The organism is Nostoc sp. (genome assembly GCF_036917655.1).
Taxonomy (GTDB): domain Bacteria; phylum Cyanobacteriota; class Cyanobacteriia; order Cyanobacteriales; family Nostocaceae; genus Nostoc.
Map to the genome: position 1 here is coordinate 1 of NZ_JBALCY010000021.1, position 57,671 is coordinate 57,671.

Consider the following 57,671-nt stretch of genomic DNA (forward strand, 5'->3'; position numbering starts at 1 on the left):
TTAAACGAGCGCCCATATCTTAGTCACCTCGGTAGATGCATTTTCCGTATTTACTTATCTTCACATAGTTTGGTTTTTTCGTGCCGACTTACTTACTTGGCTAGCTTCCATAAGAGGAAAACTACTAGAAATTTTGAATTTACGTAAGCGTGTACGCATTAAGGGATAAATATGAGCTTTGATCGAAAAACCCTCAACGCCTTGGCTAGAATGGTTGCAGCGTGTCGGCGGCGACTGACGGAAGATGTTGAAAATCAACTTCAGCAGACTTTCGGGTTGTATCTAGATGGCACAATTCTCCCCTTATCCCAATTGACCCATCTGACAGAAGAGCAAAAGGTTGCAGCGCAAGCATTACGTGAACTGCTAAACGACTTCAAAGCCAGCGATCCACAAAAAAGCTACAAATCTGCCTACGATCGCACAATTCTGGAAATCTCCTTTACCATCCTCAATCGTTTGGCAGCTTTGCGCTTGTGTGAGGAGCGGAATTTAGTAATTGAATGCGTCCGCAAAGGAATGGAGTCTGACGGGTTTCGCTTGTTTGAAAGACTTGCCAATGGCAGTTTAGGGAGTCGTTACGAAACCTATCGGGTGTTTGTGGAGTCGATGTTTGACGAGTTGGCGGTGGATTTGGGAGTACTATTTGACCGCACTACTCCCCAGTCAACGATTTTTCCGAGCGATCGCGTTTTAACAGATGTCTTTGACTTGCTCAATGATACCACATTACGACGCATCTGGACTGAAGATGAAACAATAGGCTGGATTTACCAATATTTTAACCCACCCGAAGAACGGCGAACAATGCGGGAAGCGTCCCAAGCACCCCGCAATAGTCGGGAATTAGCTGTCCGCAACCAGTTTTTTACCCCACGTTATGTAGTCGAGTTTCTTACAGAAAATACCCTTGGCCGCCTCTGGTATGAGATGCGTCAAGGAGAAACTCGAATCAAAGATGAATGCCAATATTTTGTCCAAAATCCTGAGCAATTCTCAGCGAGAAATCGCAAAGATCCTCGTGATATCAAAGGGCTAGATCCAGCAAGTGGTAGCGGTCATTTCCTGCTTTACGCTTATGATTTATTTGAAGTCATTTATCAGGAAGCATGGGAAGATGAAAATTCACCGCCTTCAGAAGTTACGGGTAGAAAATTGCAAGAAGATTACCCAACTTTAGAAGAGTTGCACAGACAGTTACCTACATTAATTCTTAAATACAATTTGCATGGCATAGACATTGATGCTCGTGCTTGCCAAATTGCCGCTCTTGCTTTGTGGCTACGCGCTCAACGTTCTTACCAATCGCTAAATATTAAAATAGCTGAACGTCCACGTATACAAAAAATCAACATTATCTGCGCTGAACCCATGCCAGGGGAAGAAGAATTACTCGCAGAATTTATCTCTGAATTGGGTCATAAACGCCCACCAATTATTGGTGATTTGGTGAAAAAAGTTTTTGATAAGATGAGTTTGGCTGGGGAAACTGGAGCATTACTCAAAATTGAAGAAGAAATTAGGGAGGAGATTACAAAAGCTAAAACGCAATGGCTAGGTGAATATAACCCCGAACAACCAACCCTATTTTCATTACAAGAATATTCAAATGTTAACCAATTAAGTGTATTTAATTTAGCTGGAATTACCGATGAGCAATTCTGGAATCAAGTTGAAGGTTGGGTTGTAGAAGAACTTCAGAACTATGCTAGCCGAGCTACTACAGGACAAGTTTTCCAGCGTCAGTTATTTTCTGAGGATGCGGTACAGGGATTTGCCTTTGTGGATATCTGTCGCAAAAAATTTGATTTTGTGCTGATGAATCCTCCATTTGGAGATGCGAGCCTTCCTTCAAAAGAATACATTGAAGAAGTTTATGGAGATACTAAAGGTGATGTTTATAAAACTTTTGTTGAATGTTTCCAAGATAGATTAGTGCCAGGAGGATTTTTAGGAATTATTTCCAGCAGAACTGGTTTTTTCTTAGCACAATCAAGCGACTGGCGTGAAAGAATATTACTACGTCTCTATCGTCCTTTGCTGCTAGCAGATTTGGGATATGGTGTGCTGGATGCAATGGTGGAAACAGCAGCTTATGTTTTACGCACTCTTACACAAGAGGAAGATATCAATTTAACTCTGGAAGTTCTGCCAGAACTGCTAGAAATTCCTACAGATAAAAAAAATAATTTTAGTATTGCCAATTATCAAAAGTACCGAGGAGGGCTAAAAAGGCATCAGGCCAATCAGGAGTTGAGACGGTTTCAAGAAGATGAATATTTATTTCTAGTACCTAGTAATTATATTCGCTATCAAGCTAATGTTGGTAAAATACAAAAGACTAAATTGCCAAAATATTTAAAATATCCTCCTTTTATCTGTTTTCGTCTGTTGATAGAAGAAGACAAAGAGGGTAATTTAGTTGATGTTTTACATAATGCAGATGACCACCGATACTTTATAGTTTCGCCACCAAAGTTTTCAATTATTCCTAATACACCTTTTTGCTATTGGGTTAGTGATAGTGTTCGGCAATTATTCAGTGAACTCCCACCCTTTGAAAGTGCTGGTAGAATTGCTCAACATGGAGCATCAACAAAAAAAGATCCTAGATTTTTGCGTCTTTGGTGGGAAGTATCACCTCACAAAATAGTAGCTGGTACAGCAGAAACAACACCAGAACAGTTTTATCAAAAGACTTTTGAGGAACAGCCTTGGGTCTTATTTGCTAAAGGAGGAGCATATTCTCCATACTATGCAGATTTATATTTATTGGTAAATTGGAAGAATAATGCTGAAGAAATTGAAGAATATGTATTGCACAAATATCCATATTTAGGCAAAAGTGGTGCAAACTGGATTCTGCATAGAGAGTGTAATTATTTCCAGGCAGGTTTAACCTGGCCTAGACGTACAAATGGGCTAAGTATTCGTATCCTACCTTCTGGTTGTATTTTTGCAGATAAAGGGCCTGCTGCTTTTATTCCTAATAACAGTGAAGTATCTTTACTCATTCTGGCAGCTTTGATGAATAGCCAGGTTTTTTATATGTTTGTCCAAATGCTTGTCGCACGGGTTTCGCTTGCCCAATCATTTGAAGTTGGGTTGATTAAATCTATACCCATGCCCCAACTTACTGATTTATATACAGAGCAATTAGCTGAATTTGTAAGATATTCTGTAGATTTAAAAAGATATGTTGACAAAGCTAATATTAATAGTCATATCTTCCAATTACCTGCTATATTGCAAGTCTCAGGTAACAACCTAAGTGATAAAATTACGGCTTGGAAAGAAAAAATAATTGTAGTTGAACGCCAATTAACCGAATATCAACGCCAAATAAACGAGATTGTATTCCAGCTTTATGAAATCTTAGAACACGACCGAAAAGCAATTGAAATAATTGTTAAAGATAAAGATATTACTACTGAAGATAAACATGAAGATGATGATGATGAAACTACACTACTAGCAGATTCAAAACAATTAGTTATCGATTTACTTTCCTACGCAGTAGGCTGCGCCTTTGGACGTTGGGATATCCGCTTTGCTACAGGCAAAAAATCAGCACCAGAACTTCCCGATCCCTTTGCACCATTACCAGTCTGTTCACCGGGAATGCTCACTGATACTGATGGTTTACCACTTTCAGAAACTCCGCCAGGATATCCCATCCCCATCGCTTGGGATGGCATTTTAGTAGATGACACCAATCACCCTAACGACATCACCCGCCGTATTCGTGAAGCTTTAGAAATAATCTGGAAAAACAACGCCAATAATATTGAGCAGGAAGCTTGCGAAATTATTGGTGTACGTGAATTGCACGATTACTTCCAGCGTCCTGCAAACTTCTTTCAAGACCACCTCAAACGCTACTCCAAAAGTCGGCGCAAAGCACCAATTTACTGGCCACTTTCTACAACATCCGGTTCTTACACAATCTGGATTTATTACCACCGCCTCACAGATCAAACCCTCTACACAATCGTCAACCGCTACCTTGAACCCAAAATTACCGAAGTTGAGCGTACCACTTTTGGCTTAGAAAAAGAATTAGAGACAAAATCGGGAAAGGAAGCTTCACAAGTACGCGATAACTTACACGCTACACGCAAGTTCCTAAGTGAATTGCAAGATATGAAACAGGAACTTTTGAGCGTCGCACAGCTACCTTACAAACCCAATCTCAATGATGGCGCAATTATCACTGCTGCCCCTCTACACCATTTATTTGCTTTGCGACAGTGGGCGCAAGAAACCAAGAAATGTTGGGAAAGTTTGGAAAAAGGCGAATACGATTGGGCGCATTTAGCCTACACAATTTGGACAGACCGAGTGCGGGAAGTCTGCAAAAGAGATAAATCAATTGCGATCGCCCACGGACTGGAAGAAGTTTACCAAGCAGCTAACCCAGAAAATTCCCAACCCAAAACAACCAAAGGCAAAAGCCGTAAAAAGACGACACAGGAGCCAGTATAATGAGCGTCTCAGACTTTGTTCGCCAACAATTACAGCAAAGATTAGAACAGCACCGTATTGTCGTTTGGTACGATAGCGATCGCGCTTTTGCTGATTTTATTCAATCCTTCCAAGCTGACTCCTGTGTAGTCGTATCTACTGTTGAGTCTATTTTGAACTCCCGTCGTCAAGCCGAAGCCGTCTACCGCCACATGAACGAGTCTGATGACTTAGCCAAAGCTGGGTTGAATCTCCTCATTTACGTACCCCGCCAGCGTGGAACAATAGAAGATGAGAAGCGGCAAGATCCATTTGAAGTTTTTGCATGGGCTGGTGTGGCGTTTGGCGACAAAGAAGCAGAACAGTTAGAATCTCTTGCCAGACAAGCAATGCCAGAACGGGCTATAGAGATTACTCGGCTATTTGCCCAAGGCAGTCCAACCCTATCGATGTTAGATAAATTACAGTTCCATCACCGTTCGCCTTTACTGTTAGAAGCGCTAGGTACTGACTCACCATCAGAAGCGATCGCCTTAGTCCTCTGCTTAGATGAAAAATCACAACGTATTGATTCCGTTAAAGGTTGTTTAAAAGAATTTTTGCACTTACTAGCAACAGAGATTGGCTTTAAACCTCTATTAAAAGCGAAATCCTGGACAGAAATCAGAAAGCAACTCGGTCAGTATCTGCTGTTCAACGAGTTTGCCCTCGACCTGCCTTGTGAACTACCACAGTCGTTCAGTGGCTTACCCAGAGCCGAAGCTAGCCATGAATTAGTGATTTTTGCAGTGTGCGATCGGATGCGGGATAGTTCTGACTTGCGATCGGGCTATGTTCAGCTAGCAGTAGAAGTAGAAAACCAGTTGCACCTTGGCAATCTCACAGAAAATATAGCTCAACTAGGTACGAGAGATACCTTCCCCTTTGCAGAAAAGCGATACCTACAGCAAGTGCTGGAGTATGTACAACAGAATAACTTAGCAGATGCCCAGAAGATTTTAACGCAACGCCGTCATTCCATCTGGAACAACCACTTGGAACGAGGTAATATTTGGATGATAGTCGAGCGTTGTGTCACATTTCTCGCCACAAGCAATGCTGTAGAAGAGTTGTCAAAAAAATCTTTACAGTCAATGTCTCTGCGCCAAATCATCTCTGCATACGCACCTCCAGATCGCTGGGGATGGGCCGAACTAGACCGTCATCAGCGACTATTTGAACAGAGTGCAACCTTCTATGCAGGAGATGGGGGAGAAATAGAATCCTTAGTCGAATTTTGCCGCCGACGTTACTTAGAAGTCGCATTAGCAATTCAAGACCGCTTCCTTAAGTGTGTTGAGAAAGAAGGTTGGTTTCCCGAAGGAGTGCTGCGACAAACCCAAGTATTTGACCAGTATGTGGCTCCTCTACTGGAACAGAACAACAAAAAAGTCGCATTTTTTCTAGCTGATTCCCTGCGCTTCGAGATGGGGCGAGATTTGGCAGAAGCTTTAGAACAGTTGGGCGAAGTCGAAACTGTTCTAAAGCTTCTGTTTTACCGACAACTACACCTTGCGGTATGGCAGCACTAATGCCTAATGCTGATGGTATGCTCAGATTGGTAGAATCAGCCGGAGAGCTAATTCCTGTTTTAGGTGAAAGGAAACTGGAAGAGTCCAAGCACCGGATGCGACTGCTACAGGAAAAGTACGGCGATCGCTTCAAAGATATTGAACCGGAAGATATTCTCAGCAAAAAGGTAAATGCCTTGGGCAAGCAGTTAGCCTCTGTGGATTTATTAGTTGTCCGCACTAAAGACCCCGACCGCATTGCTGAAAGTATTGGCAACTGGAAAGCCCGAAAATATCTTTCTGATGTAGTCAGTGAAATGGTAAATACAATTCGTCGATTATCTACAATTGGGTTCACCCATTTTGTCATTAGTGCAGATCATGGTCACGTTCTAATTGACGAAATACCATTAGGAGATGTAATTCCCAAACCAGGGGGTCAGTGGTTGAAAATTAAGCGCAGGAGTTTGCTTGGGCAATTTATATCTGGCGAATCTTCAAGTGTAGTTATCTTTAAAAGTGAGCAGGTTGGTATCCAAGGAGATGCCCAAGACCTCTGTGTTGCCAAAGGCTTTAAAGTTTTCCAACAAGTTGAAGGTTACTTCCACGAAGGCATAAGCTTGCAGGAGGCGATCGTGCCATTGGTAATTTTGCGATCGCAAGGTAAGATTACTGCTCAGAGTAAGCCAAATATTTTCCTGCGTTATAAGTACGATTACTTTGCCAATAAAGTCATCAATCTGCGAGTCTGCTATGAATATTTGCTACCAGAAGCAATACAAGTCCGCATCGAAGCTTACGATGGCTCAACAGCAAAAGCGCAGAGGGTAGGTAAAGCAACCGACTGCGATGCTAGAGACGAACGAACTGGTGAAATCATACTCCAGCCCAATCAAGAAACTTCGGTTCCTATCTTACTGGAGTCTGACGACATTTCATGCTCCAAAATTGAAATACGAGCAATTGACCCACAAACTGGCGTAATTTGGGCAAAGTTAGAACTAGAAAATCGCTTACTAGATTAAGAATGAACTCATGTTTCAAGATGCCTTAGACCAAAAAGTTAATCAAACATTTCCAGGAAAGGTAGTACGTAAGGACTTGCTACATCAAATCAAGGGTGGAGAAAATGTACCATCCTATGTACTGGAATATCTTCTGGGAAAATACTGCGCCTCAGATGATGAAGATGAAATCCGCATTGGCATTCAGGCTGTCAAAGAAACACTACAAAGCAACTACTTCCGCCACGATGAAGCTAACAAAGCCCAAGCGCTAGTAGAACAACGGGGACGACATCGATTTATAGACCGTATAGAAGTTCGTTATCTCGCCAGTGAAAACAAATATTGGGCAGCAATGGATCACTTTAGTTACTCCAGAATTCATGTTGCTGACCGATTTTATCGACAATACGAACGACTTTTAGAAGGTGGAATTTGGGGTCTTATAGATGTTGAATTTCAACCAACTGAAGAAGAAGGTGCTAAAGCCAGTCCCTTTCATATTGCTGATTTAAGGCCAATTCAGTTAGCAAGATTTGACGTTGATGAATATGCAGAAGGTCGTCGCAGCTTCAGCCGTGATGAATGGATTGATATTTTGCTGCGGAGTGTGGGTTTAGAACCTACCCAAATAGAACAACGCCTGAAATTGCTATTACTGACTCGGTTCATTCCCTTTGTCGAAAAAAATTATAACTTCATTGAGCTAGGGCCGCGAGGAACTGGTAAATCCTATGCCTACAGTGAGATGTCACCTTACAGCATCCTAATTTCTGGGGGTAAAGCCAGTACTGCCAACCTTTTCTACAACAATGCTCGCCGTCAGGTAGGTTTAGTTGGTCATTGGGATGTTGTAGCTTTTGATGAGGTCGGGGGTTTGAAAGTTACCGATGCAGATGCAATTCAGATTATGAAAGATTACATGGCTAACGGTCGATTTAGCCGTGGGATTACCCAAGTTCTAGCTGATGCGTCTTTGGTATTTATTGGTAATCTTAACCAACCTGTTGAAACTCTGGTGCAAAATACTGCAACAGACCTATTTCAGCCATTGCCAAAAGAATTTGACCTGGCTTTACTTGACCGGATGCACTTCTACTTGCCAGGATGGGAAGTGCCAAAAAACTCGAAGAATCTGCTGACAGAACACTATGGTTTTGTTACTGACTATTTAGCTGAAGCGTTTCGTACTCTCAGAAAACAAAATCGGTTTGATGAGGTTGAGAAAGTCTTCCGTTTTGGTTCTCATGTAGAAGGACGAGATGCGATCGCTGCCAAAAAAACCGTTAGTGGATTACTTAAAATTATCCACCCAGATGGAGAATGGACAAAGGAAAATTTAACAGAGTATGTGGAACTAGCGTTAGAAGGACGCAGACGCGTTAAAGAACAACTTAAAAAGCGAGGTTCTTTTGAGTTCTACAAAACCAGCTTTTCTTACATCGACCAGGAAAGTGATGCAGAGATGACAGTGCGTGTACCAGAACAAGGTAATGCTGGAATCATCTCTCAGGAACCTTTATCCCCAGGCACAGTGTACACGGCCACAGCAAATGAAGAGGCCAGAGTTGGTCTTTACCGCCTGGAAGTTGCTTGTACATCGGGGACAGGAAAATTGCGAACCCCTACAGGGTTAGACAAAGCTTTAAAAGAATCATTAAACAGGGCTTTCAGCTATCTTCAAAGTATAAAGGAAAGGAAAGGACTTAACGAGACTCTGGGACTGAAAGACATTTATGCTGAAGCTGTGGACTTGTCTGGAAGCCGTGTTGAATGCCCTTGTGGTGTAGCGTTTTTTGTCGCTATTATTTCAGCCATACAGAATCGTCAAATTCAAGCCGGAACTCTGATTTTGGGCGATTTAACAATTCAAGGGAATATCAAAGGCCCTGCTTCAATTGTCGAATCACTGCAACTAGCAATGGAAAGCGGAGCGCTACGAGCTTTAGTACCACTTTCTAATAAGAGCCAATTTGCAGGTTTACCAGAAGAGGTAGTCGAAAAGCTTGATATTGTGTTTTACGGTGATGTTGACCGAGCAGTAATTAAGAGCGTTGAAATTTAAGGGTATATCTTATCTTCTAAACTCAGCAATGTCTATCCTGTTTAGGTAATGATAGCTAAGAGCGATCGCCCGATCAAGCGATCATGATTCTGATTTGCGTATATTGCACACTATGGAAACAATAATTTTGTGCCTGTACAAAAGCTGCGATCGCAGCTTTATATTACCAACTCAATATAAAATAAAGTGCGATCGTCACTGAGGTATTTTTGTGAACATTACCATGCCAGCAATACAATTAGAAGATATTTAAAATTTTGAAGAGTCCATCAAACTGTTGTTATATAAAGCTTTTCAAAATTTATTTAATAGTTTTATTTATTTGTTAAACTAGGAGTTAAGTATCTTTAAAAGTCATGAATGAAATTGTCAAAACGTTATTTCTTATTTTGAGGAAATGACAAGTATCAGAGGCGCAAAAATTGCTCAACCGAATTATTTAGCAACAAAATTAAGCGCTACTACAATCCAATGTCAATTCCTTATTATTTTTTGATAACTACCTCAAAAAAACCTTTTCTTTATTTAAAAGTAGCGCGATGACACAGAGAACTACAAAGCGCCTGTACTCTTTTGAAGAATATCTTGCTTATGACGATGGTACTGATAGCCGTTATGAACTGGTGAATGGAAAACTAGAACTTAGGAATCCACAACCTTTTAGACATTTGCTGATTTCTAAATTCATTGAACTGGCATTTGAGACACAAATCAAGCGCTTGGGTTTACCTTGGCTATGCTTTAGAGAGGCGGGGGTGAGAACAGGATGGCGGAAGTCAAGATTACCTGATGTTTATGTTGTCACGGCTGAACAGGTGATGGAATTTCTTGATGAGCCGGCTGTTTGTCAGTCTGCGCCGATATTAGTAGTGGAAGTTGTCAGTCCTGATTCAGTAAAACGCGATTATCGATATAAACGTTCTGAATATGCAGCGTTAGAGATTCCTGAGTATTGGATTGTAGACCCAATAGAGTCAAAAATTACGATTTTATTGTTGGAAGATGGATTGTACGAGGAAAAATAGTTTACCGTAAATCAGCAAATTGTGTCTGCTACTTTCCCGGAAATGGCGTTGACAGTTGAACAAGTGTTAGCTGTAGGTAATGTTGGTTAGAAAATAGCGATGCTTAGTGTTTGGCTACGCCTACGCAGTTCCTGGTAATTGGTACTAAAAACCGTAAAAATCAGGTTTCGTCTCAGGGTTACTCAACATGATAGTGTAGAAGTATAAAAAAGTTCTACAGAATAAGGCTTCCACACTGTCAAAACTAACGACAGAATAAAGGTTTCAGCTTATCCCGAACTCAGGTTATATAGATAATCACGGGAATCAAACCCAATGGCATATACTCTTCATACTTGGTTCGCAAACTCCGCTCTTTGATAGGATGTTTTTCACAGGCAAACGCCCCCATTTCTGAACTATCCTGAGCGCCAGTGGTGATAGTTGCTCCCGTCTGTCCAGCGATTATCGCCGCATCTGCACCTAGTTGCAGTTGGGCGTAGCCTGGTTGCCCAAAACGAAGACTGGTAAATAATGGCGATCGCTGTGCAATTTTTACACTTTCATAAGGACGAGGCAAGACGCTGCCCGTTGCCCAGGCACTAAAACGTACACAACCCTGCTGATAGTTTTCGACGGTGACAGCATCATACAAAATGCATTCACTGGCTTCTAGTTGATGCACTGTGGCAGATCCGAGGATGGTGCAACGAGTCAGATTAACTATGCCACTGTTGAGGTTAATTACCTGTTCAGTAGCTAAGGATTGTAGAATGCTGTTAGTAATTGTCAAAGTAGCGATCGCACCTTGATCGCGGGTGCGAATCGGGCCGAGAATGCAGCGATCGATCGTTAATTGCCGTACCTGTCCTTCCACCCAAAGATGACAGGGAATCAGATCCCGTCCATCCACTGCTTGGGCGTAGGTAGCTGGGGCAATACCTGCTTCACCAGGATCGAGAGTGCAACACCTGAGTATCACATGGTCAAATTTGCCCTGCAACACCAAATCTCCACCGCTAATAAATAGTCCTTCTAGAATCAATTCACTTCCTTCAGTACCGCTAAAACTCCATTCCGTCACCGTAGGATTTGGAGCAGGTAGCCGAATTAACGGTCGAGTATTGTTTTCTGCCTCCAAAGTGACGTGTTTAATTCCGGTTAAATTACTGATTTTGTTATAGGTAAGAGAATCAAGAATAGTTAGTGTACCTATTGAGGCGATCGCTGCCAAGGGAGCGACTAGAACATCTCCACCGCCAAGTACCTCCTGTTTAGGCGCTGGCGTGGGAGTGGCGGGTTGGCGGAGTATGCGGCGATTGAAAGCCCCAGCGCCGATGGTGGAAGAAAAGCCATAATGGTAAGTCACAAGGAAATTATTTGTACCCGTCGGTGGTTTGTCCCCCTGAATTAACTTGCCCTTTTCTGGCTCAATCAAAAAGGAAATATTGGCTTTACGGCTAGTCCAATCACGGGAATCAGCTGTGATTTCTACTTTGGGAATTAGGTTCCCGTTTGCATCGAAAATTCCCAGAGAGTTGAAGCTCATCAAGTTGCCTTGCTCAACCGCATACAGATGCCCAAGTTCCTGTTCTAGCAACGGTTGGCTGATGGCAGTGGGCAGTTGCCACTCAGCAGGAGAGACCCAGCGATCGCCAAACGGATGGGACGCGGCGGCAAACAAGGGAATCTCTCGACCTGTGGGGTCAAAAGTGTAGTGGCCGGGACAAGCCTGATATTTGACAGGGGTAACTCCAATGCCTTTATTTAGTGCTGTTTTGGTAAGGGGAGAATCAATTGGTTCCCCCACCGGAAAGCCGATCAACCGCCAGAGAAACACACCTAAGCGGGGGATGTTATGCCAGCCCACTTGCCCTTTACCCCGCCGCATATCGGCAGTGTAGAAAAATTCGTCAAAAGCAGAGTGGGCTTTGGTTGCACCATAAACTTGGCGCAAATCTGCCCAACCACCCATCGGCGTTTTAGTCAAAGTACCAACCAATCCCTGTGCCTGTTGCAGAATCCGATTCCCTGCCGGATCGGGAGTTTCCGAAGGTAGCCCGATCGCCGGATCGAGATTGTGTCGCGTCCGCCCCAACTGCCGAAAAAACTCAACCACCCGCGCACTCCAACCGGTGATGTCTGTGGCAATTTCTTCGAGTATCGCCACCGTTCCCTTGCGTCGCCGATAGTAGATAGTTTTAGCCACATCTAGCCGTTGTCCCCGTGCATCCTGACTGGCCACAAGATTGGTAGCTAGTAAATCCGCCATGTAAGCAATCACCCAGTCGTCGCAGGTTTCAATGGATTGGTCTTCCCACTGGCGATCGAGGCTGCGGCGTAAAATAGCCGCTTGTACCCCGATGCGATTCACCAGTTCTCGCAAAGAACCGATTCGCTCAAAGATTTCACTATCCTCGGCTCGATAGATTGCAGGCAAAAGATTCCATAATTTATCGGCGTAGTAAATCGCGTAGTGGTCATAATCCCAAGTCATGGTTAGCCCGCCTTTGAGTACAATTTGAGATTTGCCGCAGGTAATTGATAAAATTTGCCCTCGCCCGGATCGTGGCGATAATGAGAATCTAAGTTTGAGTTAATGCTAAATTCCCCGCCGTGTACTGCTAGCACCCCAGGAACCTGCATACAAGTTGCATAAATCTGACTCTGGTAAATAGCCTGTCCAATTTGTACGGCATTTACTCCAAATAGCCCGTTGTCTGGGTGGAGTAAGGCATCTTCAGCCGCAGCAATCACAATCTCTGGAATCCGGGTGGCTTCAATACGCAATGTCAGCGTAAGTTTCACTAAAAGCGGCTGCGCCAACTCCACGATGACGGGACGATTGGGATCGGCAGTACCAGCCAAGGCAATTTTTGCCGCATTAACTGCACTTTCGTCATCACCGACATAAAGCTTTACTAGGCTGCGTTGCTGGGTTGCATCCCATGTCCAGTAAACTTTTGCCCGCGCTACACCAGGAGTTTGGGCAGCGATCGCTTCGTAGTCATCCCCTGAAACCGCCCGTCCAAAGGTTAGCACTGAACGCGGTGCATAGCGGCGAATCTGCTCCGGTGGCTCTGGGTCAGCCCCACCTCCAACTGGAACCGGATTACGGATGGCTTTCAGATTGGGGTAGGGTTTCGCAATTACTGTTAAAGTCCCGCTATCTGGTGCTTCTTTACCACTACCATAGCGATAGCGGGCGAGTACGTTGTTGACACCGGAAGGTAATCGCGCTCCATTGACTCCATCGCCAAACAACACATGAGTACGCTGGTTTTCGTCTTCGCGGGTAACGAAAATCCGGGCGTTACTAGACTGTCCGTAGAAACTGGCGACTTCTTGCCACTCGATGCCATCTACCCAAATCCGTAAAGTGCTTTTGTAATTACCACCCGATGTAGAATCGCCACTCAACAGATAGGTTAAAGGTGAATTCTTCAATACAAATTCTTGTCCTGCAAAACTAGCATCTCCACTACCCAAAATTTCCGCAGGTGCTGTCTGACCGCGTGAGACTGACAGCAGGTTAAACAGCAGTTGTAAAGGAGCCTGCAAGGTTGGAGACGTAGTAGAAAGCGGCAACACTTTTACAGTTGGTGCAGGACTCACAGGCTCAACCTGGGCAGCAATCCCGATTCCGTTGGCATCTTCCAATAGAATTGGTAATGGGCTTTGAGCCAGAGCGATCGCGCTAGCAGGATTGATATTTGGCTTGGCTGTACTGAATGTTTTTGCTGGAGTTGCAATCAGTTGCCCCACTTCTTGCCAGTCATAACGAACTATAAGTTGTTGAAGATTGTCATCAAATTTTTTTTGAGCCACTAGTTTTTGAGCCACTACCGAGACTAATTTTGGCTCGTATTTGAGTGTGGTATGGGGAATGGGAATAGGAGGCTGTTTTGGTTCAGAGGTAGGAGCTTTAGTGGGATCAAAAGCAGGGGAGTCTGGGTTGGCATACCAGACAACCTCTGTGTATTCAGTTACCCGAATCAGTTGAGTCTGAGTCGAATCAAGGCGTTGTAGTACAATCGGATCGCCTACCTGAATCTGGCGCACGAGAGAGTCTAAATGGATCTGTCCACCACCAATCACTTGTCTGTTGCCAGTGGGATATTGCCAGACATGAGTTGATTGAAAACTTTTCAGGAGACGATAGTCTTGCACTTGAGCGCCATTAAACAATTCAGGCTGTTCTAAAGCCAGACTGAGGCGGGTATTGGTCTTGCCTTGTGGATCTTTCTCTGACTCCACAACTTGCACTCTTGCCAATGCATATTGGTTGTTAGTTCCGTTCCAGTTGCGCTGCAATAACAGCAGTTGATCTCCTAACTTGACTGTTGTGACAGTTCCTTTCAATAATACACTGCTGGGATTGAGGTTAGTATTGGGCAGTGGTTCGGCTGCGATCGCATCAGCAAACTCTATCGGCGTATTAACATCTAGTTCAAATATCTGCGGTTGTTTACCTGGCCCCGGTTTGCTTTGAATTTGGAATCCTTGGGGTAGAGTAAAGGATTTGGAATTATTCACGAGGGCGGCAACAATCCCCCTAGCACCGATACCGGGGCGGGGACGATAGCCGAGAATTTGAATTATTCGCTGTACGCTTTCTGGTAAATCTGCGGTTCCTAAATAAGATTCATTGGCAATGCGATCGCTATAAAAAGTTAGTATATCTGCAAGATAAGCCCACCACTCCACGATCTGAACTGCCAAATCACCATCAGCACCAGGATACCAGTTGAGCAGTTCTGATTCTTTTAATTTGCCGCCCCTGTCTTTAACTGGCAATAATAGAGCTTGCCGAAAACTGGTATAGTCGCCTACCCGATAGGCGATCGCACTTCTCCCCGATAGATTAAAAATCACCTGGGGATGAATGAATCCTTCACAGGGACAAACCGGTACTTCTGTCATTTCCCCCCCTCCACAATAATGTTTAGCGAACCCCGCTCTGGTCGGCTGTTGTCGTTATCTACCCGCAAAATGGCATCTAGGGGAATGACAAAGGTTTCGGGCAAGGGTTGATAATTGAGAGTGATGCCGCGTTGTCGATAATGAATCGAGACTACCCCAGCCACCCCATACGCCTGCTGGATTGCTGCTTCCAAAGCACTGCGTTCTAATGGCTGACCGAATGACCAGCGATCAACCCAGAAAAAACCTATCCTGCCATTTGGGAACTTGGTAGCACTTAACACTATCAGGAGATCCGCTTCCACATCGCCACGAAATGCATCAGGTCTGGCACACACCCGAATTTCTAAATCAAGTGATACATAGCGCGGTGCAGGCACATAGGATTCATACCCAGCTAGGCGATAGCGGTTGAGTAGGTCAATGAGTTCTGTATGTTGCTCAACCGTGAATGCCTCACTACCTAGCGGATCGGGGGTGGTGAAAACCGTCAGCCAACTTCCTGTCCAGCGAAACACCGTACCCGCTCGTTGCACCCACGGTAAGGACTGGGCGGCAGCTTGGTAATCTTGGGCGCGGACTGCCCGGTATTGTTTGGCGCGAAATGCTTGGGGTGCTAGCCGTCGAATTTGTTCATTCGGTTCGGCATCGGCTCCCCCTGTGGCTCTGAAGGGATTGGTGACTGCAATGACATTAGTAACAGTTGGATCAATGCGGTTAATGGTATCAGCAGCCACATTGCCAATCGCTCCACCGCCCACCCGATAAGTCACCTCAAAGGTATCGCCAGAATTGGGCAGTTCTCCAAATGTCCCATCCCCAAAACGAATGGTATCTCCGGCATCGCTGTCGTAGTCAAAGAGCACCGAACGATCAGAATTAGGGGCGATGCGCCGAAAACTCGCTGAATCAACTGTAAAGGACTTCTCAAAAGGTTTGGCATTTAGCAGTTTTCTCTGCCAAATCCAGGGTTGTCCAGTGCTTTGCCGCAGTAGGATTTCTGGTAAGGGTGCTGTTTCTGGGTTGTCCTCTCCTAAGAAGGCGATCGCCCCATTTCTCACTGTGTAAAGATACTGAGGGTTTAGAATATTTGGTGTGCTGTTTGCACCTGTTCGCACTAGTGCCAGTGGCAGAGGTGAAGGAATTGGGGGAGGTGAATCTGTGGGTATAGCAAAGGTTTCGGTGTAGCGTCTACCTTGGGTAGCCGGAACCAGGTTGCCTGCCAGAATGGTACGGGTCAAATCGTGGTCGAACTTCAGCGCCTCCTGTGATTGCCAAAAAATGTGCGTCACTGGTTGATTAAATAACGCATCTATCTCTTCAATGGCTGCCTTTGCTGGCTCATCAAGGAGATGCACCACCTCTTGAATTTTGGGGTCTGCACTGGTTACACCTGCCGTTTCAATTAAGATTGCCTCTCCTCCTTTGAAGTTGAAGCCATGCCCCTCAATCCACATCTCGGTTGCCCCAGTTCGCAGACAACGTTGGCTATCATCCCACCAGTAGGGTGTAATGCCAGGGTGGTGATTGAATCGGGAATTAACTGCAAAATCCTTTGGTACTCCAGTGTCGGGATCGACTTTGAGTTTTCCAGTATTCGGATCAACCAGTCCTGTTCCCGTTTCAAACTCAATAATTTTGCCGTCTGGACTTTGGGCACTGACTACTAAACCAACAGGTAGGGAACTGGTGTTATTAGCGACATCAAATTGTAACAGCACACGAGCCGCCGTTGCTGGACGGGGTTCATAGTCTACCAGACGGGCGTGACGAATTAGCGATCGCCTTTGGGTAGCAGTTTCTAGGGTAGCTTCAGCCGCAATGCGATCCTGGGTGTAACTCAAGTCATCTGCTAGGGCGCATAGTGCTTCTAAAAACATAACTCCGAAATCGGCTTCTGAGCGTTCTTGCCATTCTGGATAGCGCAAGGCTGAGAAGTCAGATAGAGCTTTGCGAAAACTGAGGAAGTCTTTCGCTAGGTAATCGATTGGGGGAATGTCTGGTTCATCGGGTGGGCAGATCGGACGAGGAGTTTCACAATCTAAATCTGATGGGCAAAGGGCTTTAAAGGAAAAAACAACTTGGCTGAAAAAGGGGTCAAGGCGATCGCTCTCTAGGGTGAGAGTGTAGCGAGAAAAATCACCCGGAGATGCCACATCAAGAGTTAATACAGGTTGTCCAGAAATGGCTTCAGTTGTCCAGTGGACAGAATCATTAATGGTAGATTGATTGAGAATGGTGACTGTCGGAATAGTTTCGCCACCTGCGATCGTCACATTTGTAATGCTTCCTTGCACAACCACCGAGTTGAGGAAATGCACCCGCAAGCTTGTTTGGTCATTAGGGGGGGCAATTTCTACAAAATCGATGCCATTCAACGTTGTAGAGGCGATGATAAGTTCGCGTCGATCTTTTGGGGGAGCCATATCAAAGAATTCTCACCTCCATGCGTTTAGTTGCCTGAGTCTCAATCAACACATACTCAATCTGTACCTTCAGTTGAGCCTGATCGCCCGTTTCTTCGACTGATGCCACCCTTACGTCTTTAACCTGGATTTGTCCAGCTAACCACCGATTGAGCGCCTGCAACACAATCAATTTAGTTGTGGCATCCAGCGCCTCGGAATGGGGGGCAAATAACAATTGTCGCAGCCCACAGCCAAATTCTGGTAAGTTCACCCGTTCGCCAGGACTGGTTAACAAAACTTGGCGAATCATCTGCTCAACATGGTTCTCATAACGAGTTTGGGCTGCCTGGTGGGAGGCAACATCAATACGGAAAGGAAAGGCGTAGTCGTGGCGAATCATAAGCCAGACACCTGGGATTGGGTGGAGTTAATCAGTACAGTCCCCTGGACAGCTTGATCGCCAGCAATACAGAGTCCGACGCTGCTGGCGTTGAGGACAAAATCACCAACAACTTTGGATTTTAAAGCGGGTTGTACCCAACGAACTTGCACGCAGGGATGGGGAGAACCCGAAATATTGAAGGCGCAACCGGCGATCGTAAATGTATCCGAAGACCGGATGACATAATTACCACCCGCCTTGGTTTTGGTGTTGGAACTGGTGACACTGACTGTACCACCGTGGGGACACATCATTGTGCTAGAAGTATTCAGCAATCCTACCATTACATTACCTCCAACGCGCCATCATTAACATTGACTTCGCTTGTACTGATGTTAATTTTTTTGCCACTCCGTTCTATCGTGATCCCAGAGGATTCCAATGTAATTTTATTCTCATTGCTATCAGTAATAGTAATGATGCTGGCATCATCATCGAGTAGAATTTTGTGTCCAGCTTTGGTAATAATTGTCTTAACTGTGGGTGTTGCATCTCCTGGCTTTTCGTCAGTACGCCAGTAACAACCTGTCCAAATCGGATAAGAAACATCACCATTCTCAAATTCTATCCAAACCCCAGCACCTATTTCTGGTAGAAAAGCAAAGCCAACATTGGGACCAGCATAAGGTACACAAGGCATACACCAACCTGTTGGTTGTTCTCCCAGCACAGAAGGAACTTTTGCCTTGATGCGTAAAGTGTCAACATCAACATCTGTCACTGTCCCCCGGTATTTGCCATAGAAGCGGTTACGAACTCGCTCTATCACTTCCAATATTGCCTGCTCATTCATAGTCCAATACCTCCAGAAGGCTTTGGCCCAACAGCATTTCGCACTAAAACAAACTTCATTTTGTGACTATCTGTGGTAATGGTATGACGCACACTCCAAACGTAGTATTTACCAGAGTTGAGATTTCCAACACCTGCAATTTGCACAACCGTACCAACCCGGAGAACTGCATTAATTCTTGATACATCGGCTTCACCTTCACAACGGACAAACCAACTCGCCTCACGTAGTAGAGATTGAGCGCGGAGTGATAACTCAAGAGCATTATCTACAGCTGTAGTTAACAGAACTTTTACCTGTTTACCTGCAAAGTCAGCTAACCCCCGTTCATCAAGTAACGCCAAGCCAGAATCATTACTATCAACAGTTATTCCATCTTCATTACTGTCATTAAATAAAGCCTGACTAGTTTTAACTGCACTTGGCCGCGTTACATCCCAATCAAAATCAAGGGCATTAACATTCCAAGCTTCCGGATCGTTGAGAGTTAAGGTAACAACAGCATCATCGTCTAATTTGGGTTTAGTAAAATAACCTATACGTTGCCCTGGTTGATTTTTGCAAGCAACGCGGCATAATTTACCGTTACGTCGTGCCAAATTGCGAATAAATTGAATGTCAGAAGCTCGTTGCATTAAACTGTAACCATCTTCGGTGTGAGAGGGGGAATCATCTTCTGTATTATCTGGTGAAGGTGTGATGCCATATTCATTAAAAATCGTATTAGCAACGCTAGCATCTGTAATATCAACCCATTCCCGAACTTTTTCTTCTAAATTCATCAACCAAGAAGCATCTTGTCCCCAAACTTGTAAATTAGCGTTGGTTGTCCCTGTTTCTAGGTGGAGTTTATGAGCGAGAATATAGCCGTCAAAAATACATTCATCTAGTTTATTTTCATGGGTTGCCACTACTGCTAAATTGGCAAAAGGTTGGAGGCGATCGTCATTCACCAAAGTTAACTCGCCATCTCCGGTATTATTAACAGGTAAAATCAGCTGAATTGCTCCCGGTAAATCAATATTTTCTTCTACTTCCAAAGAAGTGATATTGTTATAAAAATCATCATTTGCTGGCGTACCATTTAGCAGTAGTTGGAACGTGCTAGCCATGACTTTAACGCCCCTTGGGTGGAATACCGATTAAATCGTGACTAGCTAAAGCATCTGGAACTACAGAGTTATTAGCATTGCACAATTGCCAGAAACCATTAGCATCTTTTAGATAATAAGAAGCAATCAAATCTAAGCGTTGTCCTTCTAAGCGACGGTGATAACCTAGTAGGGGTTTTCTTGTCGATAGAGGAATTTTTGTTACCGTCACAGTTTTACCTTCTGGTGTGGTGACATTGTAAGTACCTGCATTTTCGTAACGACTGCCAGCAAAAAACATAAAAATCTCCTTAAATAGGTAACATACCGATAACTGATTCAACAGCATTGGCAAGATTCGCCACTGCTAAACCTTCACGCAAAGTTTGGGAGTACTTGTAAGCACCTTGAGCAAGTTCCTTCAGAGGCCCATTCACGAATTTTAATTCTTCTGGTGTTAGTACTCGCAAACCAAGTGTGGCTTCTGCATGGGTAGGATTGAGAAAAGCATCATGAAACTTTTCAGTAATACTCAGGTTTGTGACACGGACGGGTAAAATTCGTCCAGGCCCCCAGACAAATAACACTGTCGGTACTTGCATTACTGGCACTTCTCGCGCAGGTGCAGTGCTTGTTCCTAAACCAGCTGCCGCAGACACAGCCCCGACTAATTTACTACCAGCATCAGCTTGTGTGGGAAATTGCAACATTTCTATAGCTGCTAATCGGGAGTAAATACCGCTAACTGTGGCAATTCCTTCAGCAATAGGGCTACCATCAGCAATCATGTCCTTAGCATCCATTTTGATTGTGAAAGAGAATGATTCACCTGGTACACCTTTTACTGCTAATGGATTGCTTTCGTTTTTGCTATTCACTGCTGCCACTGACTCAACCTGCGTCCATGAATGAGTCATTTCTTCAGGGTTATATTGAAAAATTATCACGTTCGGTATTGGGATTGAGAACGTGGGCATGAATTCTACTAATGCACCTTTGATAAATTTCCCAGCCATAATTACTCCCAATTTTGCGTTTTTAATTTTCTAGGCAAGGGTTTAGTTTAACTGCCGCAGGATTTCGGACACTATTTCGTTTGCTAGCGAATCAACGTTTTTGTTGGGAGGAATGTTGATGTTCATTTGCAGGGAGGGAGTATCACGGACAGAGTTACCAGGGATTTCACTACTAGCAAGTCTTGTGGCAATCATTTGTGCTAGGCGTTGTCCCTCATTTTGTGAGAGTCCAGATAGTTTTAAGGTTAGGCGATCGATGTTTAGGTTTGTCATATTGTTTAGTTTGTGGTTTACAAATAGGTTTTAGCTTGTTATGTCTCATGTTTCGATTCAAGTTCTAAGGTTGGCTATATACTGTCTTGCCCTGACTACTCAGGCATACTAGAATGTTGTGCGGGACAAACACAGGTGAAGAAATACCTTGCCTTGTAAACGCGGCATAGTCCGCCTGACCATTGGGTTCCACCTCTACGAAGGTCGTGTGTCCATAAGCTCCATGAGTACCTGGACGGAATCGGTAGGTTGGCACCACGCGCACGTTGTCTGCTGTAGTAAATCGTGCCCCTCCGAGGCTAAAGATGAACAGATCGGTTTCACCGATCGTGCCTTCTATCCGGTACATCGGGCAGAACTGAAAACTATCAGTTCCTTGAACAGCAGAGATTGAACGAATGTCATAAAGTGCAATAGCCTGGCTATCGTCAATCGTTGAAAGTTCAGCTGGCCAAGTGCCAGAAATACCGACCGGAGAGAAACTGCGGTTTCTCTCGAAATCGTGGTCTCGATCATATTCAGCTAACGAAGCATCAGTGCTCAACTCGCCGCAGAATCTTCCAATATCGGCTCGAGAATAGCCTCGTACAGCACGATAGAAACCAATCAGGTTTGAAGGTAGGTCTTCCTGGGCGAAAGATGAGCTGCCAATCAAATCTGTCCATTGCTGCTGTGTTTCAAATACAACGGACAACTTCTTGAATAAACTTAGTGCCACTGCGAACACCTCATCAGCAGATAGCGGGCGCAGCAATCGTACCGACAGGCTTGCACTGGAAAGCACTACCCCTATGTGAGGAAAACTTGATGTCATAGTGGGTGTACTCAAATCCCCAGTTCCAGATGGAGGACTTGATCCTGCCCCTCGCAAGGCATTGGAAGCATTTCGTACTTTTATTATCAGTGTATTTACCAAAACAGGAACTGCGTGAGACCAATCTATCCACCCGCAATTGGATGAAAAACTGTAACGCCCCTCAGGAATTCCACTTCGAGTGGGGACGCGCCACAAAGTCGATCCAACTACTCCACCTTGCTGAACTACATGCACCAGCTCGTGTGCGAGGAGTCGCTTACCTTCCGATGTCGTGGGCGCGTATTCGCCAGACCCAAACACGATATCGCCTCCACTGGTAAACGCCCGTGCCCGCAATGCTCGTGCTGAATCTGCTGACGCGCCATCGACATGCACCCGCACTTGGCTGAAGTTATACCCAAAGCGAGATTCCATTAAGGTAAGGGTTTTGGAGTCAAGAGGTTGTCCAGGAGAGTTGATGACTTTGTGGACGATGGGGGAAACTTCGGAGAAGGATTGGTCTGAATTCAGAGAGGTAGACTTGGGGATTGACTTTGGCTGAACCATCTCCTCTTCTTTCGCTTCGGGTTCAACCTGCCGATGCAAAAATGGTTCTGGCATTTGCATTACTTGATCGGCAATACGATCAGCTTCCTGCTCGTAGCGATTGCCCGGTTCACTAATCCTCAATTTGGTTTGTAATGATCGCCCCTGCTTTTTTTGGCATTCCGCACAAGTCCCCCCTGTACCTGGCCCATTCCCACAGGTACATTTCCGCTGCAACACGCCTCCCTGCGTCGGATTTATGGATGGCGATCGCCCCTTCTCCGTTCGCAACATTCGTAATGCTGCCTGATTCCCATAGCCTCGTTGGATTGTCGCCAAGTCGCTGCGATCGCGTGTGGAAGAGAATTGCCCCGACCAATTGACTGTCTGGTTCTGCTGTTCATGCTCAACCAACGTTGTAGAGTTAGTAGACTCTGGCTTATTTTTTCTGACAATAACTGGTGCACATAGCATGGCATTTCTTGTGTAGAGACGTGGATGTACTTTTGTTTTTAGTAGAGTAGAGATCTCTTTGGGCTAACCCAATCAAAATTCAAGTAAGTTGTTCTCAGATATCCGAAAAAGGATTTTAGAGTGAGGGGATTGATATTTGGATTTTTCATATAAGCTGCGACTTATAGATTTTAAAGATTTAGGTTCCATGCATAGATTCAGAAGCTGGAATGTACAATAATTACTGTTGTAGGCAATGTTCAGCACATGTCAAACGGTGGCAGTTTCATCCTGTTCCTCAGATGGCGATGGTTCATTTGCTGCTAAGGCTGGTATCAATATTGGGGCCACCTCTGGGAACAAAGCAATCAATAGCGCTAGCAGTGCTACGGCAGCTAGGTACGCTGTCGCTAATAACCAGTCTGTGCGTATGCAAATCTGGTACACAATTAAGCCAGATCTAAAGCGTCGGACACCTAGAGAAAACTCAAAGGGCAGTCCAGCAAATGTTGTTGATCCAATAGGGATGCGTGAGCTAGGGGAATAGGACGTACCAAAGCGATAGGGAAGACTGAGGATGCTGGTCATGTAAAAATCAATAATCGTGAGATCGGCAATTCCATTACTAACACCGTAAGCAGACAAGGGCTTGACTTCTTCGTACTCATGACGAACACCATCATCGATCAGCATATCCGGTCGTTTCAGAGCGGATCGAATAAATCCCCTCTCGAAAAAGCCCATGCTAGGATTCTTGGCAATGATAAAGTCACCGTATTTAGGGTCGATGGGTCCAGCAAAAGAAGCATCAAAGTAAACATCTGCTGGAAGTGCCCCCATAGAGGCGAGATAATCCAAGGCAATAAGTTTATGGGCAATGATGCCGAAAGCAGATGCTAGCATTGGACTAAAAATCGGACTGAGAGGAAAAAAGAGTTGACCTGGTTCAAAGCAAAGGGTACTCAGCACTCGCTGAATCATCAGCGGACTTCTTTGGACTGTTCTTGAAGCACTAGAAACATTCTTTACTGAGTGACTGAAAGGAGATTGTTGAAGTGTGTGGGTTAGTTCGTGCGCTAGCAGATGCTGACCAGATGCTGTGTGGGGTTGGTACTGTCCATGCGCGAAGACTATGTGGTTGCCTAAGGTGTAAGCTTTGGCGTAAACAGCGCGAGCTGACTCATCCGCCCGATTCCCGGTATGGATTCGGACATGGCTAAAATCTTGACCAAATCGAGGTTCCATGAACGCGCGGGTTTCGGGATCTAACAGGTGTCCATTGGAGCCTAAAACGCTATCTATCAGTTGTGACGTTCTCGGATCACTAGCATCGCTACCGACTATTGACTGTTTGTGAGGTTCTCCTGTATCTGAACTGTTTTGCCGTCGGAGTTGCCCCACCGAAGAACCCGAATACACTGCTGATATCGGCGTTCGCATCACTTGGTCGGCAATGCGATCTGCTTCTTGCTCGTATTGATCGCCTGGTTCACTGATTTTCAATTTGGTTTGTAACATCCCCTCCGGCTTACTCTGGCACTCTGCACAAGTTCCTGATAACCCAGCAGCATTACCACAAGCACATTTACGTTGCAATACACCCCCATTCATCATCCGCAAAACAGCCTGATTCCCATAGGCTTGTTGCATGGCTGCTAGACGACTATTCTGCCCCTGTGCTCTGCGATCGCCCCCTCCTGAAAAACTCTTCAAGCGTTGCGCTTCCTGCTGAACCTCAGAGCGACTTGTCTCCGGTTTCGTTTTCTTGTCATTCACTGGTGCGTGTAACATTTGCCTAACCCTCCCATTCCCCTAAACGAATCACTACCCCATGTTTTGCCATCTCTCGCCGCGCCGCTTGTAACACGTGCCGCATTGTAATTCGCGTTCCTTCAGTCCGCGCTAAAAATGCTGCACTTAAGGTTGTTGCTTTGATATCTGCTCCTGTCATGTTCAACTTATTTGCTAAAAACTCCCAATCAATCCCCTCTAATAAAGGTTCTCCCTGTGGCGTATATTCTAATAATGCCAACCGCCACAACTGCGATCGCTCCACTGAACTCGGTTGCACAAAATCTACTATGAAGCGAAGCCGCCGCAAAAATGCCTGATCTAAATCGCTCTTGCGGTTCGTCGCTAAAACGGCAATTCCGTCAAATTGCTCCATTCGTTGTAGCAAATAGTCAATTTCAATATTAGCAAAGCGATCGTGAGCATCCTTTACCTGGGTTCGCTGTCCAAATAAGGCATCGGCTTCATCAAAAAACAGCAACACATTCGCCCGTTCACAGGCATCAAACACTTGTTTTAGCCGCTTCTCGGTTTCGCCGATGTATTTGTTAATCACTCCTGCTAAATCGACGCGGTAAAGTTCCATGCCGAGCGATCGCGCCAACACCTGCGCCGCCATCGTTTTTCCCGTGCCACTCGGCCCCGCAAACAAAGCAGTAATCCCTTGCCCCATCGGACACAACCGCCCAAATCCCCATTCTTCATACACTTGCCAGCGCCACTGGGCTTGTTCTTCCAGTTCCAGTAAATGCTGGCGCACTGCTGGCGGTAGTACCAAATCCGTCCAGGTGTACGGACAGCCCAAAGGTGTAAATAATTCCCCCGCTTGTCGATGCAACATCTGCTGACACACGGCTGTCACTGTTTCTCTTCCAACTATTGACACTTGGGCAGCTTTGTGTGCTTCCGCCGGAGTCAGCACCCAATTAATAATTACATCGGGGACTAAGCTCTGATTCGTCAACTGTTGCCACAATTGCACCCTTTGACTGCGGGTTAACTTAGGGAGATGAAATACTCGGCGAATGGCTCGATTTTGGACAGGTTCTAAGGGGGTTGTCACACCAAAAAACGTCAAATTACAGTAAAACTGGCTCGACTGCCATAATTTTGGATTGACCTCCTCCAGTCTGTGCCAGTAGAGTACTGCGCCACTCAAGCCAGCCAGTCGCACTACCCGCATCAACCGTTCCAAAGCAAGCGATCGCGCCACATCCGCCCCCAGTAACATACTGGCATCGACGGCAATTAAATCCAAATTCAGGGCTGCACAGACTTGCCTAACCAAAGTTTTTTTGCCAGCACCGGACGCACCCACCAACTCGATTTCCAATGGCACAGGGGGCAGCGATCTTCCATCTCCATCAACTTGCCACTGATTCATGGCTTTGACAAAAGTTTGAATCGCACTCAACTGATCGGGATAGAGACAGGTGTCGGTGCTAACAGAGGCAGGCAGCCATTGTATAGATATTCCCAAAGCCGGATCGATGCAGTCGCCCTGAACGAACCAAGAAACGATCGCTGGATCTGCCATCCAGGGGGCGGTGATTGACCACGGCTGATCGTAACCTGCTATCGGGTATGCTAACCGCCAGCGCACCAGTGCTGATTCTGGTTCCAGTCTGGTGGGCGATGACCACTCAAACAGCATTGACCCTAACCAGAGGGTGGGATAGGTCATGGTAGCATCGTCGTGGAGATAACCATAGACCCGTCTGAGCAAGGGATCGACTTCCAGAGCGATCGCCAATGACAATAAATCCTGCTCTGCTGCCGATAATCCAAAAGCCTGCTGCAATCGCTGCCATGCGGGATTATCGGCGGCTAAATCGTCCGCTAGCTGAATTTGCTGGGTGAGAAACTGGGCAGTTTCATCTCTTTGATAAAAGCTCATCTCTGCGGTAGCCAGTACCAGAGGATCTGCTAAAATTCGATTGATTTCATTGTCGGTAATTACAGGGTTGCCAAAAAATTCAGCGGATTCCTCGCCGTAGTGCGATCGCATCCATAAAATCCGACGTTGCGATCGCAGCCGAATCCGCATCAGCCACGCCCGATCTTCCTTTTGGAGTCCATTGTTAGTTGGGGCTGTAATCATGATTTCACCACCCACTTGGCTGGATGACATTCCACCTGATTCACTCGCACCCGCACCCCGTAAACGCCATTTGGCAAGTTATTAGGCAATTGAAAATTGATTGCCGTACTACTAACTGTCAATTGTTCTGGTGTTACAGGTACTGTTTCCAAAAGGACTTCCACTGTCCCCGGACTAAAGCCTTGTCCATTGAGGGTGTAGGTACTGCCAGCAGGATTGAGAACAGGGCCCCCTGTGGGGTCAACGAAGGCGGCAATGCTGAATGGTGTAGCGTTTGAGCGAATTGCACCTGGATCGGCGATCGCTACGGCATTACCAACACGCAATTGATAAACACCTGCTGCTGGGATGCCTGTTGTCGGCAGATTCAGCAATAATCTTGTTTCGTTGGCTTGCGATATCCAGTCCGTGACATCCTGTTCTGTGCCATCAGCAAATAACAAATAAAGGCTGTTGGAACTACTACTTTGATTTAATCCTGCTCCATATATAGTAAAGGATTGTCCAGGCGCAACAACTGATGGAATCAATTCATAGCTCTGGGGTTTGTTTCCAGGAGCAATATAATTGACTCTGATATAAGTGCCGATTACTTGTCCTGCACTGGCAAAGGGTAGGGAAGTGGGACTAACTGCTAAGTTAATTGTGTCTGGTTTCTTCGCTAAGGTAGGAAGGGGTGATGGTGGCTCAATCAACACCACACTGACTTTGTAAATGGCAGCCAATCGGAGTGAAGCGGTGATTGCCTGCCATAAACGCCCTATTTCATCGGCTGTTTCTGGTTCCAGGGTAAGGGTGAATTCTACTGAATGATTGTCATCGGGTATGGTTGCAGTGACTATTGGTTGTTCATGAAAGCATTTCAAGGCAGCCGTCATAGCCTGCTGTTCATTGCGGGAAGCATCTACACCTTTGGCATAGGCGGTAAGTAAATAATGCAGATTTAAGCTAAGGGGCTGATGAGGACTTCGGAAAGCACGGGTTGTCCGTTCTGAAGTTGGGGAAGGAGCGACGGGCAAAGTGTTGCGCTGGAATTTATCGGGGGAAACATGGAACAGATAAAGGCTCAGGTATGTGCCATCTGATAGGTTACGAATCTCATCTGGAGATCGATCCGTTACGGTAAAGCTTGCACCCCCTTTATGAGAGTTTAAAAGTTGAATCAGTTCGTCTGTAATATCCCAGAGATTGAGTACCCCGATCGCCATTTTATCCTCCTATCCCTGGCGGAGACCAAAAGTTGACGTGAACCCCCGTGAAAGAGACGCAGTTGCAGGCGGGGCTGCACGGGTTGCGGTTTTTGCCGTTGGGGTTGGCAAAGTGACTGGAGGGGGTGAAATTTGAATTTCGATCGCCCCAATATGAACCGTCGGACGTTGGGGCAGCGCTGATGACCGTACCGATTCTGCAATTCCTGGCGTTTGAGTCGATTGCATGGGAAGACTAGGCTCTAGGGTGGTTCGCAATGGTTGAACAGGCAGGTTGGCTTCTGGAATTGTGACGGTAGAAGGTGAGTGAACAGTGGGTTCAAGGGTTGTAGTCAGGGGTTCCTTATCTGTCTGGGAGAGCAACCTGGGATCTAAAACTGTCGCATCAGCATCTGCAATTGCCTCGTGCCTACTGGGCGGACTAGATACCAAAGATGGTTTAAGGTTGGGAGTTAGGGAAGCGATCGCCGCACCTTCCAAGCTGACCTGGCTTATTGTACCAGCCTCAGCCTGTGACGAGAACTGCGCTACTGGTGGGGCAGGTTGCGGTCTGATATCATGTCCGGTTACAGATTTATTGACGCTCTGACGGAGAGATTTTAATGACAACTGATTATCTGGAGTTGATCTCACAACATCAGGTGCAGGTGGTTGAGTCTTTGTGTCTGTGAATGCAACGCCCAAGTTTGTCACAGCCTCAGTCTGTAATGGTACAGGTTGCAAACTGACAATATCAGATGTAGATAGCTGGGACAAGGGCGAATCCAGTGCTTGATCGCTTAAAGGTGTTTCATCCCCCCAACCCAAAGTCTGATTTTCTTCCCCTTGGTGAAACAGCAACCGGGGTGGATTCAGCAGTACTTGATCGCCAGAGGGGCGATCGCTTCTAGGACGAACACGGTTGGCAATCTGACTTAAATAAGAAACCTGCTTCATCTTAAGCTGACCTCCTGGTTTGTCGCAGTTTCTCGGCGTACTGCATCCGCCTCTGACGCGGTAGCGCCAAAATTGAGGTTTCTGACCATTGGTAGTACATTGCTAACAGGTGTATGTCCTCATAAATAAACGCGGACTGATTGCGGAGTTCTCGCAATGTAAACTGCTGGGGGTCAAAGTAAATTTCGACGAATGCCCCGCATTCGGAGCATTTACCCTGGAGATTTTGGGCGAGATTTGGTGCTAGTGTCTCCATTGCCTTCTCTACTCGCCTGAGTTGTTTGGCGGGAATATCAGCTGGTCGGACGCATCGCTCGATCAATTGCTGTTTTGGGTGAGAGTGATAGGCGATCGCTACTTGATCTGCCCCTGTAGGCAAGCGAAAGGAAACTGGAATATCTCGAAATCGAAACCATCCCGATTCCTCAGTCGCTTCTGTGCCCCGTGCTTTACCAGGCAAGTAATTAGCAAGATACTCACTCACTTGAAAAGAAACCTCAATCGGTGCGCCACAATTTCTTCCAGGGCAAGTTGCATCAGCCCGCAAGCGATCGCCAAAAACTGCCTGCCGTGTTTTTAACAATAAGGTATCCAAGTCTGCGATCGAGAGGGTGTCCCAAGCCACCTCACTACCATCAGCAACTTGTGCAATCTTAGTTAACAGCGCTAATGCCAATCGGGTATCTAGGCTGGGTGCTTCTAACAATAGAAGATCCTCAACCCCCGTCAGTTGTCGTAAGTTGACTGCCAATCCACTTACTGCAAGGTAAAACACCTGGTCATTCCAGCGCATTTGACTTATCCTGCCTGATTAGGTTCGGTCACACTCTTATCCCGTTCCCAGCCATCGTTTTCTAGCTTGATATGCTCGATAGCGATCGCATTAGCTCCGGCATCCAAGTCTGGCAACGCCTGATATTCAGACACCCAGCAGCGATAGACTTTATAGCGGTATACAGGCTGTCCCTGTTCATTTTGCAGGATAATAGCAATATCCCGTCGCAATTCTTTCAGCGATTGCTGCGGCGCTCCGGTGTCTAAAACTTGCGCGGCATTTGCCCACTGTTCAAAGTCATTGTCGTGGGTCAGTCCCCGTTCTAGGGTAATCGGTTCGTATTTAGTACGCCCCAATCCCTTGCGAATGATCATATTCCCCGCTTCTTTATATTCGATCACATCAGAAGAACGCTTCAAGGCAGTCGCTTTGCTCATGGCTGCAACCGGTGTTGTGGACGTTCCAAAATAGATCAAAAAGCGAAAGGTTTTATAAGGATCAAAGCGATTGATGTTGACAGAAAAAGGTTTTCCCATGAGGTTGCTCCTATGACTGCACCTGACCGGCAAGCTGCGCGATTTTGATAATTACAAATTCTGCTGGTTTGAGCGGCGCAAACGCCACTACAATGTTGACAATGCCGTTATTAACATCCTGTACGGTGGTGGTGGATTTGTCGCACTTCACCTGGAAGGCAAGACTTGGGGTAGATCCTTGAAATGCCCCTTGGTTGAAGAGTGACAACATAAATCCCTCAATGCTGCCGCGAATTGCTGCCCACAGAGGTTCATCATTCGGCTCAAACACGACCCAACCCAAATTCCGAATCAGTGTTTGCTCAATAAATAATGCTATCCGCCGGACTGGGACATATTTCCATTGCTGGTAAGCAGTATTGGTATCACTACCCACTAGGGTACGGCTACCATAGACAACTGTTCCAACTCCGGGAAATGAGCGTATGCAGTTCACCCCAATAGGATTTAGGGTTCCTTGGCGCTGATCGGTCATCCGTCCTTCCTCTACAACACCAATTGTGTTGCTGATGATAGTCTCTAGTCCTGCTGGAGCTTTCCAAACTCCTCGATTCAAATCTGTCTTGGCATAGATACCAGCAACATAACCACTAGGAGGTAGATCGAGTGGTTGCCCAGTTAAAGGATTCGTTGAGCGTAAGTAAGGAAAATAGATCGCACCATTCGTACTCTTGGGAATTGGGCTATCTGCTTTCGTCATTAGCAGTGCCATTAAAAGATTAGGATCGGATGTACCATCTGGAACTGCTTGCTTGGGTGGATCTAGAATCAAAAATGCTTGCTTGCGCTCACAAAATGCCAAAGCTGTACTCCAGATAGTCGTATCAGCAATACCGGGAATTATCAGCAGATTAAAGATTGAAACCTTATCCAGTGATGAATCTTGACTAAAAACCTTAGTAAAATCAGTGCTGCTAAATGTGGTTTCAAAGTTACTAGGTAGCGAACTTGTTAGTTTTTGAGTGGCTGATGTGAAACTTCCCCCATATCCCCCTGAAGCTGGAGCTACTGTCACCAAAGATGAGATCGGTTTACTGACTGTACCCAAACGCTTGTCAATATAGTTCTCTGAGCTACTATCGAGTGATACACCCCGGTAATTTTCTACCCGTGAATTGTAAGTAATAAGAATGTCAGCCGTATTACCAGTCGAATCTGGTGTTACACTCACTTGCATTGTTATTTGATCGTCCGTTGGTTCTAGGGCTGTAAATACTATACCAATGGGATCTGCCCCTATTAAAGTTGTAGGTGCTGTGATAGGTACGGGAGGATTATTATTACTACGATAGTAATTTTCTGCTTTTAGACCAACTATGTAGGCAACTGAGCCTCCATTCAGGAAAAAATTATTGACTGCATAAGCCATGTTGGTATCAAATATGCCACTGGAGTAAAATCCACCAAATTCACGCTCATATTCAGTGAAATTGAAGATTTGAATAGCCTTGTTAAAGTTTTCCGGTTTGGTTTTAAACGGATGGGTGTAGCCAACAAAGACTGCAATAGAAGTCGGGGCTGCTGTAATCGTGCGGGCACTACTCGGCAACTCTTCAATGTAAATGCCTGGGTAAGTCGGCGTAACCGGCATAGTTCTATTCTCCAGATTCTAATTTTACGAGTTTGTCGCAGCGATCGCTGTGGCAGTTGATGCAGCTTTGGCATCTGCACCACCGCCAAGGATGACTGTTCCGCGTGCAGGAATAGCGTAATTAGCATTATCGGGTTTGGCTACTGTAATGACAAAATCAGATCCAGCGAGTTTACCAGGCAAGTCTGCAAGTTTAATGCCTGCTATCAGTTGGGGTTTGAATTCAGCAACGAGTGTAAAGGTTTTGGCGATCGCATCAACTTCAGATATCTTGATAGTTATATTATCGCCCTCTGAGCCTACTTTCCAAGCTTCCACTGTGAATGCAGTAGGGCCTGGGGAGGTGCCTGTAATGTCTACATGGGATTTACCGACTCCTCCACCTGCAAGGGTATAGCTTTGCTTGTCTGTCGGTTGTGTGGGTGTGTCGGTATCTTTGGCACGAACCAAACCGGGACTGCTGGCAATAATCGTCTCTGTCCCTAAAACTTTTTTAATGGATGACGATGAATTAGAATCGAAACTCAGTCCTGAATAGATTTCTTTTGCCGTAATCGTGGCATCAAAGGTGGTGTTGGCAGGAGTGTCTCGATCTATAACAATGTTGCTGAACGTCACTTGAATAGTGTTACCTGCTGCACCGGGTATTGCTGCTTTAAGTACTAAGGCTGGTTTAGGAGGAGGATTTGCTCCAGGAGTTAAAAAACCACCATCAATAAGGTTTTTCAGCACAGCATCTACGATCAGCTTATTTTTTGTATAGAGTTGTGAACTGACAAGATTAATCTCACTGCCCTCTACTTTGAGGGATGAGAGGGGAATAAACCTCTGATTACCGTCCTTGTCTGTAAAACCGATTGGGCCATTTCCGATAACTGTACTTGTCATATTGCCTTCCTGGGACTGCTCAAAATTTTAGAGACGAGACATCCGGGCAGCGATCGCATCTAAAAATAGGCTCTTAAACTCAAGGCTATTTTCAAAACCTGAGAGCCTTTTTACTTATTAAAGAAAAATATATACTAATAAATAACACATTAAATGAAAATCAAAGTACAACAATGCTTAATTTTTGTTTCCAAAATTATTTTACAAAATTATTTTATATATAAATGTACAATGTACTTTTTTCAATTTTTTTCACCCAACCAGCATCCCTCTTTTGGCTGAAAAAGCTCAAGATAAATAATCATGTATTTTTCTACTATAAAAAAATAATTTAACCTAGCTTTAGCGATTATAATTGCACCTAAATTTTAAGTTTTATTTAAAAATAAGAAGCTTTTATTATCAATAAAACTGAAAAATCGCATTAAAATTTGTTTCTTAACAATATTTTTGGCGTAGGTATAGTATAGCCCGTCTTAAGCACCATTTTCACTATTGGAAAATCAATCAAATGAAATGAGAAATCCTGATTATTTGGTTGATACGTAAATCAGATTTTTTGTCAAATATAATCTCAATATGCTTCCTCTAAATGCGACAACTCAGAAAATGTTTCTAAAGAAAAGTAAAGTTGGTCTTGATTAAGCAGACTTTGCTCGATTATAAAAGCAGATGTTAATAAAATAGTTCAGTAAATCTAAAAACATATCCAAGTGATGTCAAAACTCATTTATCCAGTAAAAAGTAAGCTTTGATCTGTTTGCAGCAGCATAAATTTGTAGTGTAGAGATTAAGATTAATTAACTTGAAAACATCTGGCATCGCACTCGTTTCAGATTTTTTACCGAAGGCTTGAGTCTAAAGATTTTGGATTAAGGGAGAAGAATAAATATGAGTAGTGATAGAGCAAGAGTTTCCTACGATGCAAATCAGCAATATCGCGCCGTCGTCGCGCAGCAAGGGCGTGTCACCCTGGAGGCAGATTGGAACGAAGCACAGCAGATTGCTAACGAAGAACTGCGAGAGGAAGTGCTTGATTTTGTCGGACCTAGTGGTACTCCCGATGATGGTTATAAAATCGACCAATCTCTTGATTTCACCGTTAGCGCTGGCACAATGTATGTGGGGGGTATCCGGGTATTCCTAACCGACTCTATTAAGTACAGCAGCCAGTTAGATTGGCTGGATCGTATAGGCGATCCAGATTGGGTGGAACCTGGGAAGGTAGGAAATGGTAATTTGCAGCCAGAGTTAGTCTATCTATATTTGCGAGAGCAGGAAATCAGTGCCGTCGAAGACTCTGCCCTGCAAGAGGTTGCTTTAGGTGGCCCCGATACTACTCAGCGTACTCGCCTAATCCAGCACATCGTCCGTCTGTCCACTAAGGGAAGAACTTGTCAAACTGCTTTAGAAGAGGCTATTGAGCACTGGAGAAATCAGGGACTCAATTTTAATCCTGAAACCATGCGGTTGGAATCATTTGCTAAGTTGCAAGTCAGCTTTTCATCCCAACCTCCCCCTGCTGATCCTTGTAACCCTGAAACCAAAGGTGGTTATTTGGGTGCCGAAAACCAACTTATCCGGGTGCAGATTTCTGGCATTGATACAGCCACAGGTCAAGCGAAACTGCTATGGGGCTTTGATAACGCTTCATTTCTTTATCGGGTAGATGTGACGAAAAACCCGACTTTGAAATTGCAATCATCGCCAGTAGACGATTTCCACCGGCCCAGAGTAGGTCAGGCAGTGGAAGTACTGCGATCGGCGGCTCAACTTAGCAATGGCGAATACATTGCCTCTGCCACAGGCCGAGTCTACACCCTGGCTGCCCCCTACAATCCCGATACTCAAGAGGTTACTCTCCCCGGCACTCTCCCCAGCGAGTACGAAAACTCCGAACAGACCCCCAGAGTTTTTCTGCGTGTTTGGGAAGAACAAGAAAAACCCTTTACCCCAGGTACAGCCATTAAATTGGGCAACACTGGGCTGCAAGTAACTCTGCAAATAAGTGGTCAGCCCTTCCATGTTGGAGACTACTGGCTGTTTGCTGTGCGCCCCACTACCCCAGCGCAGATATATCCACAACGTTACCTAGATTTACAACCACCCGATGGGCCTCGGTTGTGGGTTTGTCCGCTAGGAGTGATTAGTAGAAACAGTGACTTCGCCAATGTTGAAGATTGCCGTCAGCATTTCGATGACTTGGTTAAGCTAACTAAGCGGCAAGCAGGTGGGTGCTGTACCGTTATAGTCAAACCGGAAGACTTGAGGGAGGGTATAACATTGCAATCGATTGTAGATCGATTTAGCAACCGCGATCGCGTCACGATTTGCCTGATGCCTGGTATTTATCGATTACCGCGATCGCTACAACTAGGGGCACAGCACTCTAACCTCACTTTGGAAGGTTGCCATGATGGTGCTGAACTCCAAGCAGAACCCGGTAGAGAATCAGAATTTTTGCATGGATTGGTTGTATTGAATCGCGCTAATAGTGTAACCCTTCGCAACTTAAGATTTCAGCTACCGATTATCCCTTTTGTTAAAGCTGGTGGTGAATTAACACCCTTTCCAGGGTTTAGGGGATTTGGTAAAAGTTTTCAGGATAATTTAAGAGTGTCAATTGGTATTCGTCCATTGCACAGTGCATTGCTGACAGTAGAGAATTGCCTGTTTCGTTTTGTTGTTGAAAAAACTATCAGCCTCTTTGCAGTCGGCATTTTTGCAAGTAGTGAGTGTTGGGGTCTGAAGCTGATCAAAAATCAATTTCTTCGAGATGAAGAATATCTGCTTGTAGAACAGAAAACCGAGCAAAATGAACAGCGATTTTTGGTTGGTTATTTATTGGCTCCTGCTTTGATTCCTACCAAGGGTGCAAATAATTCTACTCAAGAAGTAAATGAATTTAGTATTGTGCCATCATTGTTGCAAGACGCTATTATTTATGACAACCGCTTCACTGGTTTGACAACTGCCACATTAATTCTCGCTGATACTGGTTCGGTACGGATAGAGAATAATACAGTTATTCAGTGCATCTCTGGCTTTTGGCTAACACCCATCGAACTCGGAGAAATCTTAGGAACTAATCGACAGACCGGTATATTAAGTTTTGTATTTCCATTACCACCCTTTTTTGATGTGAGTGAGCTTGCCCATAAATTTGCTGATTCCATTGATAATATACCAGGAATAGATCGCTTATCACTCTCACTCCATGTCATGTCTAATGACATTGATGCAGGGATTGTAGAGCAATCTGTGGCACTTTCTGGACCAGGGTTAGTAATTGGAGGTAACAAGCGTTTAAACAGAACAAATCGCGATCGCTCCACAACTAGCAGTGTTATCTTGACTGCTAATAAAATTCGCAGAGGGAAAAGCTTGATTTTTGCATTTGAATTTCCAAAAGAAGAAAATCGTAGAGAAGTTGAAAAGGCTGAAGAAATAGGATTTGCAAGGCTTGACCAGCCTCTAAACAGAATAGATCTCTATAGCTCCAATTATACAGTCTTGATTGATTCTGTCGAACGCTGCACGGTTACTGGCAATCTGATTTTCAATGAGAGTACTGAAAGAGAAAAGAAGAGTTTGGTAATTCCATTTGACCAGCAGACAAAAGCGATCGCAGCGATCGCAATCACAGGTAATGTATTTCAAGGTGAACCAGATTTGCCAGATCGTTCCAATATTGGTACTAATGTTCCGTCTCCCATGAATACTTGGAATTTTCTGAACACGGTCATTGCGTAATTCTGAGGTTGGCAATGGCACAATAATATTTGAACTCACCCACAACGAGGAATTTGTCAGTGCGATCGCTCCATGCTTGGCTACAGTTAAAGTGATCGCCACTAAATCTTGGAGCAAATATTCCCAAATCCTTACAGGGAAGCCGTTTGCAAAATTGTACAACTTTTTTATTTGTTTTTGGATGGTAGCATGATGAAATTGTAGAACTTTATTTTTTCAAAATTTCTCAGTAGCTAACGATATAATAGTGCTTGTAGCCGCGCAAATTATACAACTTTTTTAGTTGTTTACATTAATGTATAATGGCTTCTGAAGAAGTTCTATGGCTTGCAGAAGCCGTTTTTATGGCAATAATATATTTATTAATACTTAAGTAAATATTAGCTGGATTTGCAGTAAAGGGTAAAATTATCCAAATGCGATCGCAAAAACCCGAATGTATATTTTTACAACGTCTTTATACTACAGACAAGTCTGTAAAAATTTGAGCCGATAACATCCAAATTAATTACATCTACCAACATTATGAGTGAAATTCACCTACGTCAAATAAAGTCATCCCTTCAAAAAACATTTAATGGTTTGATTGACTTATCAGATTATCAAAATAAATCTGAAACAGACAGAGAGTTAATTTTCTTAACAAGAAGTCTAGCTGCATTTACTTTGATGGTTTTAGCTGATATCTCTCCTCAAGAAGCATCAAAATCGGTAGTTGATGGTGGACAGGATAATGGAATAGATTCGCTTTATTTTGACAGGCGAGAAAAAATCATGTATGTATTACAGTCCAAATGGAAACAAGACAGTAAAGGTAGTGTTAAAACAGATGAGGTAATGAAATTTACTAGAGGTTTTAAAGACTTGGTAAATGCTAGATATGACAGATTCAACTCAAAATTTAATAATAAAACTCCAGATAAGGTTTTAATACCTCAGTTAACATAACATAGATTTAATTTTAAAGTGTAAATTTATACGTTTTCTTCCAACCAAGCAACTAAACCATCAACTGCTGAAATTCTGAATAACGCTCTACCTAAAGCCTCTAATTTTTCCACAGACAAAGACCGAACTTGCTCGATTATTGATGAATCAATCTCGCCAAAGCGTTCATCCCTCAAACGATAACTTTGTTGATGAAGAGGAATTTTCATTTTCACTGTCTTGCTTATCCTGGGTTTGTATATTTGCCAATTCAAAGGTCGTTAACTCTGCTGTCTCACCTGTTGCTTGAAAACGTTCGTCACAAATTTCTCCATAAGCACAAAAGCCGCAATTAGTGTGGGAAAAATTAGCCAGGAAATTTCCATCCAAAATCTGTTGAACTAAAATTTCTGCCTCTTCACCAGTGGTTTGTAATTCTTCAGTGCTAAACGTGTGCAAATAATCATGCCGCAGGTAAGCTATATGGGCATTAGTACTTCCTGTTGCTTGTGCATAAGCCCAAAGCTGAAAGCGGTGATGTTGTGGGTCTATTTCTTGGTCAGTTTTGAAATCTAGAACCCAATCATCTCCCAACAAATCAACAATACCGTTAAAAGTCAAGCGTCCAATATTCAAATTTACAGGCAATTCCCACCGCCCTTGTTGAAATTGGGCAAAATCTGCTACCCGATCAAATCGCTGTGCTAGCTGCAAAGCCTCATCAACATATTCTTTTGCCAGACTAATGTCAAATCCTGCTAATGTTTCTAAGTCGCGGATATCCCGTTCCAAAGCCAAGTGTGCCAAAGTTCCCACTCGCCTTGCCCTTCCAATACCTGAGCCAATCCCTGGATGACCTTGTATAAACCGATATGCAAACCGTTTGGGACATAGGGCATACTCACTTAAAGCAGTGACAGGCAATTCAAATAAACCTGATCCTACAGAATTAATTAGTAAACTATGACGTTCTGCTGGTAAAGGTGGTTCTGGTGGAACTGGGGGTTGTGCTAATTCTGCATCAAAAGGAATAGTATTTATAGAAATTCCCGCAGCAGCTAAACCAAGTTCTAACTTATTTAAACTACCTTTAGATTCATGGGTTGCAGTCAGAATTAGTTGATCTCGCGCACGGGTTAAAGCTACATACAGTACCCGCAAAGCCTCTGCTTCTTCCCTCTGTTTCCGCAAATGCTCTAAACAAACGTAAAGCACAGGCTTTTGAGTTTCACCTTGTTCATCCTCTAGCTTCAAAGCAACACCGTATCCAGGGTCAAAGTAAACTGTTTCGCTGAAATGGGGTTGGGAGCGAGCTAAATCAGGAATAACTACTACTGACCACTCCAAGCCTTTAGCAGCATGGATAGTCATTAAAGCCACTGCATCATTAGCTGATAAAGGTAAACGAGGTATTTCTATTTCTGCTGCTGCTAACCGCTTGAGACGACGGACTGCGGCAAACACATCACTACTGCCATGTTCTAACTGTTGTAATAATTCTACAAAACCTCGCCAGTCAGCTTCTCGCCGTGCTGCACCAGGTAAGTTAGTAATGACAGCAGTATAACCAGTTAGATAATTTGCTATTTGTAGAAGGCGAGTTGGGGGTTCTAAATTGCGATCGCGCAACAATTGACCTAATACTTGTAATGATCGCTGCAATTCAGGAATATCAGATGATTTTAGTTTCTGCCACCAGTTAGTTTTCGATTGTTCATCTAATTCTGTAGTCTCATTTTCTTCTTGGCTTTGAATAAAAGTAAACAGAACCCGATCGCTAACTGCAAAAAACGGACTACGCAGCACTGCCACTAAAGCTAAATCGTCACTGGGATCAGCCAAAAAACGCAACAATGCCCAACCATCTTTAGCTTCCCGCGTCGCTAGTAAATTACCACCGCCACCCAAAGAAACGGGAATTCCCACACTTTCCAAAGCTTCGCCGTAAACTTCCAATGGTTCCCAAGTGCGAGACAATATTGCAATATCTCCAGGCAGTATTGGACGCAGCATCTGAGTTTTTTTATCGTAAACCGAGGTTTGGTCATCTAACATTTTTTTGAGGAGTTCCGCTATATGACAAGCTTCTACTCTTAAACGCTGAGGTTTATTGATGTCTGACTCGGCTTGTACTGTATAAACTTGTACTGGTGGCTGAGAATTAGGACAGTCTGCGCGATGAGCATCTAAATTTTGGTGTATATTCCCTAATAATGGGGCAAATATATTATTGATATCATCCACCAGTAGTTTATGGGTGCGGAAACTAGTGGTTAAAGTCTCCTCATTTCCACCACAACTTGTAATGCGATCGCGCCAACTATGAAATACTTCAACATCAGCACGGCGAAACCCATAAATTGATTGTTTAGCATCCCCAACTATAGTTAGTAGAATATTTTGCGTAAGGAGTTGTAATATCTCCGACTGAACAGGGTTAGTATCCTGAAATTCATCAACTAAAAAAGCTTGCCACCGTTGAGCATAATAAAACTGTATTTGTTCATTTTGTAAAGCTCGCAGTGCGCCAACTTCTAAATCTGCAAAGTCCAAAACACGAGAACGGCGTTTTTCTTGATTAATATGTTTTTGTACTAAACTAAATGCTTCTTGCAGTGCTGGCAGCATAGTCTTTAACTGCTCATCAGCCGCACCAAATTCTAGAGTTACTAAACCATCTTTAAGAGCTTTCTTGACTAACTCTCGTACTTCATCGATAATTTTCTTAACAATTTCTAAGGCTCCCTCTGGCCAATTCTTTTTGCTGCCAACATTAATTTTTAGTCCAGCTATTACTGATAGTGATTCTGTAATATTTTCTCCCGACTCTACAGTATCTATTGCTTGTAAAGCTGGTTGACGGCTTTCCACTTCCAAGCGATCGCTTGCTTGTCCCACATAAGTTTGTAAAGTGATGCGTGCTTGTTTCCAAGTTGGATGCTGCAACAACTCACGAAGAGCTTTTTCTTGTAACTCCTCTGCCAATTGCTGCCATTTTTCAGTACCCTGTGCTAGGGCTTTCTCAGCAGCAATTGGATCTTTAAGCAATGTCTGCAAAGTTTGAGACATCAAAGAATAAGGAATTTTTTCGTAAAGCTCTACAGGTAAAGAATCCAATGCTTCATCTAACCACTGGCTAACCCAAAGAATTCCCTCCAGTTTATCTAAAACTGTAAAGTCAGGTGGCACATCCGCAGCTTGGGGATGTTCCCGACAGATTCGCATTGCTAAAGCGTGGATAGTACTAATTTGAGCCGCCTCAAGTTCTGCCAATAAGTCAGAACGTTCTGGTAATTCCTGACTAACCAAAAGACGAATGCGCGATCGCAACTCCGCAGCCGCTTTCTCTGTATATGTGACTGCAACTATCTCTAAAGGTGAAAACTCACGCACCCGCAGATGATACAAGTAGCGTTCGGCGAGCATATAGGTTTTACCAGTTCCCGCACCTGCTATGACTGCAACACTACCATTGGCATAGGCTGCTTTTTGCTGTTGTTCAGTCAAACTCATAGGTTAATTCCTTTGCGGCTTTGGCGAGAACCTTTACGACAAACTAAGTCTTGACACTCCCCGCGATGAATCGACGGGGATTCTTGGCTCAACGAGACCACTTAAACTAGATTCCTTGCGTCGTCTAACCCAGAGGTGGGACTCTCCCCAAGCGTTAATTCGGGTATGCCCTACCCTATTCGCGTTGCCGCGAGTCCTGTTTCAGTTTGAAGCAATTCGCTCCAAAAGGCTGTTCGTCTAGCTCCTCTGAATCTTTTACCTACTGCGAGGGGGAGTCTAGAACAATGCAATAGAACCGCATAGATTCAATTGTCAAGGTTCAGCGCGTGTCTTTCGACGGCAAGGTTTTTAGAGTGGTTGATTACCTTATCCACTGGTTCAAATGTACGGCAAAACAGAGGAGGATTTTGTGAAGATTTCTAGAAAAAATGTTGGCGTATCAAATCTTCCAAGACCGAATAAATTCGGTACGCGCTTATATCCCCCGCATGAATGACGGGGGCTTTACGCATCACGACTCGTAAGGACTGGGTAAAGTGACTTCCTTACCAATCATCTGCGGGTAAGAAAAAGTCAAGCTTAGGGTAGGAGTTTGTAGTAAAGCGTAGAATGAAATTACCTCTCTTCGCGCTGCTTGTGCCGCATCCTCAAACTCAAACCCTTGTTGGCGCAGTAGCTTACGTTCAAAGAAATCCAATACTGGGTCATCTTGTACTGGTGCTGGTAAAATGCCTTCAACTGTACCCAAAACAAAAAACATCTAACACTGTCGGGCCATAAAGTGTATCATCCCTAGCTACAAGAACAATTTCATTTGCTGGCGTTCCTTGGCTGAGAAGAGTTTTTACCTGGGCTAACGCGCCACGTACCTCTGATTCCAAGTGGGGATAAATGTAGGCTTTCACTTCAGGAGGCACTATTCTTCTGTTAAGGAAACAATCTTGCAGTTGCGCCCCAAATGAAGGATTAGTTTCTGCCAATACTTGTACTTCCCAACCCTGCTGCTGTAAACATTCCACAGCTTTTTGTGTATCTAGAAAATTGCTAGACTCTGGACAAGGTAATACAATTACACTGCCATCATCTGCGATCGCATTTAAAAAGTTAAGTTGGTCAATGCGCGGATGAAAGTAACCATAAATCAGAACTGGTTGACGTTTGGTAATAACATTACTAGCTTGCCACAGAACTTCAGCAGGATCGATCATGTCCCTTTCTCTCACCAAACTTACGTATGTTTGAGTTAAAAGAGCTAGTTGTTGAGTACGATTGCTACTAGCAGCAGCCAGTGATTCTAGATTAATTCCGGCACGCAATATAGCTTTGACAGCAGAGGATAGAGCGCGTGTAGTTCCTTCAACATCAGATGTTTGGATAACTGTACTTACTGCTGTATGCAGCAAGCGTAATGCGATTAGTATTGGTGCAACTCGAATACCTGCTTCTAATAGACTTCGTTTCGCCAGAGTTTCTAAGCTTTGGTGTGGTACTTTTAATGCTCGTGCTGCAAGTGAAGTTGGGGTAATTACCTTAAGAGAGGGATACTTAGCTAACTGCTGGATTAAGTAGTTATGAGGTAGGTTGAAGTAAACAAGTCGCTTCATTTAATTGTGGTTGCCAATTTTTGAGGTTTAGTTTTGGCCTCCCTATGATGAAAGTCCATCTTCCTTGAGTTATAACCTCAGTACTCATAACTGTCTATACATCTCATACTGGATGCTGAAGATAGATTTTGACTCTACCAATTTGAAAAAAGAATGCGACAAATACATTGGGTAGAGGCACAAAGCTTTGTTTGCGTCCCTATAATTGATGTGTTACAAAGATTTTTTGAAGTGGTATAACCTATACAAGATTAGCGGGTATAGTCATGAGTTTCAGCCAACTTTTAATGCGATCGCATTAGGTAGTACGCATAAACATACCCTCTACCACCCTCGCCAAGAGTATTTATTAGGGTATTTATTATAGATAAGCTGTCGCGCGTATAACTTGCACTTTTTATGGTCTGGAACCCTTATTGCAACGAGAACACTCTCGAAAATTAAAGACGCGACAGCTTATCAACATTGCGAGCTAAAACTTGCGTTGGCGCAGCCCACCGTAGGTATCGCCTTGTGGAACTCAAAATTTACTATTATCAGGTTTCTGGTTGCCGCTAAAAGCTTGTTGTATATGGTTTTGACAAATTTCCTAACTTTTTTATTTACAAATCACACTTAGGCTACTATAAATTTTCCAACTTTATTTTTGTTATTGCGATCAGACTTAACGTAATATCAATAGTTTAAGGTTAAAAAGTTTTCCAACTTTATTATTCTTCTACAGCGGTGTCTTCCCTTTTTGCAGATGTCAGTGGCAATGTAGACACTAATGTTTTGTGGTGGAACATTGCTCCTTATGACCATAAGAGACACTAAACTGGTTGGCAGCTAGTATATTTACTGATTTTAGCTGTAGTAGTTTGAGATTGCCTAGAAAATGGCGTTGCTTAATTGAGGGCTGATTTAAGCGATCGCTCCATGCTAGTAGCTACAGGTAAAGTGAAATAGAGTGCGATCGCATCCCAAGTGCAAACTCAACCTGTTAATTCAGTTTTGCACTTGGGATGCGATCGCCACTAAATCTTGGAGCAAATATTCCCAAATCCTTACAGGGAAGTCGTTTGCAAAATTGTGCAACTTTTTTATTTGTTTTTGGATGGTAGCATGATGAAATTGTAGAACTTTATTTTTTCAAAACTTCTCAGTAGCCAACGATATAATAGTGCTTGTAGCCGCGCAAATTGTACAACTTTTTTAGTTGTTTACAACAGCTATTTTCATGTATTTGAACCACACCTGTTGTAATATAACGTGAGTTCAATTACTGCGATCGCATACATCACCAACCAAAATTACTGAGGTGGCTTTGACTGGAGAGCGATCGCTATGCTCAATCCTTCCAGTGCTGGGACGAGGTAATAGTTAACCCGTGGGGACACCAAGTTTATGAAAGCCCACCACTTTGCTCCGCCGCATAATTATGGAAAGAGATACAGGGAGTTAGACAATGTGTCTACGTTGACGCAACCAAAATGCTATACCCCTTAACGATAACAAATTCCCTGTTAATCGACTTAGTTGCAAAAGATTAACAATTAGTAATTATTGTTTAATAACTGTCTTAAATCTTTTAACTATCTGCTTAACTGTCTTAACTGTCTTCTAATTCTTCAATTTTGATTTAACTATCTGCTTAACTGTCTTAACTGTCTTCTAATTCTTCAATTTTGATTTAACTATTTGCTTAACTGGTTTAGTCTACGGATTGCTTTTTTTCTAGAACTATGAAAAGTTATGAGAGCATCATAATAAATTGCTAAAAATTTATCTGGCAGCATCGGAAATAAGTAATGACTTAAACAGATTTTTCAAATGCCCTATTTTTCGGTATAGGGAACTTCAAATAAAACGTACATAGCTCGTTATTTGGATTAAGAGCATCTTGTATTATTGCCTTAACATCAGCCACCACAAGCAAACCAGATGTGGGTATTTAGCTGGGGTGGTGAGAATACTCGTGAACCGCAACGATCGATCCTCAGATCAGCCACGAAATAAAGACAGCAAGAAGACCCCAGAGGAGGTTTAGCGCAGATCATGCAACCCTTTGAACTGCCAGAATTTTATATGCCTTGGCCCGCGCGGCTGAACCCAAACCTGGAAGCGGCGCGAGTGCATTCCAAAGCGTGGGCCTACCAAATGGGGATACTTGGCTCACAAGAGGAAGCGAAAAGCTCCCCTATCTGGGACGAGCGGACATTCGATGCTCACGACTACGCCTTGCTTTGCTCGTATACCCATCCAGATGCGCCAGGGACGGAGCTTGACCTAGTAACCGACTGGTATGTTTGGGTGTTCTTCTTTGACGATCACTTCCTTGAAATCTATAAGCGCACTCAAGACATGGCAGGTGCGAAGGAGTACCTCGACCGACTGCCGGCGTTCATGCCAGTTTACCCCACCGACACCCCCCCAGTTCCCACCAACCCAGTGGAGCGCGGCTTGGGCGACCTCTGGTCTCGCACCGCGTTCACCAAGTCTCCCGACTGGCGGCTCCGGTTCTTTGAGAGTACCAAGAACCTCCTTGAAGAGTCTCTGTGGGAACTTGCCAATATCAACCAGAATCGGATTGCCAACCCGATCGAATACATCGAGATGCGCCGTAAAGTTGGCGGCGCTCCGTGGTCAGCGAATCTCATCGAACACGCCGTCTTTGTTGAGATCCCGGCTGAAATTGCCAAAACTCGACCGATGCGTGTACTTAAAGACACATTTGCCGATGGGGTGCATCTTCGCAACGATCTGTTCTCCTACCAGAGAGAAGTGGAGGATGAAGGCGAGAACGCTAACTGCGTGTTGGTCTTGGAGCGATTCCTGAATGTGAGTCCGCAGGAGGCAGCCAACCTCACCAATCAACTGCTAACCTCGCGGCTACAGCAGTTCGACAACACCGCCATCACCGAGCTGCCCTCTCTCTTTGAGGAGCATGGACTAGACCCGGTGGCTCGCATAAACCTTCTATTATACATCAAAGGACTTCAGGACTGGCAGTCGGGCGGTCACGAATGGCACATGCGATCGAGCCGCTACATGAACAAGGGAGCGGACAATTCTCCGACATCGACGCTACTGGGTGGGCCCACTGGGCTAGGTACATCGGCTGCCCGGATTAGCGCGTTATACAGTGCCTTGGGTTTTGGAAGGTTCAAGAGCTTCACTCATGTTCCATACCAGCCTGTGGGGCCGGTAAGACTGCCGAAGTTTTACATGCCGTTCACTACAGGTTTGAATTCCCATCTGGATGCTGCGCGAAAGCATTCCAAGGAATGGGCGCGCCAGATGGGGATGTTGGACTCACTACCTGGCATTCCTGAGGCCGTCATTTGGGATGACCACAAATTCGATGTTGCCGATGTGGCCTTATGCGGTGCGTTGATCCATCCTAATGCGTCCGGCCCGGAGTTGAATTTGACGGCGGGCTGGCTTGTCTGGGGAACCTATGCCGACGATTACTTCCCAGCGCTCTACGGGCACAGCCGCAACATGGCGGGTGCGAAAGTGTTCAACGCCCGACTGTCGGCGTTCATGCCTCTCGATTCCAGCCCCATCCCGTTACCGACCAACCCGGTGGAATGCGGCTTGGCTGATCTTTGGTCTCGCACAGCTGGCCCCATGTCCGCAAACGCGCGGGGTCAGTTCCGCCGTGCGATCGAGGACATGACCCAAAGCTGGTTATGGGAACTCGCCAACCAGATCCAAAATCGGATTCCAGACCCGATAGATTATGTTGAGATGCGCCGTAAGACGTTTGGCTCGGATCTAACAATGAGCCTGTCTCGACTAGCTCAGGGCAGCGAGATCCCGCAGGATATCTACCGCACGCGATCGATGCGCCAGCTGGATAATTCGGCCGCCGACTTTGCGTGTTTGACCAACGACATCTTTTCTTACCAGAAAGAAATAGAATTCGAGGGCGAACTGAATAACGGCGTGCTAGTCGTTCAGCAATTCCTCAATTGCGATCTGCCGCAGGCCGTCGAGATCGTCAACAACCTGATGACCTCAAGAGCGCTCCAGTTTGAACACATCGTCGCCACCGAACTGCCAGCCCTTTTCGACGATTTCGACCTGGACGCAAATACCCGCGAAAAACTGTACGGATACGTCGAGAAACTACAGCAGTGGATGTGTGGCGTCCTCAAGTGGCATATAACGGTGGATCGCTATAAGGAATTTGAATTGCGTAATAGTTCGGCAGAAAGGCGGCTGCTCAGTGGTCCCACAGGGCTGGGCACTTCGGCTGCGCGGATTAGATCGTTGGTCGGTGGAGGGGGTTTAAGTTCAGTACTCGGTCAAGTAGGGTCGGGTTCTTTTGTCGGTGAATAGACTTGGTGGTATGAGTCCAAAGTCAGTATTCGATGAAGAGTGCTGAGTTCCGTTAGCGGATAGCTATGGTTTAGCCCGTGCTGAGTTAAAAGACCGCCCACAAGGGACGGGGTATGTAGCAAGCACGTCAATACTGAGTATAGTTTACTCATAAAACACGGAGTTTTGTCAAGTCCTTTTGTTAGTAACTAGAGAGTAGAGGGTTAGGTTATGACAGAATCTATCGAGTCAAATTTGGATGTTGAGAATGAGCATCCCCGGCTGAGTTTGAGTACCGCAGCTGCGCGTAATTTGGCGACGACGACCAAATCTGCACCGCAGATGCAGGAAATTACCTCGCGGTGGTTGTTGAAGATGTTGCCGTGGGTGCAGACCAAGGGTGGTACTTATCGGGTGAACCGTCGCTTGACCTATGCTGTGGGTGATGGGCGCGTGACTTTTACCAACACCGGAGCCGAGGTGCAGGTGATTCCCCAAGAACTTGGTGAGTTGCCATTGCTGCGAGGGTTTGATGACGTTGGTGTGTTGAACGCCTTGGCGGGTCGGTTTGTTCAACAGGAGTTCGCACCTGGTCAGGTGATTGTAGAATCAGGCCAGCCAGCCAATCAGCTTTACCTGATCGCACATGGCAAGGTGAACAAGATTGGTCTTGGCAAGTATGATGAGCAGACCGTATTGGGTGTGTTGGCTGACGGCGACTATTTTGGTGGTCAAGTGTTGCTAGAGTCCCAGAGCAATTGGGATTTCACGGTACAGGCAGTCACCCAAACCACGGTATTGGTGCTACCACAACAGGCGTTTCGGGAACTTCTCAACCAGTCACAGGCGCTACAAGCTCACGTCGATCGCTTCAGAACCCTCCCACAAATCCCACAGAACGAGTCCGGGGAAGCTTCCATTGAGGTGACATCAGGGCATGTCGGAGAGCTTGAGTTGCCGGGAACCTTCGTAGATTACGAACTCTCGCCCCGCCAATATGAGTTGAGCGTCGCCCAAACCGTATTGCGGGTGCATACTCGCGTCGCGGATCTGTACAATGAACCGATGAATCAGACCGAACAACAATTGCGGCTGACTATCGAGGCATTGCGGGAACGTCAAGAAAGCGAATTGATCAACAACCGTAGCTTCGGGTTGCTGCACAACGCCGACTTCAAACAGCGCATTTACACCCGCAACGGACCACCCACCCCCGACGACCTCGACGAACTGCTGGCTACAGTATGGAAAGAGCCGGGATTCTTCCTGGCGCACCCCCGCACCATCGCCGCCTTTGGTCGGGAAGCCAACCGCCTCGGTCTTTATCCACAAAGCATCGACCTGGGCGGCAACCGGGTGCCTGCTTGGCGGGGCATACCCATCTTTCCCTGCAACAAGATCCCCATTACCAATACCCGCACCAGTTCCATCCTCTTGCTTCGTACCGGAGTGGAAAAACAAGGGGTGATTGGCTTACATCAAACTGGTATCCCCGACGAATATCAACCCAGTTTGTCCGTTCGATTCATGGGCATCAGCGAAAAGGCGATCATCTCCTACCTCGTCACCGCCTACTACTCCGCAGCCGTCCTCGTTCCTGACGCACTCGGTATCCTCGAAGACGTTCAAATCGGCCTCTGAGCATTCTCGCCGAATTTTAGATTTTAAATTTTGGATTTTTGGATTGAAAGATTCAAAATCCAAAATTTAAACACGTCTGTTCGCGCAGTCAACTTAGGGACTAAGGAAAAATTGAGTGCTTGAAATCCACGCCGGTGGGTAAAGTCTCATGTAGACGAGCCACTCTTGTTGCAACTGGCGTACGGTTTCTAACCGCCTAGTTCACATTAAGTTGACACTAACGAGCAATGCTGTGCCCCTACGACAGATGTGGTTTTGACCAATACCATATTTGGTATTTACTGTCAATGCACAAGTCCTGCCAAAATCTAAAATTATTTATTCAGAGCAACTGCCTAAAGAGCGGGAAGGCGCAAGGGACAAGTATGAGGCCAATCTAAAATCCAAAATCCAAAATCCAAAATTGTTTGACTTAATTACGCTGGGCACTTTTGTTAGTAACTAGAGACTGAGGATCAGGTGATGACAGAATCTATCGAGTCGAATTTGGATGTTGAGAATGAGCATCCCCGGCTGAGTTTGAGTACCGCAGCTGCGCGTAACTTGGCGAAGACAACCAAATCTGCACCGCAGATGCAAAGCATTACATCGCGGTGGTTGTTGAAGATGTTGCCGTGGGTGCAGACCAAGGGTGGCACCTATCGCGTGAATCGGCGGTTGACCTATGCTCTGGGTGATGGGCGGTTGAGTTTCTCCAACACCGGAGCCGAGGTGCAGGTGATTCCCCAGGAACTTGGTGAGTTGCCATTGCTGCGAGAGTTTGACGACGTTGAAGTGTTGAACGCGTTGGCAAGTCGGTTTGTTCAGCGGGAGTTCGCACCTGGCGACATCATAGTGCAGTCAGGTCAGCCAGCCGAGCAGCTTTTCTTGATTGCTCATGGTAGAGTTAACAAGATTGGTGTTGGCAAGTATGATGAACAGACCGTATTGGGTGTTTTAGCCGACGGCGATTATTTTGGTGGTCAGGTGTTAGTAGAGTCTCAGAGCAATTGGCAGTTCACAGTCCAGGCTATCACTCGCTGTACAGTATTGGCATTACCACAACAGGCGTTTCGGGAACTGCTCAACCAGTCACAGGCGCTACAAGCTCACGTTGATGAGTTCAGAACCCGCCCACAAGCTCCACAGAACAAGTACGGTGAAGCTGCGATCGCTTTGACTTCGGGGCATGTCGGGGAAACTGAGTTGCCGGGAACCTTCGTAGATTACGAACTCTCGCCCCGCCAATATGAGTTGAGCGTTGCCCAAACTGTGTTGCGGGTGCATACTCGCGTCGCGGATCTGTACAATGAACCGATGAACCAGATTGAACAACAACTGCGGCTGACTATCGAGGCATTGCGAGAACGTCAAGAACATGAGTTAATCAACAACCGCGAATTCGGCTTGTTGCACAACGCCGACCTCAAACAGCGCATCTACACCCGTACCGGGCCACCCACCCCCGACGATCTAGACGAATTGCTGACTCGTCGGAGGAAGTCGAAATTCTTCCTGGCTCATCCCCGCACGATTGCGGCTTTCGGTCGGGAGTGCAACCGCCTCGGCATCTATCCAGAAAGCATCGACCTGGACGGCAGTATGGTGATCACTTGGCGGAGCGTACCCATTTTTCCCTGCGACAAAATTCCGATCAGCGATACCCAGACCAGCTCCATCCTTGTACTCCGCACTGGTGAGGAAGACCAGGGCGTCATCGGCTTACATCAAACTGGTATCCCCGATGAACACCAACCCAGTTTGTCTGTCCGATTCATGGGCATCAGCGAAAAGGCGATCATTTCTTACCTCGTTACTGCTTACTACTCCGCAGCCGTCCTCGTCCCCGACGCACTCGGCATCCTCGAAGACGTTGAAATCGGGCGCTGAGGGAAGTGCCCAGTGACTAATTAAATATCGTTGTGACAAATTGCTGTTCTTGAAATAAGAATTTTATCACTAGGCTTTTCAAAAGTACAGAGTTATCAAAGTCAACACTATACCCAGTGGCAGAATGAATGCAATTTTCTTAGCAAGTGACAAATTTGTGATCATTCCACAATATAAGTAGCTCATCTTCAATGGCAACAATTTGTCATTGAAGACAATAGTATGTCACTGTACACAAAGGTCAGCGTCAAGTGAGAAGGTCTCTCGTCACAACCACTGACTTAAAAAAGTACTGAGGAGAATCATTAATGCTGAATACTCAAAAAATTATTGAAATTGATTTAAAAGCCTATCTATCACAACGGCGCGACCTTGTTGAAGCAATGCTGGAAGGTTCAATTACTGTTGTCTATCCAGAAATACTCTATGAGTCCATGCGGTATTCTCTATTGGCTGGGGGAAAACGCCTGCGCCCAATTCTATGTCTAGCTAGCTGTGAGTTTGCAGGAGGCACACTAGATATGGCAATGCCCACTGCCTGTGCGCTAGAAATGATTCATACCTTTTCTCTAATCCATGATGACTTACCTGCAATGGATAACGATGACTATCGACGCGGAAAATTAACCAATCATAAGGTTTATGGTGAATCAATCGCTATTCTCGCAGGGGATGCACTTTTAGCCTATGCCTTTGAGTTTATTGGGGTTCAAACTCAAGGAATTCCGGCTTCCCGAATAGTGCAAGTGATGTCCAAGTTGGCTCATGCGATCGCCGCAACGGGTTTAGTCGGTGGTCAAGTTGTCGATCTGCAATCTGAAGGATTACAGAATATTAATATAGAGACTCTTAACTTTATTCATTCCCACAAAACAGGAGCTTTATTAGAAACTTCTGTTCTCTCAGGGGCGATGCTGGCGGGAGCTAACAACGAAGTGCTGCAAAGGCTTTCTCGCTATGCTTCATACATTGGTCTAGCTTTTCAAATTGTTGATGATGTTTTGGATGTAATTGGGACACAAGAAGAACTCGGTAAAACTCCAGGCAAAGACCAAAAGGCCCAGAAAGTGACGTATCCCAGTTTATGGGGTATTGAGGAATCAAAACGCAAGAGCCAAGAATTAGTTGACCTAGCCAAAGCTGAACTTATTGATTTTGGAGAGAAGGCACAACCTCTAATGGCGATCGCAGACTATATTACAGCGAGAAGAAAATAGCTTTTAGTTTGTCGTAAAATAGGTAGTTTTAGTTTGCTTAATCTCTCTCCTAAGAAACAAGGCAGAAGGCAGAAGGGAAGAGGATTTGACTTGTTTCTTCCATCCATAACGGAAGCGATAGCGTCCATAAACAGCTTCTGTCACTCTGAGGAGAGAAGCTGTTTATGGTTATCGTGAGACTCTAAGAGATTCAAGAATTGAGCGATCGCATGACTATATTTTTCATTTAACTTTCCTTGTTGCAAAAAGACGTAAAAATAGGGATTTGAGATTATTCTCTGCCGAAAGTGACAGAAGGGAGTTATATAATATTGAAGCAATCTTGGATGGAGATTGGGGAGAGAATGACTTGGAATAATAATTACGAGTATTTTACTGCGTCACTTTTAGGATAAGCGATCGCAGTTCCAGAACTATGGAATTACGATGGTAAAAAGCTGAGGATTTATTTACTCAGAGATGGACGTTACATCGAATCTGATCACAGTCCTAATTTTCCAGATATCCCTTTAACTCAAATTATTCCCGCTACAGTTGAACAAGCTTGGCAAGTAGGAACCGTACAGGCTTTGAAAGAGTTTGAAGGGGGATTAGATAAAAGTAGTTTTTGATAGAGAGTACGTAAGCGTAGACCGCCGCAGGTATAGCTTTTGCTAATTGATCCTTGTATGGCAATAAATGGCATAAACTGCCATAAAATAATATTATGAAGGAAAAATTAGGGAAGTTGTGCCAGTGAAAAGTATAAATATATCTCTTCCTGATGCGATGCGGACTTATATAGAAGAGAAAGTGGCGACTGGTGGTTACAGCAGCGTCAGTGAATATTTTCGTGAGTTAGTGCGCCAAGACCAAAAGCGTCAAGCGGCTGAACGTTTGGAAGCGATGCTTTTAGAAGGTCTAAATTCTGGGAATGCAACTGAGATGACTCCTGACGATTGGGAAGACATCCGCCAAGCTGTGCGCGAAAGAATCGCCAAGCATAAAGGGTCAAACCAAGGTTAATGAGCCACGTAAGCAAACGGCCGCAAGTCATCCGCGACTTGATAGAATTAGCGACTTATATTGCAGAAGATAACTTGGAAGCTTCAGATAGGTTTCTTGCAGCAGCAGAAACAACTTTCAAACAACTGGGTAAAATGCCAGGAATAGGAAAATCTTGTCAATTTTCTCATCCCGATTTAGCTAGTGTTCGACAGCAAGCAATAAAAGGATTTAAAAAGTATCTTGTTTTTTATCTTCCTTCTGATTCAGGTATACAGATTCTGAGAGTCATTTATGGCGGACGAGATATTGAAACAATCTTGGATGAAGATTTAGGAGAAAATAACGCTGAATAATAATAGGCTAGGAAACTATGTCAAAAAAGAAAAAATTTAATCTAGAAGTAAAGGTTGTCAACCCGAAAACAGGCAAAATTACAACTGAGAGTATACCCTTTAATCAACTTAGTCGTAATCAAAAAGCAACCAGCAAACTTAATCCTGAACAAATTACTCGAATTAAAAGAATTTATTCCATTTTAGATTGTTTGTTAGGTGATAGTTTTGAAAATTGGGCAATACAATTTACATTCGATATTTTTCCTGAAAATGAAATTAGAGCTTGGGAAAAAATAACTTTTGTATTTTTAGAATTTATTAAAAGACATCCTTATGATTTAAGATTAAACCAAAAAAAAGATATTTTATTAAGACTTTTAAAGCTCTCTCTTGGGGAAAGTCCAAATGATACGTCATCAATGTATTTATATTCATTTTGGGAGGAATTAACAGAGGAGTACAGAAAAACTAAGACTAAAAATATACATGAGCCAATAAAAGGTGATGATCAAAGCTCAGTATATCTCAACCCTTGGGATACAACTGATTTTGAGAAATTAGCTTTTGCTTATAATAAATATACAAATCAGCATAATTTGAGTTCAGAAGAAGATGATGATATTTTTGTTAGATTGATGCATCTGATGGCCGGACAAGATCCTAAAGATGATCTTTCTAGAGAATTACTTCACATCCTTGTAAATGAATTTGATCCATATAACATTACAGATGACAGGGTGCGAGTTTATTCTCCTGTTGTTAGACGTAAAGGGCAGCCTAAATTTAGGCGTGAACTTATAGAAGCCTATAAAGGAAAATGTGCAATTACAGGTTACAGTGTAGATGAAGTATTACAAGCTGCTCATATTATCCCCTATCTTGGCAGTGAAACAAATCATCCCTCTAATGGAATTTTACTTCGGGTAGATATACACATACTTTTTGATCAACACTTACTATCTATTCATCCAAAAAGCTATGAGGTAGTAATTTCTCCTAGTTTATGCGGGACTGATTATGAAGGACTCGGTGAAAAAAAATTACTACTTCCTGATAAAGACAGATTTAAACCTAATTCAATTGCATTGGAACAGCATTATCAAACTTTTTTACAAAAATGTGATAAATAAAAATACCCCTCCACAAGTGAAGAGGGGCGCACAAACAAGGTAAGAGTTTTTATTAACTAAACTGTTCAATAATTCCGCCACCTAACACTTTTTCGCCGTCGTACCACACCGCCGCTTGTCCGGGAGTGATGCTAAATTGGGGTTCATCAAACACCAAACGCACACGGGAGTTTTCCAAAGGAATCACCGTCACTGGTGTAGGCGTTGAACGATAGCGAATTTGCACTTCGGCATGAATTGGGGTGGATGGTTGGGCAATAGAAACCCAGTTTACCCGCCCTATAGTGCATTCTGGCTGAGTTACCTTAGTGCGATCGCCTACTACTACTTTATTATTTTCCGCATCTAATTCAATCACATATAGCGGATCAGCAGCAGCAATCCCCAAGCCTTTGCGCTGGCCAATGGTGTAGTGATGGACACCATCGTGTTGTCCCAAAACTTTGCCTGTGACATCTACAATATCGCCTATTTTGGGAGCTAAATATTTATCGAGAAATGCCCGCATGGAACCGTTACTTTCCACTAAGCACAAGTCTTGACTTTCTGGCTTGTCAGCAGTTTTCAGTCCGTATTCGGTAGCGATGCGGCGCGTATCAGTTTTTTCTAGTTCGCCCAGAGGGAATATAGTTGCTGCTAGTAAATCTTGAGACAAATCATAGAGGAAGTATGACTGGTCTTTGTTGCGGTCAACAGCCCTTAATAATTGGTAACGTCTAGTTGCTTCGTCATAGCTAATTCGGGCATAATGACCAGTAGCGATGCGATCGCATCCCAATTGTTCATGGGCATACTGCACCATTGGCCCAAACTTCACCGTTTTATTGCACTGGGAGCAAGGCAAAGGCGTGATCCCAGCACTGTAACCAGTTACCAGGTAATCAACAATATGCGTCTGAAAGAGATCCCGAATATCCACAACCTGATGGGGAACACCCAGTTGTTCACAGATATCAGCCGCGTCGATCATACCTTCAGAGCAACATTGACCTTTGCCTTTCATTAGCCAAAGAGTCAAACCAATCACTTCATAGCCCTGATGGTGCAGGATAGCTGCGGCGGTGGAACTGTCAACGCCACCAGAAAGACCAACGACGACTTTTTTCATACAAAGCACGACACGATAGCTGCGTGGTTGTCCAATTGTAGCACACACTCTTCAAAGCCTTGCTACCAAAGCACTTCGGTTTTAAAGTAACTGAATTAGCGTCGGCATAGCCCGTCGTAGACATTGCTGTTCACTCCCTTATCACCCTTATCTAAGATTAATTAAAGATGTATTTTTTGCCATGCAAATGAGCTAATTTTACGTTAACGCTATATAGTTGCTACAACGGTGAACTAATATAGTTCCTGATGGAAATTGCCTAGAAATACTTTGACTACTTTGTGACTACTATGTCGAGAGGAATACCCAGTCAATTTATCCCATTTCAGATGCTGCGCCGAAGTTATGATGCTTGGAAGCCCACTCTCAGACTTATCCCCTTGTTAGTGGGAGGATGGTTAGTGCTAATTCCCGACTCTATCCCAGCACAAGCACAAATCCACAACCACAACAACCTGCTACTGGCTCAAGAAGCAGGTGAAACTTTACCGCCACCACCAATTCCCTTTGGTCAACAGCCATCACCGCAGTTGCAACCAGTCCAAGCAGTGGAAAACAATCAATTAGAGCAGAATTTTCAGCCCTCTCAACCAGTACAGGACAATCAATTAGAGCAGAATTTTCAGCCCTCTCAACCAGTACAGAACAATCAATTAGAGCCGAACTTTCAGCCCTCTCAACCTGCACAGTTTAGTCAATATAACCAGAACTTTGAGCGCTATTTAGTTTACGTAGATGGGAGTGATTTCCAGACACTACAAGCAATCCGTCAGATTGAACCCAGTGCTTACATTCGCCAGTTCCAAGGCCGGAATGTAATTCAGTCAGGAGTTTTTAACAGAGTATCTAACGCCCAACAACGGGTGAGTCAGCTACAGTCACGAGGCATTTCTAATGCACGGATTATCAGCTTCGCTAACGGACAGGAAATAAATGGAGGCAATACAGGCTTTGTAGGCGATCGCAGTAATATAAGTGCTACTAGGCCAGTCTCTAGATATTATGTCGCCATTCCTACCACTTCAGAACAGTTACCTGCGATCGCAGCCCAAATTAGGCAGAATATAGCCCGATTTAGCCAAGATTTAGGACGATCTGGCGGAGTCCTCGAAAGGAAGCAACCACGAGGGCCACACGTAGCAGTAGGGCCTTTCCCTGATCGATTCCAAGCTGAGGAATGGAATAAATATCTGCGAAATATAGGATACCGGAATGCTAGGGTTTACTACGGTAAGTAAATGAGTTAGGAGTAATTCAATTTTAGATTTTTCCTTCAATCCAAAATCTAAAATCTAAAATCCAAAATTGAATCACTCCCTCGGTTCTTAACGCAAGGATTCAAGAATTACTGCTGTTATCATTAAACACAACAGGATAATTCCCAATGGAAGCAAAAACTGTTGTAATAGGTACAGCAGTATGGGGATGATTTGGAAGATACCCAAACCACTGGATAGAACGTAGGCGATCGCAATGCCAAATAGCACCAACAAAAAATATTTCAAGGATTTAGAAGCAAAGCGAAATAGAAGCGTATCCTGATTTGTGTCCATAATTTTACTCACGAAAGTAGCTAAATTTTTAGTGGTGAATATTCTTTTTAATTTTCCATTGACCCCTGAAAAAATGAGGCTACGAAAAATCATGCCCAGCCTGAACAGTATTAGTTTTACAAGTGAATAATTGCCTGATTGGGTAAATTATTCAAAGACTGTTGTTGCCTTTGTGGCTCGTTTTGCTTTTCATAATTAGCTAATACTTGAAACGAAATAAACAAGCCCAACAACAGTAGCAAAAACGAGCCGAAACCAGAGGGATACTTATTTATTTCTCGCTCAACACCACATTTTAGGCAGACATATCTATTGGGATTACGTGTATCTTGGGCAAAGGGGCACTGATTTTGATTGCAATCATGATGACAATCTTTGTCTAACATCATTGAACCTCCTGTAGGGTAAAGACTTACATACTTAGTTGTAAATACGCTCTACAGAATCTAGTTAGTTAATACCCACTGCCTGTTTAGTAGACACCACTTTCATCAGTCATTAATATGGGACAGTCACAAGTAACATCTGTGATTTACTAAACTTGCAGTAGTAGCGCTGGTAAGATTTCTCCTCAACCACCTTTTCTTGGCGCTTAACTTAACTTTGCCTGTATTACTTACAAGAGTAATACAAGCCAGAATGCTTTGCAGTTGGATAAAGTAAGTTTCCTACCGAGTAGGAAAAAGTATTTTGTAGTATGACGGGTAGGAAGAAGTAGTAAAAATATAGTTATAATGAATACAAATAATACATCAAGTTAACAAATGCGTGCAGAAGAAGCCTTAGAGTTTGCAGATAACTTGGTTTTTCGCAACACGGGAGAACACTTAGATAAAACTCAAAGGATTATCTTACGTCATTTGTGGGAGGATGAAAAGCGGACTTACCAGGATATTGCCAACAGCCGTGGTTATACAGAAGCGCATTTAAAAGCAGTTGGTGCAGAACTTTGGCATTTACTATCAAAAGTGCTGGGAGAGAAAGTCTCAAAATCAACCTTCCAAGGAGTGCTTCAGGGATTTAGAACAACCCGACACTCGCAAAAAGTTTCCCAGATTCCCAATCTAGCGACGAA

Annotated in this window: 43 protein-coding genes and 1 pseudogene (1 of these 44 running past the window's edge); 17 read left to right on the plus strand and 27 right to left on the minus strand. The window is 44.5% G+C overall.

Features of this window, described 5'->3' with window-relative positions:
- Nucleotides 1-171: 171 nt before the first annotated feature.
- The 5 genes and pseudogenes from V7K30_RS10390 to V7K30_RS10410 all read left to right on the plus strand — a co-directional run bounded on the left by V7K30_RS10390 (nt 172) and on the right by V7K30_RS10410 (nt 10,198).
- Complete coding sequence (locus V7K30_RS10390) at nt 172-4,485, plus strand: Eco57I restriction-modification methylase domain-containing protein (protein WP_334998963.1); 4,314 nt, start codon at nt 172-174, stop codon at nt 4,483-4,485.
- On the plus strand, nt 4,485-6,035 hold the full coding sequence (locus tag V7K30_RS10395) for a hypothetical protein (RefSeq protein WP_334998964.1): 1,551 nt from the start codon (nt 4,485-4,487) through the stop codon (nt 6,033-6,035). Before V7K30_RS10390 ends, V7K30_RS10395 begins: the two co-directional genes overlap by 1 nt.
- On the plus strand, nt 6,023-7,039 hold the full coding sequence (locus tag V7K30_RS10400; protein ID WP_334998965.1) for a hypothetical protein: 1,017 nt from the start codon (nt 6,023-6,025) through the stop codon (nt 7,037-7,039). Before V7K30_RS10395 ends, V7K30_RS10400 begins: the two co-directional genes overlap by 13 nt.
- A gap of 10 nt (nt 7,040-7,049) precedes the next feature.
- Nucleotides 7,050-9,083: a protease Lon-related BREX system protein BrxL gene (gene brxL / locus V7K30_RS10405; protein WP_334998966.1), complete on the plus strand. Its 2,034-nt coding sequence runs from the start codon at nt 7,050-7,052 to the stop codon at nt 9,081-9,083.
- A 539-nt stretch (nt 9,084-9,622) separates the two neighbouring features.
- Nucleotides 9,623-10,198, plus strand: a pseudogene (locus V7K30_RS10410) (Uma2 family endonuclease).
- A 190-nt stretch (nt 10,199-10,388) separates the two neighbouring features.
- On the opposite strand, the gene V7K30_RS10415 reads toward V7K30_RS10410, so the two are convergent.
- The 19 genes from V7K30_RS10415 to V7K30_RS10505 form a co-directional block, all read right to left on the minus strand.
- A complete protein-coding gene (locus tag V7K30_RS10415) occupies nt 10,389-12,584 on the minus strand; it encodes a hypothetical protein (protein WP_334998967.1) in 2,196 nt (731 codons plus the stop codon).
- 2 nt (nt 12,585-12,586) lie between these two features.
- Nucleotides 12,587-15,010, minus strand: a complete 2,424-nt coding sequence (locus V7K30_RS10420) for a baseplate J/gp47 family protein (RefSeq protein ID WP_334998968.1) — start codon at nt 15,008-15,010, stop codon at nt 12,587-12,589.
- Nucleotides 15,007-17,436, minus strand: a complete 2,430-nt coding sequence (locus V7K30_RS10425; protein WP_334998969.1) for a baseplate J/gp47 family protein — start codon at nt 17,434-17,436, stop codon at nt 15,007-15,009. The genes V7K30_RS10420 and V7K30_RS10425 overlap by 4 nt, the downstream gene beginning before the upstream one ends.
- A 1-nt stretch (nt 17,437) precedes the next feature.
- A complete protein-coding gene (locus V7K30_RS10430) occupies nt 17,438-17,818 on the minus strand; it encodes a GPW/gp25 family protein (protein ID WP_334998970.1) in 381 nt (126 codons plus the stop codon).
- Nucleotides 17,815-18,144 carry a hypothetical protein gene (locus V7K30_RS10435; protein WP_334998971.1) on the minus strand — a complete coding sequence of 110 codons (330 nt, stop codon included), beginning with the start codon at nt 18,142-18,144 and terminating at the stop codon, nt 17,815-17,817. Before V7K30_RS10435 ends, V7K30_RS10430 begins: the two co-directional genes overlap by 4 nt.
- Nucleotides 18,144-18,653 (minus strand): phage baseplate assembly protein V, encoded by a 510-nt coding sequence (locus V7K30_RS10440; RefSeq protein WP_334998972.1) that lies wholly within the window; start codon nt 18,651-18,653, stop codon nt 18,144-18,146. Before V7K30_RS10440 ends, V7K30_RS10435 begins: the two co-directional genes overlap by 1 nt.
- Entirely contained in the window at nt 18,650-19,765 is a 1,116-nt protein-coding gene (locus tag V7K30_RS10445) for a phage late control D family protein (RefSeq protein ID WP_334998973.1), read from the minus strand. Before V7K30_RS10445 ends, V7K30_RS10440 begins: the two co-directional genes overlap by 4 nt.
- A 4-nt stretch (nt 19,766-19,769) precedes the next feature.
- A complete protein-coding gene (locus V7K30_RS10450; RefSeq protein WP_334998974.1) occupies nt 19,770-20,045 on the minus strand; it encodes a hypothetical protein in 276 nt (91 codons plus the stop codon).
- A gap of 10 nt (nt 20,046-20,055) precedes the next feature.
- Nucleotides 20,056-20,760, minus strand: a complete 705-nt coding sequence (locus V7K30_RS10455) for a hypothetical protein (RefSeq protein WP_334998975.1) — start codon at nt 20,758-20,760, stop codon at nt 20,056-20,058.
- A gap of 42 nt (nt 20,761-20,802) precedes the next feature.
- Nucleotides 20,803-21,033, minus strand: coding sequence for a hypothetical protein (locus tag V7K30_RS10460; RefSeq protein ID WP_334998976.1), 231 nt, complete (start codon nt 21,031-21,033; stop codon nt 20,803-20,805).
- A 64-nt stretch (nt 21,034-21,097) separates the two neighbouring features.
- Nucleotides 21,098-22,849 (minus strand): eCIS core domain-containing protein, encoded by a 1,752-nt coding sequence (locus tag V7K30_RS10465; protein WP_334998977.1) that lies wholly within the window; start codon nt 22,847-22,849, stop codon nt 21,098-21,100.
- 249 nt (nt 22,850-23,098) lie between these two features.
- Nucleotides 23,099-24,619, minus strand: a complete 1,521-nt coding sequence (locus V7K30_RS10470; protein ID WP_334998978.1) for an eCIS core domain-containing protein — start codon at nt 24,617-24,619, stop codon at nt 23,099-23,101.
- Nucleotides 24,620-24,623: 4 nt separating this feature from the next.
- Nucleotides 24,624-26,750 (minus strand): ATP-binding protein, encoded by a 2,127-nt coding sequence (locus V7K30_RS10475; protein ID WP_334998979.1) that lies wholly within the window; start codon nt 26,748-26,750, stop codon nt 24,624-24,626.
- Nucleotides 26,717-27,928, minus strand: a complete 1,212-nt coding sequence (locus V7K30_RS10480; RefSeq protein WP_334998980.1) for a DUF4255 domain-containing protein — start codon at nt 27,926-27,928, stop codon at nt 26,717-26,719. The genes V7K30_RS10475 and V7K30_RS10480 overlap by 34 nt, the downstream gene beginning before the upstream one ends.
- A 9-nt stretch (nt 27,929-27,937) precedes the next feature.
- A complete protein-coding gene (locus V7K30_RS10485) occupies nt 27,938-28,864 on the minus strand; it encodes a hypothetical protein (RefSeq protein WP_334998981.1) in 927 nt (308 codons plus the stop codon).
- A 1-nt stretch (nt 28,865) separates the two neighbouring features.
- Complete coding sequence (locus V7K30_RS10490) at nt 28,866-29,657, minus strand: T4 family baseplate hub assembly chaperone (protein ID WP_334998982.1); 792 nt, start codon at nt 29,655-29,657, stop codon at nt 28,866-28,868.
- A 5-nt stretch (nt 29,658-29,662) separates the two neighbouring features.
- Nucleotides 29,663-30,175, minus strand: coding sequence for a phage tail protein (locus tag V7K30_RS10495; protein WP_334998983.1), 513 nt, complete (start codon nt 30,173-30,175; stop codon nt 29,663-29,665).
- Between the two features lie 10 nt (nt 30,176-30,185).
- The gene (locus V7K30_RS10500) at nt 30,186-31,766 is read right to left on the minus strand and encodes a phage tail sheath family protein (RefSeq protein WP_334998984.1); all 1,581 of its coding nucleotides are present in this window, start codon (nt 31,764-31,766) and stop codon (nt 30,186-30,188) included.
- Nucleotides 31,767-31,790: 24 nt separating this feature from the next.
- Nucleotides 31,791-32,654: a hypothetical protein gene (locus tag V7K30_RS10505; protein ID WP_334998985.1), complete on the minus strand. Its 864-nt coding sequence runs from the start codon at nt 32,652-32,654 to the stop codon at nt 31,791-31,793.
- 891 nt (nt 32,655-33,545) lie between these two features.
- Between V7K30_RS10505 and V7K30_RS10510 the strand changes: the two genes are divergently transcribed.
- The 3 genes from V7K30_RS10510 to V7K30_RS10520 all read left to right on the plus strand — a co-directional run bounded on the left by V7K30_RS10510 (nt 33,546) and on the right by V7K30_RS10520 (nt 37,355).
- Nucleotides 33,546-36,407, plus strand: coding sequence for a DUF6519 domain-containing protein (locus V7K30_RS10510; RefSeq protein ID WP_334998986.1), 2,862 nt, complete (start codon nt 33,546-33,548; stop codon nt 36,405-36,407).
- Entirely contained in the window at nt 36,400-36,600 is a 201-nt protein-coding gene (locus V7K30_RS10515; RefSeq protein WP_334998987.1) for a hypothetical protein, read from the plus strand. Before V7K30_RS10510 ends, V7K30_RS10515 begins: the two co-directional genes overlap by 8 nt.
- Nucleotides 36,601-36,932: 332 nt before the next feature.
- Entirely contained in the window at nt 36,933-37,355 is a 423-nt protein-coding gene (locus V7K30_RS10520; RefSeq protein ID WP_334998988.1) for a hypothetical protein, read from the plus strand.
- A 26-nt stretch (nt 37,356-37,381) separates the two neighbouring features.
- Here the strand turns inward: V7K30_RS10520 and V7K30_RS10525 are convergent, their stop codons facing one another.
- From V7K30_RS10525 to V7K30_RS10540, 4 genes are all read right to left on the minus strand, one after another.
- Complete coding sequence (locus V7K30_RS10525; protein WP_334998989.1) at nt 37,382-37,564, minus strand: DUF4351 domain-containing protein; 183 nt, start codon at nt 37,562-37,564, stop codon at nt 37,382-37,384.
- Entirely contained in the window at nt 37,521-40,847 is a 3,327-nt protein-coding gene (locus V7K30_RS10530) for a UvrD-helicase domain-containing protein (RefSeq protein WP_334998990.1), read from the minus strand. Before V7K30_RS10530 ends, V7K30_RS10525 begins: the two co-directional genes overlap by 44 nt.
- A 511-nt stretch (nt 40,848-41,358) precedes the next feature.
- A complete protein-coding gene (locus V7K30_RS10535) occupies nt 41,359-41,607 on the minus strand; it encodes a hypothetical protein (RefSeq protein WP_334998991.1) in 249 nt (82 codons plus the stop codon).
- The gene (locus tag V7K30_RS10540) at nt 41,582-42,451 is read right to left on the minus strand and encodes a hypothetical protein (protein ID WP_334998992.1); all 870 of its coding nucleotides are present in this window, start codon (nt 42,449-42,451) and stop codon (nt 41,582-41,584) included. The genes V7K30_RS10535 and V7K30_RS10540 overlap by 26 nt, the downstream gene beginning before the upstream one ends.
- Before the next feature lie 2,037 nt (nt 42,452-44,488).
- Between V7K30_RS10540 and V7K30_RS10545 the strand changes: the two genes are divergently transcribed.
- From V7K30_RS10545 to V7K30_RS10575, 7 genes are all read left to right on the plus strand, one after another.
- Entirely contained in the window at nt 44,489-46,777 is a 2,289-nt protein-coding gene (locus tag V7K30_RS10545) for a family 2 encapsulin nanocompartment cargo protein terpene cyclase (RefSeq protein WP_334998993.1), read from the plus strand.
- 210 nt (nt 46,778-46,987) lie between these two features.
- Nucleotides 46,988-48,397 carry a family 2B encapsulin nanocompartment shell protein gene (locus tag V7K30_RS10550; protein WP_334998994.1) on the plus strand — a complete coding sequence of 470 codons (1,410 nt, stop codon included), beginning with the start codon at nt 46,988-46,990 and terminating at the stop codon, nt 48,395-48,397.
- Between the two features lie 462 nt (nt 48,398-48,859).
- Nucleotides 48,860-50,266, plus strand: coding sequence for a family 2B encapsulin nanocompartment shell protein (locus V7K30_RS10555; protein WP_334998995.1), 1,407 nt, complete (start codon nt 48,860-48,862; stop codon nt 50,264-50,266).
- A gap of 308 nt (nt 50,267-50,574) precedes the next feature.
- Nucleotides 50,575-51,483 carry a geranylgeranyl diphosphate synthase CrtE gene (gene crtE / locus V7K30_RS10560; RefSeq protein ID WP_334998996.1) on the plus strand — a complete coding sequence of 303 codons (909 nt, stop codon included), beginning with the start codon at nt 50,575-50,577 and terminating at the stop codon, nt 51,481-51,483.
- Nucleotides 51,484-52,218: 735 nt separating this feature from the next.
- Nucleotides 52,219-52,488, plus strand: coding sequence for a type II toxin-antitoxin system ParD family antitoxin (locus V7K30_RS10565; RefSeq protein WP_190910572.1), 270 nt, complete (start codon nt 52,219-52,221; stop codon nt 52,486-52,488).
- Nucleotides 52,488-52,823: a type II toxin-antitoxin system RelE/ParE family toxin gene (locus tag V7K30_RS10570; protein WP_334998997.1), complete on the plus strand. Its 336-nt coding sequence runs from the start codon at nt 52,488-52,490 to the stop codon at nt 52,821-52,823. Before V7K30_RS10565 ends, V7K30_RS10570 begins: the two co-directional genes overlap by 1 nt.
- Nucleotides 52,824-52,840: 17 nt before the next feature.
- Complete coding sequence (locus V7K30_RS10575) at nt 52,841-53,935, plus strand: HNH endonuclease (protein WP_334998998.1); 1,095 nt, start codon at nt 52,841-52,843, stop codon at nt 53,933-53,935.
- Nucleotides 53,936-53,987: 52 nt separating this feature from the next.
- Here V7K30_RS10575 and mnmA read toward each other — a convergent pair whose 3' ends face one another.
- A complete protein-coding gene (gene mnmA / locus V7K30_RS10580) occupies nt 53,988-55,043 on the minus strand; it encodes a tRNA 2-thiouridine(34) synthase MnmA (RefSeq protein WP_334998999.1) in 1,056 nt (351 codons plus the stop codon).
- Nucleotides 55,006-55,167 (minus strand): hypothetical protein, encoded by a 162-nt coding sequence (locus V7K30_RS10585; protein ID WP_334999000.1) that lies wholly within the window; start codon nt 55,165-55,167, stop codon nt 55,006-55,008. The genes mnmA and V7K30_RS10585 overlap by 38 nt, the downstream gene beginning before the upstream one ends.
- A 166-nt stretch (nt 55,168-55,333) precedes the next feature.
- Between V7K30_RS10585 and V7K30_RS10590 the strand changes: the two genes are divergently transcribed.
- Entirely contained in the window at nt 55,334-56,281 is a 948-nt protein-coding gene (locus tag V7K30_RS10590; protein WP_334999001.1) for a hypothetical protein, read from the plus strand.
- A gap of 87 nt (nt 56,282-56,368) precedes the next feature.
- On the opposite strand, the gene V7K30_RS10595 is transcribed toward V7K30_RS10590, so the two are convergent.
- Entirely contained in the window at nt 56,369-56,596 is a 228-nt protein-coding gene (locus V7K30_RS10595) for a hypothetical protein (protein WP_334999002.1), read from the minus strand.
- Between the two features lie 116 nt (nt 56,597-56,712).
- Nucleotides 56,713-56,985 carry a hypothetical protein gene (locus tag V7K30_RS10600; protein ID WP_334999003.1) on the minus strand — a complete coding sequence of 91 codons (273 nt, stop codon included), beginning with the start codon at nt 56,983-56,985 and terminating at the stop codon, nt 56,713-56,715.
- 375 nt (nt 56,986-57,360) lie between these two features.
- On the opposite strand from V7K30_RS10600, the gene V7K30_RS10605 reads away from it, so the two are divergent.
- Nucleotides 57,361-57,671: the start of a tetratricopeptide repeat protein gene (locus tag V7K30_RS10605; protein ID WP_334999004.1), read on the plus strand. Its footprint extends 2,068 nt past the window's final position; 311 of the gene's 2,379 nt are visible here — the first part of the coding sequence; it begins with the start codon at nt 57,361-57,363; its stop codon lies off the right edge, out of view.

What these genes read in the sequence shown, in the direction of transcription:
- V7K30_RS10435 (WP_334998971.1), bottom strand. Translation starts at nt 18,144, where the DNA reads ATGGTAGGATTGCTGAATACTTCTAGCACAATGATGTGTCCCCACGGT.
- V7K30_RS10545 (WP_334998993.1), top strand. Translation starts at nt 44,489, where the DNA reads ATGCAACCCTTTGAACTGCCAGAATTTTATATGCCTTGGCCCGCGCGG.
- V7K30_RS10425 (WP_334998969.1), bottom strand. Translation starts at nt 17,436, where the DNA reads ATGGCTCCCCCAAAAGATCGACGCGAACTTATCATCGCCTCTACAACG.
- V7K30_RS10450 (WP_334998974.1), bottom strand. Translation starts at nt 20,045, where the DNA reads ATGTTTTTTGCTGGCAGTCGTTACGAAAATGCAGGTACTTACAATGTC.
- V7K30_RS10500 (WP_334998984.1), bottom strand. Translation starts at nt 31,766, where the DNA reads ATGCCGGTTACGCCGACTTACCCAGGCATTTACATTGAAGAGTTGCCG.
- V7K30_RS10420 (WP_334998968.1), bottom strand. Translation starts at nt 15,010, where the DNA reads ATGACAGAAGTACCGGTTTGTCCCTGTGAAGGATTCATTCATCCCCAG.
- crtE (WP_334998996.1), top strand. Translation starts at nt 50,575, where the DNA reads ATGCTGAATACTCAAAAAATTATTGAAATTGATTTAAAAGCCTATCTA.
- V7K30_RS10395 (WP_334998964.1), top strand. Translation starts at nt 4,485, where the DNA reads ATGAGCGTCTCAGACTTTGTTCGCCAACAATTACAGCAAAGATTAGAA.
- V7K30_RS10575 (WP_334998998.1), top strand. Translation starts at nt 52,841, where the DNA reads ATGTCAAAAAAGAAAAAATTTAATCTAGAAGTAAAGGTTGTCAACCCG.
- brxL (WP_334998966.1), top strand. Translation starts at nt 7,050, where the DNA reads ATGTTTCAAGATGCCTTAGACCAAAAAGTTAATCAAACATTTCCAGGA.
- V7K30_RS10390 (WP_334998963.1), top strand. Translation starts at nt 172, where the DNA reads ATGAGCTTTGATCGAAAAACCCTCAACGCCTTGGCTAGAATGGTTGCA.
- V7K30_RS10400 (WP_334998965.1), top strand. Translation starts at nt 6,023, where the DNA reads ATGGCAGCACTAATGCCTAATGCTGATGGTATGCTCAGATTGGTAGAA.
- V7K30_RS10490 (WP_334998982.1), bottom strand. Translation starts at nt 29,657, where the DNA reads ATGCGCTGGAATGACCAGGTGTTTTACCTTGCAGTAAGTGGATTGGCA.
- V7K30_RS10465 (WP_334998977.1), bottom strand. Translation starts at nt 22,849, where the DNA reads ATGCTATGTGCACCAGTTATTGTCAGAAAAAATAAGCCAGAGTCTACT.
- V7K30_RS10485 (WP_334998981.1), bottom strand. Translation starts at nt 28,864, where the DNA reads ATGAAGCAGGTTTCTTATTTAAGTCAGATTGCCAACCGTGTTCGTCCT.
- V7K30_RS10525 (WP_334998989.1), bottom strand. Translation starts at nt 37,564, where the DNA reads ATGAAAATTCCTCTTCATCAACAAAGTTATCGTTTGAGGGATGAACGC.
- V7K30_RS10550 (WP_334998994.1), top strand. Translation starts at nt 46,988, where the DNA reads ATGACAGAATCTATCGAGTCAAATTTGGATGTTGAGAATGAGCATCCC.
- V7K30_RS10555 (WP_334998995.1), top strand. Translation starts at nt 48,860, where the DNA reads ATGACAGAATCTATCGAGTCGAATTTGGATGTTGAGAATGAGCATCCC.
- V7K30_RS10415 (WP_334998967.1), bottom strand. Translation starts at nt 12,584, where the DNA reads ATGACTTGGGATTATGACCACTACGCGATTTACTACGCCGATAAATTA.
- V7K30_RS10530 (WP_334998990.1), bottom strand. Translation starts at nt 40,847, where the DNA reads ATGAGTTTGACTGAACAACAGCAAAAAGCAGCCTATGCCAATGGTAGT.
- V7K30_RS10470 (WP_334998978.1), bottom strand. Translation starts at nt 24,619, where the DNA reads ATGTTACACGCACCAGTGAATGACAAGAAAACGAAACCGGAGACAAGT.
- V7K30_RS10600 (WP_334999003.1), bottom strand. Translation starts at nt 56,985, where the DNA reads ATGATGTTAGACAAAGATTGTCATCATGATTGCAATCAAAATCAGTGC.
- V7K30_RS10570 (WP_334998997.1), top strand. Translation starts at nt 52,488, where the DNA reads ATGAGCCACGTAAGCAAACGGCCGCAAGTCATCCGCGACTTGATAGAA.
- V7K30_RS10430 (WP_334998970.1), bottom strand. Translation starts at nt 17,818, where the DNA reads ATGATTCGCCACGACTACGCCTTTCCTTTCCGTATTGATGTTGCCTCC.
- V7K30_RS10495 (WP_334998983.1), bottom strand. Translation starts at nt 30,175, where the DNA reads ATGGGAAAACCTTTTTCTGTCAACATCAATCGCTTTGATCCTTATAAA.
- V7K30_RS10585 (WP_334999000.1), bottom strand. Translation starts at nt 55,167, where the DNA reads ATGTCTACGACGGGCTATGCCGACGCTAATTCAGTTACTTTAAAACCG.
- V7K30_RS10445 (WP_334998973.1), bottom strand. Translation starts at nt 19,765, where the DNA reads ATGGCTAGCACGTTCCAACTACTGCTAAATGGTACGCCAGCAAATGAT.
- V7K30_RS10590 (WP_334999001.1), top strand. Translation starts at nt 55,334, where the DNA reads ATGTCGAGAGGAATACCCAGTCAATTTATCCCATTTCAGATGCTGCGC.
- V7K30_RS10460 (WP_334998976.1), bottom strand. Translation starts at nt 21,033, where the DNA reads ATGACAAACCTAAACATCGATCGCCTAACCTTAAAACTATCTGGACTC.
- V7K30_RS10455 (WP_334998975.1), bottom strand. Translation starts at nt 20,760, where the DNA reads ATGGCTGGGAAATTTATCAAAGGTGCATTAGTAGAATTCATGCCCACG.
- V7K30_RS10520 (WP_334998988.1), top strand. Translation starts at nt 36,933, where the DNA reads ATGAGTGAAATTCACCTACGTCAAATAAAGTCATCCCTTCAAAAAACA.
- V7K30_RS10535 (WP_334998991.1), bottom strand. Translation starts at nt 41,607, where the DNA reads ATGTTTTTTGTTTTGGGTACAGTTGAAGGCATTTTACCAGCACCAGTA.
- V7K30_RS10510 (WP_334998986.1), top strand. Translation starts at nt 33,546, where the DNA reads ATGAGTAGTGATAGAGCAAGAGTTTCCTACGATGCAAATCAGCAATAT.
- V7K30_RS10540 (WP_334998992.1), bottom strand. Translation starts at nt 42,451, where the DNA reads ATGAAGCGACTTGTTTACTTCAACCTACCTCATAACTACTTAATCCAG.
- V7K30_RS10595 (WP_334999002.1), bottom strand. Translation starts at nt 56,596, where the DNA reads ATGGACACAAATCAGGATACGCTTCTATTTCGCTTTGCTTCTAAATCC.
- V7K30_RS10505 (WP_334998985.1), bottom strand. Translation starts at nt 32,654, where the DNA reads ATGACAAGTACAGTTATCGGAAATGGCCCAATCGGTTTTACAGACAAG.
- V7K30_RS10475 (WP_334998979.1), bottom strand. Translation starts at nt 26,750, where the DNA reads ATGTCATCCAGCCAAGTGGGTGGTGAAATCATGATTACAGCCCCAACT.
- mnmA (WP_334998999.1), bottom strand. Translation starts at nt 55,043, where the DNA reads ATGAAAAAAGTCGTCGTTGGTCTTTCTGGTGGCGTTGACAGTTCCACC.
- V7K30_RS10440 (WP_334998972.1), bottom strand. Translation starts at nt 18,653, where the DNA reads ATGAATGAGCAGGCAATATTGGAAGTGATAGAGCGAGTTCGTAACCGC.
- V7K30_RS10480 (WP_334998980.1), bottom strand. Translation starts at nt 27,928, where the DNA reads ATGGCGATCGGGGTACTCAATCTCTGGGATATTACAGACGAACTGATT.